This window comes from Bartonella sp. CL435QHHD (assembly GCF_042195095.1).
GTDB lineage: Bacteria > Pseudomonadota > Alphaproteobacteria > Rhizobiales > Rhizobiaceae > Bartonella.
This window is the reverse complement of sequence record NZ_JBHINS010000052.1, coordinates 1-57,671: the sequence shown is the minus strand read 5'-3', so window position 1 is coordinate 57,671 and position 57,671 is coordinate 1. Positions and strand designations below refer to the sequence as shown.

At 37.6% G+C, this 57,671-nt stretch carries 52 protein-coding genes and 3 pseudogenes; 37 read left to right on the top strand and 18 right to left on the bottom strand.

The features are described 5' to 3' along the window. Window positions 1–46 precede the first annotated feature (46 nt). The 5 genes from ACFILH_RS02510 (at window position 47) to ACFILH_RS02490 (ending at window position 2,942) form a co-directional block, all read left to right on the top strand. Complete coding sequence (locus tag ACFILH_RS02510) at window positions 47–1,390, top strand: MATE family efflux transporter (protein WP_375667304.1); 1,344 nt, start codon at window positions 47–49, stop codon at window positions 1,388–1,390. A 316-nt stretch (window positions 1,391–1,706) separates the two neighbouring features. After that, a complete protein-coding gene (locus ACFILH_RS02505) occupies window positions 1,707–1,895 on the top strand; it encodes an NADPH-dependent FMN reductase (RefSeq protein WP_375667310.1) in 189 nt (62 codons plus the stop codon). 40 nt (window positions 1,896–1,935) lie between these two features. Next, complete coding sequence (locus ACFILH_RS02500; RefSeq protein WP_273790372.1) at window positions 1,936–2,109, top strand: hypothetical protein; 174 nt, start codon at window positions 1,936–1,938, stop codon at window positions 2,107–2,109. 423 nt (window positions 2,110–2,532) lie between these two features. Beyond that, complete coding sequence (locus tag ACFILH_RS02495; protein WP_375637525.1) at window positions 2,533–2,709, top strand: hypothetical protein; 177 nt, start codon at window positions 2,533–2,535, stop codon at window positions 2,707–2,709. A gap of 65 nt (window positions 2,710–2,774) precedes the next feature. Further along, window positions 2,775–2,942 (top strand): hypothetical protein, encoded by a 168-nt coding sequence (locus tag ACFILH_RS02490; protein WP_375637524.1) that lies wholly within the window; start codon window positions 2,775–2,777, stop codon window positions 2,940–2,942. A 953-nt stretch (window positions 2,943–3,895) separates the two neighbouring features. Here the strand turns inward: ACFILH_RS02490 and ACFILH_RS02485 are convergent. Genes ACFILH_RS02485 through ACFILH_RS02475 form a run of 3 tightly spaced genes read right to left on the bottom strand, consistent with a single transcriptional unit; the run spans window position 3,896 to window position 6,379 of the window. Beyond that, entirely contained in the window at window positions 3,896–5,116 is a 1,221-nt protein-coding gene (locus ACFILH_RS02485) for an MFS transporter (protein WP_375643332.1), read from the bottom strand. A 10-nt stretch (window positions 5,117–5,126) separates the two neighbouring features. Continuing rightward, complete coding sequence (locus ACFILH_RS02480) at window positions 5,127–5,870, bottom strand: hypothetical protein (RefSeq protein WP_375667303.1); 744 nt, start codon at window positions 5,868–5,870, stop codon at window positions 5,127–5,129. Continuing rightward, window positions 5,867–6,379 (bottom strand): radical SAM protein, encoded by a 513-nt coding sequence (locus ACFILH_RS02475; protein WP_375667302.1) that lies wholly within the window; start codon window positions 6,377–6,379, stop codon window positions 5,867–5,869. The genes ACFILH_RS02480 and ACFILH_RS02475 overlap by 4 nt, the downstream gene beginning before the upstream one ends. A 488-nt stretch (window positions 6,380–6,867) precedes the next feature. Between ACFILH_RS02475 and ACFILH_RS02470 the strand changes: the two genes are divergently transcribed. From ACFILH_RS02470 to edd, 7 genes are all read left to right on the top strand, one after another. Further along, the gene (locus ACFILH_RS02470) at window positions 6,868–7,569 is read left to right on the top strand and encodes a hypothetical protein (RefSeq protein WP_375657467.1); all 702 of its coding nucleotides are present in this window, start codon (window positions 6,868–6,870) and stop codon (window positions 7,567–7,569) included. Between the two features lie 137 nt (window positions 7,570–7,706). Next, the gene (locus tag ACFILH_RS02465) at window positions 7,707–8,003 is read left to right on the top strand and encodes a class I SAM-dependent methyltransferase (RefSeq protein ID WP_375637537.1); all 297 of its coding nucleotides are present in this window, start codon (window positions 7,707–7,709) and stop codon (window positions 8,001–8,003) included. A gap of 455 nt (window positions 8,004–8,458) precedes the next feature. Further along, the gene (locus tag ACFILH_RS02460) at window positions 8,459–9,886 is read left to right on the top strand and encodes a glutamine synthetase family protein (protein WP_273790377.1); all 1,428 of its coding nucleotides are present in this window, start codon (window positions 8,459–8,461) and stop codon (window positions 9,884–9,886) included. A gap of 11 nt (window positions 9,887–9,897) precedes the next feature. Next, on the top strand, window positions 9,898–11,181 hold the full coding sequence (locus ACFILH_RS02455) for an NAD(P)/FAD-dependent oxidoreductase (protein ID WP_375667308.1): 1,284 nt from the start codon (window positions 9,898–9,900) through the stop codon (window positions 11,179–11,181). Between the two features lie 120 nt (window positions 11,182–11,301). Beyond that, entirely contained in the window at window positions 11,302–12,774 is a 1,473-nt protein-coding gene (zwf, locus tag ACFILH_RS02450; RefSeq protein ID WP_375667301.1) for a glucose-6-phosphate dehydrogenase, read from the top strand. 10 nt (window positions 12,775–12,784) lie between these two features. After that, window positions 12,785–13,537, top strand: a complete 753-nt coding sequence (gene pgl / locus ACFILH_RS02445) for a 6-phosphogluconolactonase (protein ID WP_375637519.1) — start codon at window positions 12,785–12,787, stop codon at window positions 13,535–13,537. A 56-nt stretch (window positions 13,538–13,593) separates the two neighbouring features. Then, window positions 13,594–15,417, top strand: coding sequence for a phosphogluconate dehydratase (gene edd, locus ACFILH_RS02440; RefSeq protein WP_273790380.1), 1,824 nt, complete (start codon window positions 13,594–13,596; stop codon window positions 15,415–15,417). Window positions 15,418–15,482: 65 nt separating this feature from the next. Here the strand turns inward: edd and folD are convergent, their stop codons facing one another. Further along, window positions 15,483–16,382: a bifunctional methylenetetrahydrofolate dehydrogenase/methenyltetrahydrofolate cyclohydrolase FolD gene (folD, locus tag ACFILH_RS02435; protein ID WP_273790381.1), complete on the bottom strand. Its 900-nt coding sequence runs from the start codon at window positions 16,380–16,382 to the stop codon at window positions 15,483–15,485. A 316-nt stretch (window positions 16,383–16,698) separates the two neighbouring features. Between folD and ACFILH_RS02430 the strand changes: the two genes are divergently transcribed. Continuing rightward, the gene (locus tag ACFILH_RS02430) at window positions 16,699–18,579 is read left to right on the top strand and encodes an AsmA family protein (RefSeq protein WP_375658104.1); all 1,881 of its coding nucleotides are present in this window, start codon (window positions 16,699–16,701) and stop codon (window positions 18,577–18,579) included. Between the two features lie 316 nt (window positions 18,580–18,895). Here the strand turns inward: ACFILH_RS02430 and ACFILH_RS02425 are convergent, their stop codons facing one another. Continuing rightward, window positions 18,896–19,039: a hypothetical protein gene (locus ACFILH_RS02425; RefSeq protein WP_273790383.1), complete on the bottom strand. Its 144-nt coding sequence runs from the start codon at window positions 19,037–19,039 to the stop codon at window positions 18,896–18,898. A gap of 235 nt (window positions 19,040–19,274) precedes the next feature. On the opposite strand from ACFILH_RS02425, the gene ACFILH_RS02420 reads away from it, so the two are divergent. Together ACFILH_RS02420 and ACFILH_RS02415 are read left to right on the top strand one after the other, a co-directional pair. Further along, a complete protein-coding gene (locus ACFILH_RS02420) occupies window positions 19,275–20,018 on the top strand; it encodes a 16S rRNA (uracil(1498)-N(3))-methyltransferase (protein WP_273790384.1) in 744 nt (247 codons plus the stop codon). A 68-nt stretch (window positions 20,019–20,086) separates the two neighbouring features. Next, the gene (locus ACFILH_RS02415) at window positions 20,087–21,460 is read left to right on the top strand and encodes a glutamate--cysteine ligase (RefSeq protein WP_273790385.1); all 1,374 of its coding nucleotides are present in this window, start codon (window positions 20,087–20,089) and stop codon (window positions 21,458–21,460) included. Window positions 21,461–22,445: 985 nt separating this feature from the next. On the opposite strand, the pseudogene ACFILH_RS02410 reads toward ACFILH_RS02415, so the two are convergent. Beyond that, a pseudogene (locus tag ACFILH_RS02410) lies at window positions 22,446–23,031 on the bottom strand (type ISP restriction/modification enzyme); the annotation flags it as partial. Window positions 23,032–23,826: 795 nt separating this feature from the next. Here ACFILH_RS02410 and ACFILH_RS02405 point away from each other — a divergent pair. Beyond that, on the top strand, window positions 23,827–25,182 hold the full coding sequence (locus ACFILH_RS02405; RefSeq protein ID WP_375654429.1) for an L-cystine transporter: 1,356 nt from the start codon (window positions 23,827–23,829) through the stop codon (window positions 25,180–25,182). 7 nt (window positions 25,183–25,189) lie between these two features. Here ACFILH_RS02405 and ACFILH_RS02400 read toward each other — a convergent pair whose 3' ends face one another. Continuing rightward, window positions 25,190–26,068 carry a methyltransferase gene (locus ACFILH_RS02400; protein WP_375654430.1) on the bottom strand — a complete coding sequence of 293 codons (879 nt, stop codon included), beginning with the start codon at window positions 26,066–26,068 and terminating at the stop codon, window positions 25,190–25,192. A gap of 196 nt (window positions 26,069–26,264) precedes the next feature. Between ACFILH_RS02400 and ACFILH_RS02395 the strand changes: the two genes are divergently transcribed. Together ACFILH_RS02395 and grxC are read left to right on the top strand one after the other, a co-directional pair. Beyond that, window positions 26,265–27,050: a ComF family protein gene (locus ACFILH_RS02395; RefSeq protein ID WP_273790388.1), complete on the top strand. Its 786-nt coding sequence runs from the start codon at window positions 26,265–26,267 to the stop codon at window positions 27,048–27,050. A 47-nt stretch (window positions 27,051–27,097) separates the two neighbouring features. Further along, window positions 27,098–27,352, top strand: coding sequence for a glutaredoxin 3 (gene grxC, locus ACFILH_RS02390; protein WP_273790389.1), 255 nt, complete (start codon window positions 27,098–27,100; stop codon window positions 27,350–27,352). 20 nt (window positions 27,353–27,372) lie between these two features. Here the strand turns inward: grxC and ubiG are convergent, their stop codons facing one another. Continuing rightward, complete coding sequence (gene ubiG / locus ACFILH_RS02385; RefSeq protein WP_273790390.1) at window positions 27,373–28,116, bottom strand: bifunctional 2-polyprenyl-6-hydroxyphenol methylase/3-demethylubiquinol 3-O-methyltransferase UbiG; 744 nt, start codon at window positions 28,114–28,116, stop codon at window positions 27,373–27,375. A gap of 189 nt (window positions 28,117–28,305) precedes the next feature. Between ubiG and ACFILH_RS02380 the strand changes: the two genes are divergently transcribed. Next, window positions 28,306–29,562, top strand: coding sequence for an aspartate kinase (locus tag ACFILH_RS02380; RefSeq protein WP_375631013.1), 1,257 nt, complete (start codon window positions 28,306–28,308; stop codon window positions 29,560–29,562). 1,847 nt (window positions 29,563–31,409) lie between these two features. Here the strand turns inward: ACFILH_RS02380 and nhaA are convergent. Next, on the bottom strand, window positions 31,410–32,768 hold the full coding sequence (gene nhaA / locus ACFILH_RS02375; protein ID WP_273790392.1) for a Na+/H+ antiporter NhaA: 1,359 nt from the start codon (window positions 32,766–32,768) through the stop codon (window positions 31,410–31,412). A gap of 146 nt (window positions 32,769–32,914) precedes the next feature. Further along, on the bottom strand, window positions 32,915–34,621 hold the full coding sequence (locus ACFILH_RS02370; RefSeq protein WP_375667300.1) for a hypothetical protein: 1,707 nt from the start codon (window positions 34,619–34,621) through the stop codon (window positions 32,915–32,917). 352 nt (window positions 34,622–34,973) lie between these two features. On the opposite strand from ACFILH_RS02370, the gene ACFILH_RS02365 reads away from it, so the two are divergent. From ACFILH_RS02365 to ACFILH_RS02330, 8 genes are all read left to right on the top strand, one after another. After that, complete coding sequence (locus ACFILH_RS02365) at window positions 34,974–36,746, top strand: SLC13 family permease (protein ID WP_375631015.1); 1,773 nt, start codon at window positions 34,974–34,976, stop codon at window positions 36,744–36,746. A gap of 571 nt (window positions 36,747–37,317) precedes the next feature. Beyond that, on the top strand, window positions 37,318–37,989 hold the full coding sequence (locus ACFILH_RS02360; protein WP_375663025.1) for a tetratricopeptide repeat protein: 672 nt from the start codon (window positions 37,318–37,320) through the stop codon (window positions 37,987–37,989). A gap of 4 nt (window positions 37,990–37,993) precedes the next feature. Further along, window positions 37,994–39,418 (top strand): ribosome biogenesis GTPase Der, encoded by a 1,425-nt coding sequence (gene der, locus ACFILH_RS02355; protein ID WP_273790396.1) that lies wholly within the window; start codon window positions 37,994–37,996, stop codon window positions 39,416–39,418. A gap of 1,038 nt (window positions 39,419–40,456) precedes the next feature. After that, a complete protein-coding gene (locus ACFILH_RS02350) occupies window positions 40,457–40,888 on the top strand; it encodes an AtpZ/AtpI family protein (protein ID WP_375631017.1) in 432 nt (143 codons plus the stop codon). A 7-nt stretch (window positions 40,889–40,895) separates the two neighbouring features. Beyond that, entirely contained in the window at window positions 40,896–41,654 is a 759-nt protein-coding gene (locus ACFILH_RS02345) for a F0F1 ATP synthase subunit A (protein ID WP_273790444.1), read from the top strand. 55 nt (window positions 41,655–41,709) lie between these two features. Continuing rightward, on the top strand, window positions 41,710–41,940 hold the full coding sequence (locus ACFILH_RS02340) for a F0F1 ATP synthase subunit C (RefSeq protein ID WP_005773968.1): 231 nt from the start codon (window positions 41,710–41,712) through the stop codon (window positions 41,938–41,940). Between the two features lie 142 nt (window positions 41,941–42,082). Next, the gene (locus tag ACFILH_RS02335; RefSeq protein WP_273790398.1) at window positions 42,083–42,649 is read left to right on the top strand and encodes a F0F1 ATP synthase subunit B; all 567 of its coding nucleotides are present in this window, start codon (window positions 42,083–42,085) and stop codon (window positions 42,647–42,649) included. Window positions 42,650–42,660: 11 nt separating this feature from the next. Then, a complete protein-coding gene (locus ACFILH_RS02330; protein ID WP_375667299.1) occupies window positions 42,661–43,155 on the top strand; it encodes a F0F1 ATP synthase subunit B in 495 nt (164 codons plus the stop codon). 124 nt (window positions 43,156–43,279) lie between these two features. Here ACFILH_RS02330 and glyS read toward each other — a convergent pair whose 3' ends face one another. From glyS to ACFILH_RS02310, 4 genes are all read right to left on the bottom strand, one after another. Next, window positions 43,280–45,502 carry a glycine--tRNA ligase subunit beta gene (gene glyS / locus ACFILH_RS02325; RefSeq protein ID WP_375667297.1) on the bottom strand — a complete coding sequence of 741 codons (2,223 nt, stop codon included), beginning with the start codon at window positions 45,500–45,502 and terminating at the stop codon, window positions 43,280–43,282. Then, complete coding sequence (locus ACFILH_RS02320; RefSeq protein ID WP_375606430.1) at window positions 45,502–46,443, bottom strand: glycine--tRNA ligase subunit alpha; 942 nt, start codon at window positions 46,441–46,443, stop codon at window positions 45,502–45,504. The genes glyS and ACFILH_RS02320 overlap by 1 nt, the downstream gene beginning before the upstream one ends. Window positions 46,444–46,535: 92 nt before the next feature. Beyond that, the gene (locus ACFILH_RS02315) at window positions 46,536–48,230 is read right to left on the bottom strand and encodes a tetratricopeptide repeat protein (RefSeq protein WP_273790402.1); all 1,695 of its coding nucleotides are present in this window, start codon (window positions 48,228–48,230) and stop codon (window positions 46,536–46,538) included. A 95-nt stretch (window positions 48,231–48,325) separates the two neighbouring features. After that, window positions 48,326–49,402, bottom strand: coding sequence for a polyprenyl synthetase family protein (locus ACFILH_RS02310; RefSeq protein ID WP_375631020.1), 1,077 nt, complete (start codon window positions 49,400–49,402; stop codon window positions 48,326–48,328). Window positions 49,403–49,581: 179 nt separating this feature from the next. Between ACFILH_RS02310 and ACFILH_RS02305 the strand changes: the two genes are divergently transcribed. The 6 genes and pseudogenes from ACFILH_RS02305 (at window position 49,582) to ACFILH_RS02280 (ending at window position 54,194) form a co-directional block, all read left to right on the top strand. After that, complete coding sequence (locus tag ACFILH_RS02305) at window positions 49,582–50,370, top strand: tRNA1(Val) (adenine(37)-N6)-methyltransferase (protein WP_375631021.1); 789 nt, start codon at window positions 49,582–49,584, stop codon at window positions 50,368–50,370. A 191-nt stretch (window positions 50,371–50,561) separates the two neighbouring features. After that, window positions 50,562–51,410, top strand: a complete 849-nt coding sequence (locus ACFILH_RS02300) for a S49 family peptidase (protein ID WP_273790405.1) — start codon at window positions 50,562–50,564, stop codon at window positions 51,408–51,410. Window positions 51,411–51,647: 237 nt separating this feature from the next. Beyond that, the gene (locus ACFILH_RS02295) at window positions 51,648–52,556 is read left to right on the top strand and encodes a 4-(cytidine 5'-diphospho)-2-C-methyl-D-erythritol kinase (protein WP_273790406.1); all 909 of its coding nucleotides are present in this window, start codon (window positions 51,648–51,650) and stop codon (window positions 52,554–52,556) included. A 165-nt stretch (window positions 52,557–52,721) separates the two neighbouring features. Then, window positions 52,722–53,390, top strand: a complete 669-nt coding sequence (locus ACFILH_RS02290; protein ID WP_375631022.1) for a ribonuclease HII — start codon at window positions 52,722–52,724, stop codon at window positions 53,388–53,390. A 205-nt stretch (window positions 53,391–53,595) separates the two neighbouring features. Beyond that, window positions 53,596–53,876 (top strand): annotated as a pseudogene (locus ACFILH_RS02285) (type II toxin-antitoxin system RelE/ParE family toxin). Between the two features lie 18 nt (window positions 53,877–53,894). Continuing rightward, on the top strand, window positions 53,895–54,194 hold the full coding sequence (locus ACFILH_RS02280; RefSeq protein ID WP_273790446.1) for a HigA family addiction module antitoxin: 300 nt from the start codon (window positions 53,895–53,897) through the stop codon (window positions 54,192–54,194). Between the two features lie 53 nt (window positions 54,195–54,247). Here ACFILH_RS02280 and ACFILH_RS02275 read toward each other — a convergent pair. The 4 genes and pseudogenes from ACFILH_RS02275 to ACFILH_RS02260 form a co-directional block, all read right to left on the bottom strand. Beyond that, window positions 54,248–55,040 (bottom strand): annotated as a pseudogene (locus ACFILH_RS02275) (integrase); the annotation flags it as partial. After that, window positions 54,992–55,291 (bottom strand): hypothetical protein, encoded by a 300-nt coding sequence (locus tag ACFILH_RS02270; protein WP_375637538.1) that lies wholly within the window; start codon window positions 55,289–55,291, stop codon window positions 54,992–54,994. The pseudogene ACFILH_RS02275 and the gene ACFILH_RS02270, both read right to left, overlap by 49 nt. Further along, window positions 55,251–55,397 carry a hypothetical protein gene (locus ACFILH_RS02265; protein WP_375637510.1) on the bottom strand — a complete coding sequence of 49 codons (147 nt, stop codon included), beginning with the start codon at window positions 55,395–55,397 and terminating at the stop codon, window positions 55,251–55,253. The genes ACFILH_RS02270 and ACFILH_RS02265 overlap by 41 nt, the downstream gene beginning before the upstream one ends. Before the next feature lie 82 nt (window positions 55,398–55,479). Further along, window positions 55,480–55,887 (bottom strand): DUF488 family protein, encoded by a 408-nt coding sequence (locus ACFILH_RS02260; RefSeq protein ID WP_375631023.1) that lies wholly within the window; start codon window positions 55,885–55,887, stop codon window positions 55,480–55,482. A 161-nt stretch (window positions 55,888–56,048) separates the two neighbouring features. On the opposite strand from ACFILH_RS02260, the gene ACFILH_RS02255 reads away from it, so the two are divergent. From ACFILH_RS02255 to ACFILH_RS02240, 4 genes are all read left to right on the top strand, one after another. Then, the gene (locus tag ACFILH_RS02255) at window positions 56,049–56,408 is read left to right on the top strand and encodes a hypothetical protein (RefSeq protein ID WP_375631024.1); all 360 of its coding nucleotides are present in this window, start codon (window positions 56,049–56,051) and stop codon (window positions 56,406–56,408) included. Between the two features lie 111 nt (window positions 56,409–56,519). Continuing rightward, the gene (locus tag ACFILH_RS02250; RefSeq protein ID WP_273790410.1) at window positions 56,520–56,702 is read left to right on the top strand and encodes a hypothetical protein; all 183 of its coding nucleotides are present in this window, start codon (window positions 56,520–56,522) and stop codon (window positions 56,700–56,702) included. A gap of 270 nt (window positions 56,703–56,972) precedes the next feature. Beyond that, on the top strand, window positions 56,973–57,287 hold the full coding sequence (locus ACFILH_RS02245; protein WP_375637509.1) for a hypothetical protein: 315 nt from the start codon (window positions 56,973–56,975) through the stop codon (window positions 57,285–57,287). A gap of 135 nt (window positions 57,288–57,422) precedes the next feature. Continuing rightward, a complete protein-coding gene (locus tag ACFILH_RS02240; RefSeq protein WP_375667311.1) occupies window positions 57,423–57,608 on the top strand; it encodes a hypothetical protein in 186 nt (61 codons plus the stop codon). The last annotated feature ends 63 nt before the right edge of the window (window positions 57,609–57,671 follow it).

Genomic DNA, 57,671 nt, shown 5'->3' with positions numbered 1-57,671 from the left:
AAGATCCGAGCTTAATATGCCCTTCAATATGGAAAGATATTTCACAATGTTTGTTGTGATGAAGCAATTGCTCTCTCTTGGCATGCCACTGGCTATAGGGTTTATCTCTCAGATGATGATTTCCTTCACAGATGCAGCGCTTGTAGCGCATTTAGGCGTGCAAGCCTTGAGTGGTACAATGTTAGCTCTGAGTATATTTAGTTTTGTTATGTTGTTTGGGCTAGGTATTATTACCGCGGTTGCACCAAAACTTGCGGAAAGTTTTCGCAGACAAGATAGATATGCATTAAAGGCATGGTTTGATCAAGGAATATGGCTTTCCCTTGTGATTGGAATGATGAGTGCAATCATTTTACTCAATACGAGGAATATTTTGTGTCTTCTCGGCCAAGATGAGACAATTGCCAATATAGCACAGGAATATAATAGTGGCGCTGCTATAGGAGTGGTGTTTTTTTATCTTTATGTGAATAGCCGAGGATTGCTGTCAGCAATTGGTAATCCACAGCCCTTAACTTGGGTTATGCTTGCGGCTATCATCGTGAACTTTTTTATCTCTTGGCTGCTTATTTTTGGTATAGGTTCTGCAAGCGGATTAGGTGTCTTTGGTGCAGGAATTGCGAGCAGTTTGATCCGTATTTTAATTGTTATTGCAGCAGCAATAATTTTGTCCCGCAATTCTGCTTTTCATTCTTTTCGCTTTAATTATTTGAGACCAAAGTTAGAGATTTCACGAATAATAAAATTGCTGCGAGTAGGGCTACCTATTGGTATACGTATTCTTATTGCGGAGGGCTTTCCTTCGGTTATTGCATTCATGATTACGGCTTATGGGATCGAATCTTTGGCCGCACATACGATAGGGATGCGACTCGATATGCTTATTTCTGTGGTGGCTTTGGGGATTTCCAGCGCAGCCGCGACAATAGCAGCGTGGTATAGAGCAGATAGGAATAATATGGCTCTAAAACAGCTGCGTATGAGTGTCACAGTTTTTGCTGTAGCTTATGTCTTATTTTTATCAGTGGTTGTTTATCTCTCTTATGAATTTATCCTTACAACCATCTTTAATATTTCTGAAGACAGCGTTGTTGTTTTCTCTTGGAAGTTGCTTCCGTTCATCTTATTGTCTTTTGCTTTTGGCACTTTAGGAGCTATGCTCAATGGCATACTTGTGGGTTTGCTTGATACGTTTTGGTCAACAATTGTTGTAGCAATAAGTTATTGGGGGTTAGGCCTATTTGGGGGAGCGCTAATGGCAAATTTTTTTGAATATGACTTTATTGGCTATTGGCTTGGCATGATTGGTGCAAGCTTAATCGTTTCTCTCTTTAATTATATGCGCGTGGGTTATTTAATAAAATGCAATCCTATGTTTGGGGCAGAGTGAGTGTTATAAAAGCGCTTGTAAAGCACTAGCTGTGAAGGCTTAGCTACTCACCATCCATAGAGGCTGTTTTTACTTCTATGGAGATAACAATATAGGTTACAAAACTTGCTTAATATTGAAAAGAAGTGTCTTTGATTGTAGCCTCAATATTATTTGTTGAGTTTTTAAAATAATATGGGTTTATTAAAATCATTCGGCTACAATTTAAGAGTAAGTTCGGTAGATTGGAAGAGTTTAATACCTTAAAAAATGACGAGAAAAAACGTGCTTATATTCATACGCCGTTGAGGAGGCATTTAAAAAAGTTGTTGTTTTTATAAGTCATTACCATTGTGATGCTAAAACGCATGCATTTGTCAAAACAATCGCAGACGCTAACGATGTTATTCTTGCAAGCCCTGTTTATCACGGGTCTTATTCAGGGGAATTGAAGAATGCTCTTGATAATTTAGAGTATAATGCTTTTGGGATAAAGTTTTTGGTCATCTCTCTCATGACAATATAACCCAAAATGCGCACTGCCCTGTGTATATTTGGTACCAATTGTGCATACGCTTTATGGACAGGCGCTGCAATATCAAGTTGCTTCGGCTAAAGATGATTTTGCGTTTGAGAATGAAAACCGCACACGGAGACTTAGCAGCGTAAATGTACGGGCTTGCTGCGCACATCTTGCTGATAAAATGTACAATAAGGGTGGAGGATATGATCAAAAATGATAGGAAATACCGTTATTTAGTCATTGGTGGTGCAGGAATATTGGCTCCCTTCGCCGGTTATTAGGGCTGAGCAACGTGATTATCGCAGCGCGTTTTCGTTCTCATCAATCCAAAATTGAGTTATTTCAGACAAGGGCTAAATATATATTTTGGAGATTATTATAAGCCATAGGCACAATTTTTAAAAGGGGTACCCCTATGGACGGGCTTGAAATATTGCATATTATGGGGGGCATTCGCCTGCACATGTATTTTCGTGTAGGTTGAGATTGAGCGGTTGGCCTTCTTACCGAAGCCTCTGCGTATTGTTCATGTTTTTGGTTCTAATGCAGAGGATAAAATAATCTCTGGATGTGCGCATCACAATGAGATTGATCCCATATCTGTAAAATTAGGTCGGAAAAGGCGATCATATGGCCGGCGGTGGTCAATGAGAAGAGTGTATATGATCATGTGGGGTTTATAAGAGTAATATTGAGAAAGAATTTGCGCAAAATTAATGATAATGCCTCCGAAGTAAAATTATTTTTTAAATTGCCAAGGAGCTTTAAAATCGTGGCGCTCATAGGCTCTTACACGCCGGATTTGGGGGTGTTTTAGAGTGAGATGGCGCGCAAAAGCTTTATTTTGTACTGGAAACAAAAGGAACGAATAGCGAGTTTGATTTGCGCCTTAAAGAAATGCTGAAGATTAAATGTGGCAAGGCGCATTTTACCGCCCTTGAGACTGGTGTGGTGTTTAACGAGGCACCGGTGATGAGTTGGCGCGATTCTAAGCGGGGGATGGTGGTAGAAAGAGTGGGGGGCTGTGGTAGGAGTGGGCGGCACGAATGACGCTGTCTTTAATTGCGTACCGCCAAGCTAATTTTGTGCTTTGCGAAATTAGCCAAGGCTTTTGGACGTACCGCGTTTACCGCGTAATAAAATCTTATGAATATCATGCAGAAGGCGCGCAGAAATGGGGGATTGCGTGTCTAGCTTCCCAATGCCGTAATTAAGTACAGCCACAAATGAGATAGCTCTTCAATATCATCAGTCGCACTGATACTTGTTCTTTATTTTCAAACAATAATAGGTCAGATGGTAACGATTATGTCCTTTCTATCTGAGAAAAGAGTAGCACCGCTTGCGTATATGCACGAGTAAAAGTCAATCAACATTGGTCTGAGGTAAAAACAGCCAATTATTTCTAATACACCTAAGGATTTCATAGCTTGCTCTAACGGTTTATATAAATCCGCCCTTTTAAAAGGTGGATTGGGTGGAAAATTTATTGGGATATAGGCTTTATGAATCTCTCGAACTAAGCTTCCTACTATGCAGGCCCTAAGGCGTGATTGCATATATGGTCGCATCTGTTGCTCGTTGTGTAGGCAGAGATCCTAAATTAGGAAAGGAGGGCTGGTCTTTTAATTACAAAGGAAGAATACGGCGCGTAAGTGCAACAAAATGTATTTTGAGGAGCGGTAAAGGGGTGAGGCATTTGATGTCCAGCGGGTGACGGATTAACTGGAGTATAAGTAGGCATTGCTAGGGCGGAGTTTTTAGTTAAGAATTGCGCTCTGTGCGCTATAAGCTCTCTGCATCCTTCATATAGGCGTTGGATCATCGCCCAATGCAACGTAAAGGGGCTGTTTTGTCTTTAGCGCTTGTTTGGCTGCTTCTATAGTGCCGCTGGCTCTATCAGCCATTATGGTTATAATTTCCTCGTCCAAAGAACAGATCAATCGATTGCGTAATAGGGTATGTGTGCCTTTTTTGACCGTGTCTTTTTTAAAAAGCAGCTGTTACCTCGTGGCAGGATTGGGTGTGTTTATATGATCAGCCTGCCAAAGAAATGGAAGCGTTATCGCGATAGCCACCAATAGTAGTCCAGCGATAAAGGCGGCAGCAAACTGCAATGATATAAAAGAACCAAGGACGCCGACCAAAAAGCTTCCGACCGGCATTCCAGCATAGCCTATCACCCGAAAAGCAGAATTAGCTCGCCCGAGAAGTTGCTTTGGTGTGAGGCGCTGCCTGAAGGCGGTAACACCAATAAACCATAAACTTGCTCCAACGCCAGCGATAAAGGTGACGCCCCATACGACGACAGCACTTTTTGAAAAGGCTGGAATCAGCAGCAAGACAACCGTTCCTAAACCGTCAGTGAGAACAGCTAGGCGCACCGGTGCATAACGTATACGCGGCGCAAATAGGGCACCTGCCATTGTTCCAAGCGCGTAGGCCGCAAACATCACGCCATATTGGCTGCTATGTAGGCCCAGATACCGACTGTCGGTAACGAAGAAGATGAACGAGGTTAGGAATGCTCCAAATACCACCGATAGAAAGAATGTGAGTAATGTAAGGGAGGTAAGATGCCGATTTGAAAAAATGAAACGAAAGCCGGCAATAATATAACGGAAAGTGATGTTTTCTTTATCAAGTGTTGGCGATGTCGGAACAGCACGGCGAGCGGTAAAAATCAATGTGATAAAAAGCACGATTAACAAGCCAAGAAATAGCAGTGTGCCATGCCCTAAAATGCTGCTTGTTATGACAGGGGCAAGAAAATAGGAGACCCCGAAATCTAAAAACAAGACAATTGAGTAGAAGGTCATCAATCGCTCTCCCTCCATGATAAGTGGTGGAATCGTCATTATATAAGCTTCGGCAGAAACGACGATGAATCCAGCAATGGTTGCATAGAAGAAAATTTGTTCGGCTGGAGCAATCTGTATCATGAGCAGTATGAACAGGACAATATGCAGTAGCATGAAGATGAGGAGAGCTGTGGTGGCAAGTTTTATTTTGTCGCAGCGATCAAGTAAAGCGCCTGCAAGGATGCCGAAAATTGGCCACGCTAATGAGAAGAGACCTTGCGCCCAACTTACTCCGACTACGCCATATCCAGATTGTCTTGCTAATAGCGGGATGGCAGTGCGCAAAGCACCGCTGAGTAAGGCGAGCAGACTAACGGTTAGGCAAAAATAGCGTATGTTCCTGTTGGCAAAAAGCGTGAACATTCTTTTCTCCTTAAGATGCCATACAGGTTTCCGCTGTTCCATCAAGTACGGCGGTTGTATTCAGCATGTTTGCGACATAGCCGTCCAAGATATTCCTATCTGCCTGAGGTAGAAGAAAATACATAAGGTTGGAATACCATTGCCAACCACGCTGAGTCAGCTGGAGATCGTTATCACTTTCTACGATGAGACCTGCACCTATGAGCTGTTGTAGGTTATTGTATACGAAAGAGGGGGGTGCGGTCCAGTCAATTCTTTCTTTTTTGGCATAACCGTTATAAGGTAGCCTCATACACAAAGCCTTGGAGGCTTGTTGCTCCGCTGATACCCAATTGTAGTATACTTTGGATTTGCCTTTAAGTTGTATGTCGGTAATGTATCCGCTTCGACTGGGATTGGCTCGTGTGACGAGTGAGCCGAGAATCGACATTGCTGACGCCCCGAAGCCAACCACATAATCGTCATGATAACCATGCAAATATTTGTGATAGCGGAAATAATTAGCTGAACTCGTTTTAGCGAGCGTTAGAGGAGTGTTGTTGGCAATTTTGATATAGGAATGCCCATTACACGGCGCATAGCCGCAGCTGCGCATAACGATGTCGCTAAATAAGCGAAGCATCTGTCGATGCTGTAGGCTGGATGGCTTTAGCCCTTTTTGTGCGTAAGACTTATGCAGTTGCGACGTGATAGCCAGATTGTTGATTGCATAGAGGTTGATGGTTTCAGGGTGAAGCTCGCTGGCTTGCTTCAAATCGTATAATAGTTCTTCGGCTTGCTGGCTGTGCTGCCATATAGTAGGTCGAAACCGACATGTCCAATTATCTCTTGTGACCAAGCCACGGTATTGTTGATTTGTTCACGTGTTGAGGTGAGGTTAAACAATGATCGGAAACGCTCAATGAAACTCTGTATACCGAAGCTGATCCGGTTAACGCCGATCTCACGGGCAGCATAAAGTTTATCACGTGTGACGCTCTTCGGTTCGCTTTCCAGTGTAAATTCGGCTAAGGAAGAGAGCTCAAATTCGGCATGCAATACTTTTCCGATGTGTCGGATATTATCTGCGGACAAAAGCGACGGTGTGCCGCCCCCTATATAGATGCTGCGGATGTGCCCTCTAAGCGAGCGAATGAAATTTCCTTTGTTTCTGATCTCTGTGGTAAGCGCTGACATATAAGATTCGATTTGCTTAACGTGCTTGTAGGCTCCTTTCTGAAAGGGACAGAAGGAACAGATGGTTTCGCAAAAGGGAATATGCAAATAAAGAGAAATGGTACGCGCTTATGGAATTTTCTTACTGTGCGCTAGTTTATTAAAGTCTAGGTAATCGTAAAATTCATTTGAAATAGTGCGAAATAACGGATATGTGAAGTTGTAAATCGTCTTGAGTTGGTCGAACTTCACAAAAGGATGATCCACGAGTTGCATAACTTACCTCCCCCAATTTCTTAACTCGCACTATATTATTGACGGGCGACTGGTGACCCAATCACCCTAGTGTATTACCAAAGATTTTTACGGAACATAATGAATCCTCCTTTTGTAGAAGTTATATGTATTATACATATAACTTCTTATATGAACAGGCGAGCTTGTTTAAGAGGCAATGTAAAGATAAAAATATAAAAGAACTTTCTCTTGCAGCCTTATGGTCTGATATTGTAATTGGTATCCTGTTTTACGTGGTCGGGCTATGAATGCCTAGGGCGAGAAAAAGCAGGGTATTTTAATGGACGTGCGGGGCATCATTGTTATGTTGCTGGGACTTGGAATTTGCGTCTGGTTATGAAATATCATTAGTGCAAAAAGATGATTTTAAAGGTAGATATATATTTTTTGATATCCCTGTAAAACTTCGAGAAGAGATAGAATTATCTATTAGAAAACATATAAATGTCCAGTGTGATAATATTATCGAATTACATGACATCATCGCTCTTGCCCGCCATTTTGACATATTGCCTAAAATCTCATTGAGATTGTGCCATGTACTGGCAAACGGGGATAGATTGCGTTTTGGTATGACTGCGGCGGAGTTACGTGCCGCATTATCTTTGCTAGAATCCAATAGGATTAGGCTTAATGGGGCGCCTTTGCATGTGGGCTCTAATTTGAATTCGACTGAGTTAATAGTATCCACCTTAACTAAGGCTGGAAAGGATATTTACGCATTGAAGGATCAAAAAAGTTTTATCAGTCTAGGCGGGGGATATCCGACTTCCACAGCGTTCTGCGATGCCGTGACGATCAATGACGAATACCCTCGTAAAATTTATGAGGCATTATCACAATTGGGTTGTGATTTACATAAGCTTACGGTAATTATTGAATCTAGGCGTATTATATCTGAAGATTATGGTTATTTATTTTCTATAAAAGAGCAGAGTGGTACGAACTTAATTACAATCTGGGCTCTGGGGATGTGTACTCAATCTGCACAGTATCACTAGGTCATAAGTCAAAGTATGTGAAAGCAACTGATACAAAAAAGATTTTACGATGGTGGAAGATCGACGATGAAGGACTTTAGTTCAAAGGAAATTGATATTATTGTGTTCTCATATCCTGATTTTTTGGCTTTTTAGATATAAATAACACACCTCCTAGTGGGCTGGAGACTATCAAATGTTGGATCACGCATGGCGCAATTAGCAAAAATTCCTATCTATTGGATTTGGTATGCTCTACTGGATTCTCAGCTCTAAATATTGTGTGCGAAGTGCAATGTCAAGCGGTGGAAATTGATATAAGTGCAGAGTTTGTACCATTCGCTCAGAACAAGGTTGATAGCTCTGTTATGCAGGCGATGGTTAAGTTTCATGTCGGAAATGCTGAGCGTATGTCTTATCCTGAAAATACATTTACGCATATTATGGCGGGGTGAGTGTTTGTAAGCACAGCTGTAAAGGCTACTCACCATGACTAGGGTGTTTACTTCTATGTGGATAACAATAGAGTTACAAAACTTGCTTCATATTAAAAGAAAAGTTTCCTTTCTTTTAATTAAGCATTGCGACAACCAAAAGGAAATTAAATATCTCGCCTTTATTATTCTCACCAATGTTTGCTTATATATGATTATTTGAATCGGAATTAGGTTACGTACAATATGGTATTTCTCGCTGTTTTATATAAGGAGAAGGTTAGCACCGATGTATCGCGTGCAATATCATTTTTTTCACTATGGTGATAGGATAGCTTGTTGAGCGTAAAGTTCTTTTACCTTGATGGATCTTATAGTATTATTCAAAATATCAGTTGATAAATTTTTTTCGTGTCGTTTATGCATGGGCTGATACAATAAGAATAGGACTTGATTGTTTTTAAAGTTGGTATGTTATGGATGTAAAAAATGGTAAACAAACGAAAAGTAAGAATTTTAAACCTGTTTCTCGTTTTCTCAAAAGTTTACGTGGTGTGCACAATTGGGAACAAGTTTCACAATGGCTTGCTTTCCGTAAGGTAGAGGATATTGAATGTATTACGCCTGATCAAGCAGGGGTACCACGGGGCAAGATGATGCTTTCTAAAAAATTTACATCGGAAACATCATTGGCATTGCCTTCAGCAGTTTTTATGGCAACAATTTCAGGGGATTATCCGGAAGATGGTCATGGTTTTGAATATCCTAAAGCAGATGGTGATTTACGCCTTGAGCCTGATCTTTCTACGTTAAGCATTGTTCCATGGGAAGATGCTCCTACGGCACAGGTGATTTGTGATCTTGTGTATCAAAATGGTCAGGTTGTGGATTACACACCACGCAATGTTTTACGAACGGTGGTTCACTTTTACACAAAAATGGGTTTAAGCCCTGTTGTTTCACCAGAAATTGAGTTTTATTTGGTACAAAAAAATCCCGATCCTGATTATCCGTTAGTTCCACCGGTTGGTCGTTCTGGACGTTCAATTGGTGGTGGACAGGGGTATTCCATTGCTGGTGTGAATGAATTTGATGATTTGATTGATGATATTTATCAATTTTCAGAGGCACAAGGATTGGAAATTGATACCCTCATTCATGAAGAAGGAGCAGGACAGTTTGAAATCAATTTACGTCATGGTGATCCTATTGAATTAGCGGATCAAGTTTTTATGTTTAAACGAACAATTCGTGAAGCAGCACTAAAACATAATATGTATGCAACTTTTATGGCAAAACCCATTCAAGGGCAGCCGGGTTCTGCTATGCATATTCACCAATCGGTTGTTGATAAGAAAACCGGTATGAATATTTTTACACAGGAAAATGGTGAAGAAAGTATCTGTTTTCGCCATTTTATTGGTGGATTGCAAAAACATATGCCAGGGGTACTTGTGATGCTTGCACCTTATGTGAATTCTTATCGACGTCTTGTTCCTGATAATTCGGCTCCTGTTAATTTGCGATGGGGATATGATAATCGTACTACAGCTTTTCGAGTTCCTCGTTCTGCTCCTCAAGCGCGGCGTGTTGAGAATAGACTTCCTTCATCAGATGCGAATCCTTATTTAGCCCTTGCAGCTTCTTTAGCGTGTGGTCTTATTGGTTTGCAACAAAAAATTGAGCCGGATGAGCCAGCGACAAATAATGTAAACGCTGATAATATTGAGTTGCCGCGTGGACTCATTGAGGCAGTCAATTTGTTTGAACAAGATACAGTGATACGTGCTATTTTAGGGGATGTGTTTGTCAGTACTTATGCTGCAATCAAACGCCAAGAATTTGAAACTTTTATGGAAGTAATCAGTCCGTGGGAGCGTGAATATCTCCTGCTGAATGTTTAAATTTTATGACGATGATTGATTATAATTCAATTTCTCCAGGAATTTCTTGGTATGAAGATGCTTTAAGAGAACGTCCATCGTATCCTTCTTTTTGTGAAAACAGACAGTGTGATGTGGTCATTATTGGAGGCGGATTTACGGGTCTTTCGGCTGCTTATCATTTAGCCAAAGCTGGAGTAGATGTTGTTTTATTTGAAGCATCACGTTTTGGTGATGGTGCTTCAGGGCGCAATGGTGGACAGCTGGGAACAGGGCAACGGCAATGGGTAGAAACATTAGAAAAAAAGTATGGTTTTGAGCGAAGTAAGGCTCTGTTTGATTTGGCAGAAGAAGCTAAAAGAGATATTTTAGCTTTATGCGCAATGCCTAATTGTCCGTGTGATTTGATAGGAGGACAGCTTTCTGTAACTCATAAAAGGCGTGAGCTTCTCTCTTATCAACGGCATATTGAGGCGATGCAGCGTTATGGCTATCACGCGCTTACTTTTATGGATAAGGCTGAAACATTTGAGCGACTTGGATCAACTTTTTATTGTGGTGGTATTTATGATGCGGATACCGGTCATATAAATCCCTTAAAATTGATTATTGGGTTGGCAAAAAGAGCACAAGATGCTGGTGCTAAGCTTTATGAGAAGTCACAAGTAACGACCGTAAGGCGCAAGGGAGCACATTGGAAAGTAATAACAGAAAAAGGCAGTGTAACAGCAGAGCATGTTTTACTTGCAACAAATGGGTATAAACTTGGTCTGGAGCGTTTTATTGAAAAAAATATTGTTTCTATTCGCTCTTATATTGGAGCAACGGACCCATTACCAAAGCATAGTTCAATTCTTATAGGGGGGGAATCGGTTGATGATTCCCGTTTTATGGTTCGCTATTTTCGCAAAAGCATTGATAATCGCCTCTTATTTGGTGGTGTAGAAAGTTATGATAATAAGCATCCTCTAAATTTAGATGAACGTATAAAACGGCAAATTGTTGAAATTTATCCTCAATTACATTCTATCAATTTAAGCCATCGGTGGGGAGCAACGGTTGCCATCACAGTTGAACGCATGCCTTATGTTCGCCAAATTTTTTCAAGGATGACTTATTGTGGTGGTTATTCAGGGCATGGCGTTATGCTGGCTCCTTTCGTGGGAAAATTATACGCAGAATGGTTAACTGGAAAATATGAACGTTTTTCCTATTTCCAAGACTTAAAGATTTCATCTTTTCTGGGGGGAAGAGTTTTGCGTTATCCGCTTATATTTTTAGCAATGCGTTGGTTTTCTTTATTGGATCGCCTTTAATGGAAACATTGCTTGAAATGAAGAAAATTAATGGCTTATTTAGTATCTGTCTGCTTTAATGATGAAAGCTTTTATAAGTGATATGGGATTTCATAATCGAATAGAAAAATAAACAAGTTCATGGTGCGTAAAATTATTCCAGTTTCTTCCTTTGATTGTATTGTTTTTGGTGGCAATGGTGATCTGGCGTTGCGCAAGCTTTTGCCGGCTTTGTATCATTGTCAGTGTGCTGGGCAATTCAGTGAGCCAACACGTATTATTGGGGTTTCGCGCACTTCCTTAAGTCGTGAAGAATATCAAAATTCTATCCGTCTTTCTTTAGAAAAACATATCCATCCAAAAGATCTAAATTCAACAGAACTCAATCGTTTTCTTGCACGTTTAACTTACGTTTCTGTTGATGTTTCCTCAAATCGAGGGTGGGAGGATTTAGCCCTCCTTCTGTCACAAGATTCAGCGGATATTCGAGCTTTTTATTTGGCTGTTGGTTCGTCACTTTTTGCTGATATTGCGATGAAGTTGGAAAAAAATGATTTGGTGACACCACAAACACGGATTATCATTGAAAAACCAATTGGTTGCGATGTAAAAACAGCGGTTTCACTTAATGATGTATTTGCAAGCGCCTTTAATGAAGAGCAGATCTTTCGTATTGATCATTATCTTGGGAAGGAAACTGTTCAAAATTTAATGGCATTGCGGTTTGTTAATACACTTTATGAACCGCTATGGAACTCCAATTATATTGATCATGTTCAAATAACCGTTGCTGAATCTCTAGGGTTAGAAGGGCGTACAGAATATTATGAAAGCACTGGTGCTTTACGCGATATGGTTCAAAACCATATGCTACAATTACTTTGTTTGGTTGCGATGGAAATACCATTTACCAACAGTGCTAATGCTGTACGTGATGAAAAACTTAAAGTTTTACATTCTTTAACACCGCTTGATGTCCATAATGTAGGGCAGCATACTGTACGTGGGCAGTATCTTTCTGGTCTATCAAATGGTATATCTGTAGAGTCTTATTTTGATGATTTGGGAAGAGTGAGTAAGAGCGAAACATTTGTAGCCCTTAAGGTTAAGATTGATAACTGGCGTTGGGCTAATACGCCTTTTTATTTACGAACAGGTAAGCGCATGTTCACGAGAATGTCTGAAATTGTTGTGGTTTTTAAACCTATTCCTCATAATATTTTTAATGTGGATTTAGATGAAATTTTTTCTAATCGGCTTGTAATTCGTCTCCAACCTGATGAAGGTGTAAAACAATGGTTGATGATTAAGGATCCAAGTTATAGCGGTATGCGGTTTCGTCACATTCCATTAGACATGAGTTTTGCTTCCGCATTTTCTGAACGTAATCCTGATGCTTATGAACGTTTATTAATGGATGTTATTCGTGGAGATCAAACACTGTTTATGCGTCGTGATGAAGTTGAGGCTGCTTGGCGTTGGATTGATCCAATCATTGAGGGGTGGGAAGCAATAAAACAGCCTGTTCACAGTTATAATGCTGGTTCGTGGGGGCCGTCTGCTTCGATGAGCCTCATGGAACGTGATGGGCGTATATGGAACAATTTAGTTTAGAGCAATAAGTATGTATAGAATGAATATTGACCGTTTAGATTTTGAAACCCCTCAGACTTTAGCCTTGGCATTGGCAGATCGAGTAGCCGCAGAGCTTAGTGTATCTGTTCTTGAGCGCAAGAGAGCAGTTTTAGCGGTGTCTGGTGGTAAAACACCAGCATTGTTTTTTCATTATTTGTCAAAAGCGGATATTGATTGGCAAAATATTATTATCACTTTGGTCGATGAACGTTTTGTCCCTACACACGATGAACGTTCAAATGAACATATGGTACGGTGTCATTTGTTACAAAATTTTGCCGAAAAAGCACGTTTTGTAGGGCTTTATCATAAAGCAATTACTGCTGAACTTGCTGCTTTTTCAGCGGCGAGTCGTGTTAATACTTTGCCTAAACCCTTTGATGTTGTTGTTTTAGGAATGGGGCAGGATGGACATACGGCTTCTTTTTTTCCTGATGCTGATCGTTTAAAGCAAGCGCTTGATTTACGAACACAAGCACTTGTTTTACCCCTTCATGCTAAGAGTGCTGTTGAGCCAAGACTCTCACTAACTTTGCCAGTTATTATGCAATCTCGTTGTATTATTCTCCATTTTGAAGGTTTTCAGAAACGCGATTGTTTTGAAGAGGCTTGTCAAGACGGGGCTGAAATAGAAATGCCTATTCGGGCAATTTTGCGTAATTCCCCTCATCTCGTTCAGGTTTATTGGTCGCCTGCAGAAAATGAAATAAGTGAATCAAAATATGCGACACAAGGTGAATAAAAACATAATCTCTCTCAATGAATGAGGGGCAGCAACAATGAAAGGGGGAGAGAAATATGGCACTTTCCAAGACAATTGCCACAGTTACACGAAGGATTTATGAACGGTCTCAATCAACACGAGAAATTTACTTAGATCGTATTGCAAAAGCACAAGTTCATCGCCCCAAACGAAGTTTTTTAGGATGTGCCAATCAGGCGCATGGCTTTGCTGCTTGTGGTGCAATAGATAAAGAGCGTTTGAAGGGAAATATTGTTGGGAATATTGGCATTATCACGGCATATAACGATATACTTTCAGCGCATCAACCTTTTGAAAAATTTCCTCACTTAATTAAAGAGTCGGCCCGTATGGTTGGTGGTGTTGCACAGGTTGCAGGTGGTGTTCCCGCGATGTGCGATGGTGTTACGCAGGGAAATGCGGGGATGGAGCTTTCCCTTTTTTCGCGTGAAGTAATTGCAATGGCGACAGCTATAAGCTTATCACACGATGTCTTTGATGCAGCATTGTATCTTGGGGTGTGTGATAAAATTGTACCAGGTTTATTGATTGGTGCACTAACATTTGGTCATTTACCAGGAATTTTTATAGCAGCTGGTCCCATGACGAGTGGTCAAGGTAATGATGAAAAAGCGAAGATACGTCAACTTTACGCGGAAAATAAAATAGATCGCCAAACACTTCTAGCATCAGAAGCACGTTCTTATCATGGGCCAGGAACATGTACATTTTATGGAACAGCTAACTCTAATCAGGTGATACTGGAGATGATGGGGCTTCATATGCCTGGAGCTTCTTTTATTAATGCTAATACACCGTTGCGTGATGCTTTAACAAAAGAAGCTACGAAACGTGTACTTGAAATGACAGATCTTGGTGATCATTATAGTCCACTTGGTATGATCATTGATGAGCGTTCTTTTGTGAATGCCATTGTAGGATTAAATGCAACAGGAGGTTCTACCAATCATGCGATTCATTTGATTGCTATGGCTGCTGTTTGCGGTATTAAATTGACATGGCATGATATTGCAGAAATTTCATCCGTTGTGCCTCTTTTAGCGCGCATTTATCCTAACGGTTTAGCAGATATTAACCATTTTTATGCTGCGGGGGGAATGGGATTTATTATTCGCGAGCTTATCGAGGCAGGCTTGGTCCATGAAGATGTTTCTACGGTTTTTGGTAAAGATCTCAATGCTTATGCAATTGAAGCAAAGCTTTCTGCTGATGGTCATGTGGTGCGTGAAGCGGCTCTTAAGGAAAGTGGTGATCATAAGGTGTTAGCAGGGTGGAGAAAGCCATTTCAGTCTGATGGTGGTCTTCGTGTTTTATCAGGAGATTTGGGAACAGCTATTATAAAAGTTTCCTCTGTTAAACCAGAGTATTGGCAGATTAAAGCACCAGTCTTTGTTTTTAATGATCAAGAGGAACTACAAAAATCTTTTAAATCTGGAGTGTTGCATAATAAAGACTTTATCGCTGTTATTCGCTATCAAGGACCAAAAGCCAATGGTATGCCAGAGCTTCATAAATTAACGACCATTTTAGGCGTTTTACAAGATCGCGGTCAAAAGGTAGCATTGATAACCGATGGGCGTATGTCAGGAGCATCAGGAAAAATTCCTGCTGCCCTCCATGTGACACCAGAAGCAGTGGATAATGGCCCCATTGCACGTTTGCAGGATGGTGATATTGTTTTTCTTGATGCTCATGAGGGTAAATTAACTCTTTTGGAGGATTTAGCAAAATTTAACGCGCGACAAATCATACCTCCAGATCTTTCAAAAAACGAACATGGTGTTGGACGCGAACTTTTTCATGTTTTTCGTCAATCCGTTAATCGTGCAGATCAAGGGGCATCTGTTTTTATGACATGAAAAATGCAAAAATAATAAGCTGAATCATATACAAGGAAACCATATACAAGGAATTGTTACAATTCTTAGAATTTTGGTATAGGCAGATTGTGTGATCGCGCAGCAGCTTTGAGTGTATTAACCATAAGCATGGCAATTGTCATTGGTCCAACGCCTCCTGGAACAGGGGTGATCGCAGCAGCTTTTTCTTTTACGTTTTCAAAATCGACATCACCAACAAGACGTGTTTTCCCTATACCTTTTTCTGGTGCAGCAACGCGGTTAATACCGACATCAATAACAATTGCACCATCTTTTATCCAGTCTTTTTTAATCATTTGTGGGCGGCCTACAGCTGCTACTAGAATATCAGCGCTTCGACACACATCATCAAGGTCACGGGTACGACTATGGGCAATTGTCACAGTGGCATTGGCTGCTGTTAAAAGGGCAGCCATAGGTTTTCCAACAATATTAGAGCGTCCAACAACGACAGCATCAAGTCCAGATAAATCTTGCCCACAATGTTGTTCAATCATCATCATGGCACCAGCTGGAGTGCAGGGAATAATTGCATCTTCAAGTGCATTTGCCGCGAGTTTTCCTACATTAATATAATGAAAACCATCAACATCTTTTTGGAAAGCAACGGCTTGTGTTATGCGATTTGTATTCATATGAGCAGGGAGAGGCAGCTGTACCAAAATACCATGAATTTTAGGATCAGAATTTAATGTTGCAATAAGTTGAAGGAGTTCTTTTTCTTGTGTTTCTTTGGAAACGGCATGTTTGATTGAAAGAAACCCACATTCTTCGGCTTTTTTATTTTTTGAGGCGACATATACTTGACTTGCAGGATCATCTCCAACGATAATAACAGCGATACTAGGTTGTATATTATAGTGATGGCGGAGCTTTGCTGTTTCGGCCTTAACTTTCACAATAATCTCTTCAGCAAGTTTTTTTCCGTCGATAATATTATTCATTCAGAGATCCTTTCGGTAAGGCTGTTTGTTTTTTTTTGTAAAGCATTTTCTAATAATACGATAGAGTTTTATAGCAATATTCATATGAGAACAGTAAGAATGGTTTTATAATGTTGTGGATTTATAGTTTTGAAGACTTTTAAATAATTGCTTTATAAAGAAGCAGCAACATTGCTGTTTGAATAAATTTTGGATAAAGAACAAAAATAATGAAGATACAAAGTGGATATAGTGAATTATAGGGTTATAAAAACTTTTTATGATCATTTAAGTTTGTTTTTAATCTGTTATAGGGGGATAAGTATAGAGGGATATTGTGCGCATCAGAATAATAAAACTTTTGAGCGGAATTTTTATTACAATTATCTTTTTATTGGGAGTGGGGATTCTCGTTTTACCTTATCTTATCTCTACAGATGCGATTCGTATTCGTTTAGCGCAGGATTTGAGTGCATGGACGGGTTACAATGTGCAATTGCGTGATCCACCGCGATTACATCTTTTTCCTTATCCTAAAGCATTTCTTTCTGGCGTTACTTTAACATCAAAAATGGATGATGTTGCGCCATTAATGGAAGCTGAATCAATAGAAGTTGATCTTTCTGTCGTCGATCTTCTTTGGGGACATATTTCTTTTTCAGAGACGCGGATTATGCGTCCTCAATTTGTTATGGAAAAGCCTGTTAAAACAATAGCAGATTTTTTTGATCGGTTTTCTCGCTCACAAGGTGCATTAGGGTTGGCAATACGTAATACGCGTGAAATATTAAAACATAATCCTGAACATCCAGAGATAGAGCAACTTTTAAAACAACCTTTTGGGCGGATTGTCATTAAAAATGGTGTTCTTGTGTATCACGATAGTTTTTCAGGAGCAGCAGAAAAAATAACAGGATTAAATGCAACTTTAGATTGTCCGAAATCAACTCAGGAAGTACGGTTACGCGCAGATGCGCGTTGGCGTGGAGAATTTACAAAGTTATCAATTGATGCTTCTCAAGCATTGTTGCTTCTTGCAGGAGGCAAAAGTCATATTAGGGCAAGTCTCAATTCTGTACGTGGGGGAATAACTTTTACAGGAAAGGCTCGGTTATCTGAATATTATATTTTTGACGGAAAAGTATCGATGCGTTCTCCTGGATGGAATCAGACATTGTCTTGGGTTGGTGGAAATCAGTTTTGGGGACATAAATTAAAAATACCCATTGTATGGGAATCTCATTTTTTAGCGCAGCCAATGCATATCCAAATGAACAATGTTACATTTACGATGGGAAAAGCCAATGCGCGAGGAGCTTTAAAACTCGATTTTCAAGATTATGTACCAAATGTCATGGGCTCTTTAGCTTTTGATAACCTAGACCTTAGCCTCTTGAGTTCAATATTTTTTTCAGGCAAAAAGAAAAATGCCTGCTTTGACATGAGAACTTTTGATCGTATTGGCGTGGATATACGACTTTCTGCGCCACAAGCTAAAATAGGAAATATTTCACTCACAAATTTAGCTGCTGCAATACAAATAAGAGATGGGCATGGTATTTTTGATCTTGGACATGCTAATATTTTTGGTGGATCCGTGCAAAGTAATATTGAAGTTACGTCAGCTGGACAGAGAGTGCGTATTGGAGGAAATATTTCAGGCGCTTCTATTGATATGCAGGAGACTTTAGAAACCTTGGGATTTATTCCATTTATACAAAGCAAAACGAATTTTACTGCAACGGTACGAACACTTGCTGATTCTTGGCCAGAAATTTTCACGAAAATGCAGGGTGAATTAACACTGAAGATGTCTTCTGGTCGGCTATTAGGGTATGATCTGAATGAATTACAAACAAGACTTTCAAATAAACAACAATTTCTTTTAATGAATAATGAGACTTTTTCAACAACATTTGATCACTGGGATATTCAGACAAGCTTTTCAGAAGGTATGATGAAGGTGACAGAGTCATTAATGCGTACAGCAGACTTGAGCTTATCCATTCAAGGAACCATTGCAGCTGCTATGGCGCAAGGGAAGCAAAATGAACTGATATTACAGGCACAACTAGACAAAAACTATAGATCAGAAACTTTATGTAAAGACGTCCAATGTCTTGCTGATAGCCTTGCATGGCCTTTTACATTTTCTCTAAGCTCTAAAGGACAAAATCATGGTAATTTTTGGGTTACAAAAGACATTGACGCAGATTGAGTATCTGTTTTTCATCTGTATGATATTTTATCCTATAATGGTAATTCGTTTTTTTGCAACTTAAAATTGTCTTTTAAATTTAAATCAGAACTCCCATTATCGAAAGATTCTCTCATTTTAAGTCCGTTCGTCGTGAAGCAGTAAAAACCGTCCTCTCCGTCATAATAAGTGTGGTTGATATAGATAAATGACTGAAGAGAAGAATAAAAATCCTTCTTATGGAATCTCTCAAATACAAGAGATTCATAATATTGATGCAAATCTTAGAAAAGTTGCTAAAAAACATTAAAATTTTAAGGAGGATGTTGGCCAGTGCTTATTGAATCGCAGAAGAAATACCATAGCCATCTTTGGTAATTGTATGCTTCCCGTCTGCTCCAACAGAACCAATTCCCACTGTAATCAAAATAAAGGCTAAGAGGGTTGTAATCGTAATAATTGTAGCTTTTTTAGCAGACATATTTTTCCTCCACGGATACATCAATGACTGAATGCAAAGATGAATGGTGCATTATTTAAACTTTTATGAAAGCAGAATCACTTAAGGATCTATAAGTTCCTATTATTATCTCATAAAGCTAAAAAAACTCTATAATTCTTTAATATATTATAGTTCTATAGATATAATTTTTTCTTTTTGCTATATATTTTTCTTCATTTTCTCGATGACGATAGTGAGCTTTGGCAAAATTTTTATGCGCATAAATTATAAACTTAAAAGATTATTTATCAGACAGACATTGGCTTTGAATGAAGAAATAAAGATAGAGGGGGCACAAGCTTCTTATCTTGTGCATGTTTTGCGTATGAAAGAAGGAGCAGAAATTTTACTTTTTAATGGACAGGATGGTGAGTGGCTTGCTAAACTTATTGCTGTTAAGAAAAAATTTGTTGTGGTTCAGCTTATCCATCAAGAAAGATTACAAACGACGCATTCCAATCTTATTTATTGCTTTTCTCCACTCAAAAACGCGCGGTTGGATTATATGGTGCAGAAAGCTGTTGAAATGGGGGTGTCGATTTTGCAGCCTGTTATGACGCATCATACGCAGGTTACGCGTATCAATATGGCGCGTATGGAAGCCAATGTTATTGAAGCTTCTGAACAGTGTGGAATTTTATCTCTTCCTGAATGCGTCTCTGCTCTATCATTAGCAGAACTTTTAGCACGGTGGGATAAGACACAGCCTTTATTCTTTTGTGATGAAGAGCATAAATCGCATAATCCATTAGCTTCTTTTAAAAAGCGTGACGTTACAACACCTGGTATTCTTATTGGACCGGAAGGTGGCTTTAGTGAAGAAGAGCGGAGCTTTTTAAAAAAACATCCTTTTGTGGTTCCAATATCATTAGGTCCGCGTATTTTACGCGCTGACACTGCCGCTGTTGCTGCTTTGGCTCTTCTTAATGCTACCGTGGGGGATTGGGCAATGGATTGAGAAATCTGTAAAATCATTCTAAACAATTCATTTAAGATGATGATACCAATTATAGGATACGATGAGTTATGGCGCTTGATATAACTGATGAAAGTGAAATTTATAACTTAGATTCTTTGGTTAGCTATTTCCAAGGGGGGTATAAAGCAGAAGATGATTGGCGCATTGGTACAGAACATGAAAAATTTCCGTTTTATAGAGATGGTTTTCACCCTGTTCCTTATGAAGGAGAGAGGGGAATCCGAGCGCTTTTAGAGAGGATGCAAAGCGCCTTAGGATGGAAACCTATTTTAGATGAAGAGAATATTATTGGGCTCGTAGGATCCGTTGATCAGGGAGCCATTTCTTTGGAACCTGGGGGACAATTTGAATTATCTGGTGCACCATTAAAATCAGTAGGCCATACATATTACGAGTTGATGGAGCATTTAACTCTTCTCAAAAAAATTGCAGAACCATTGGGTATAGGTTTTCTAGGTCTTGGAGCTAGTCCAAAGTGGACTTTAGCTGAAACGCCGCGAATGCCTAAATCACGTTATCAGATTATGACTGATTATATGCCTAAAGTGGGGTATAATGGTCTTAATATGATGTATCGCACATCAACAGTTCAGGTTAATCTTGATTTTTCATCTGAAAGTGATATGCGGCGAAAAATGCAAGTGTCCATGAAGCTACAGTCCATTGCAACAGCATTATTTGCAAGTTCACCTTTTACAGAAGGGCGCCCAAATGGCTTTTTGTCGTGGCGTTCTGAAATTTGGCGTAATACGGATAATCAGAGGACAGGCGTTCTTCCCTTTATATTTTCTGAGCGTTTTGGTTTTGTTGATTATGTTGAATGGGCCCTTGATGTTCCAATGTATTTTGTTGTGCGTGATGGTCGTTACTATGATTGTACACACATAACGTTTCGTCAGTTTATGAATGGAGCATTAAAAGGACAAGTTGCAAATTCAATTCCAAACATGGGAGATTGGATTAATCACTTATCAACGTTATTTCCTGAAGTCCGCTTAAAAAGATTTTTAGAAATGAGGGGAGCTGATTGCGGTTCTTGGAAGCGCATTTGTGCGTTGTCGGCTTTTTGGGTTGGGCTTCTTTATGATAGGGAAGCACTTAATGAGGCAGAGGCTTTGACAAAAGATTGGTGTTTTGAAGAAGTTTTAGAGTTGCGCCAACGCGTTCCTAAAGAAGGGTTAAGAACTCCTTTTCGTCAAACTATTCTTTTAGAGTTAGCACGTCAATCTCTCGCTATTGCTCGCAAAGGCTTAAAAAATCGCAAACAGTATGATACGAATGGTTTTGATGAAACAAATTTTCTTAATCCTCTAGAAGAGGTTGTTGCAATGGGACAAACAGATGCTGAAAAATTTTTGTCCCATTACTATTCTATTTGGAATGAGTCGGTAGAACCTTTATTTTTAGAATGTGCCTATTAAATTTGAAGCAAAGATACTTCCTACTTTTTTAAAAATGCATATAACCGTGGTGGTTCATTCACTCATTTGCTCTAGAGAGCATATCCTACCTTGCTTTTAACATTTCTCATAACGGAAAGGATACAATACAAAAATCTCTTGGGCAGTGTGATTTTTATACCCAATAATATCACGATATTTCCGTAATCGTAATGTTGTCCCTTTGTACTAAAGATAGTTCATAAGAGATAAAGCTTATTATCAAACATTTTTTATTCACTTGGCTCATCTACTTATGAATAGGTCTGAAAATAATATTTTTCACTTTTAAAAGGGATAAAAAAATATAATTTGCGGTTAATAGTCAATTATTATAATTCAATATACGATGCTTATATGAAAGAGCATTTTATTATACAAAAATTATGATATCAATCTTTCAGTGCGCTAAAAAGACAGTAGAAAAAATACCGATAGATCTATGTATGTATAACTCAAGCTTATTTTTATAGAAAAAAGAAATATATTATATAAATAGATAGAAATAAAGATGATAATATATAGAATGAATGTGTTAATTACATCATTAAATATTAATAAATAAAAATATTATCTTCATAGGGTTATGTGAAATTATAAGCTATTCATAGATAAGAAATAACTATTTGTATGCAAAGGGGTTATTATATTAAAATACTATTATTCTTGATAAAGATGAAAGAGATAAAGAGATTGAGCTTGTAACGAATGAGTGTTTGAATACGCATAAAAATTCAAAAAAGAACAACATTTCTATAGCAGAATAATTTTTATCAGTATGAGCGCAATTTATTATAGACGATTAATTATCTCCCATATATTGTAAATTTACTTTAAAGCTTCTTTTAATGCTTTATAACTGTACTATTCATAAAATTTATAATATTTGTAGGCTTAAAGCCTCTCATTTTAATCATATACCCTCAGTCTTTTCCATTGTTTTCATTATCTAGAAATTTGTAACCGCCTTTGTTATGCTCTCACTAGGATAAGCAGCTTTAAAGTGCATCCGTAATGGCATCACGCCTCTGTAAACCAGCTGTTGTGTTTTCTTCTGTAGAATTTGTAAATAAAAGGGACTGTTTCTCATCACGATCAGTTACAGAGATTCAACGTTTTTATAAAGATACCGTGGAAAGCATTGACCTGTATCTATTGCATCTAGATTAGGCAAATTCTTAGCTATCAACACAGAAAAAACGCTTCGTGCTCCTATGCCTATAATTTGTATTACTCTATTTTCTACTACTGGCACCATAGGGAATATATGTGGTATCTGATAAACTCCATCATTGAAGATACAACTATAATAAAGCCATTGTCGTGTAAAAGGGCGATACGAACTTTGCGTGAGGCATGCCTCTTCAAATTCAAAAACCTTCCTCTTATTAGTTCTTGCTTAACATTATAACTCCAACTTATCTTTTTTGTATCTAAAATGACAAAATTATCTACAGCACGTGCACGTGTTGTTCGATCAGCATATGAATAGGTATCGTTAAAAGTTTTACTGCGCTATTATAAAAAGCAATCATATTATTTATATTTGCTGCTCAAGCTCCGCCCTTCAATGTTTCGACAACTCTTGCATTAAGACGTTTCATAAGAGGTATTTCTACTCCTTTCTCATACATTTTTATCCACATATCTGCCCTGCTTGTGACGTGCAAGCAAATGATTTTGATTGATTCAAGATAAACAGGTTTGAAATGAGAGAATCTTATGTGATTCGGGACTCTCATTTAATATGCAAACAGTAAATTATGACTATAAATCAACATGTTGTCTTTAAAAACCTTTTTATGACTATAAAAGAATTTTGAAAAATAAAAAAGCTTTCATTGAGAGCAAAGAAAGAATGTATAAAAGGTATTTTCAATAAAATAATTATACTTGAAGTGCTGATCAAAGCTATTGAGAGTGCAGTCCATAAAATGAGCAGAAGTAGCTTGTTGGTGTATTTTCTAGAAAAATCATGAATGTTCGATTGTTAATTCATCTTTTCTTGGAAAGCTCGCTTCAGTTCAAATAGCAAAAGAGAGTGGTAAGGACATTTATAGGATAAGATACGCTGGAATTATTCAGTATTAAGATGCAATGAATGTTGTTTATATTTTTCTTATTTAACTATTTTATAAGAGCATAAATTTAAAGAATAAGAAAATAATTTTATTTATTTTCTTTAAACAGTTATTAGTAGATAAAAAATTCTCTTTTAATCTATAAATTAAAAAAATAATGATTTTGTAAAAGCCTTGTAAGCTTTATAGGTTAATTTTAAATATCATGCATTGATTTTGAATTATGCAGATTATTTATGTCAACCATAATAATAGTGAGCATAGACAATGACATTTAATTTTTTCGTCAATTTATTTCTATTTGTTATTTTTTTATTATTGGTTTCTCAAAGTAAGAAAATGCAATGGAGTCTTTCACTACGTGTTATGCTATGGCTTATCCTTGGCTTGATTTTTGGAAGTGTTTTGCAGTTTATTTATGGAGAGGGTGAAAGCACTTTATTGAAATCCGTTGAATGGTTTAACATTGTCGGTGAAGGCTATATTTTATTGTTGCAAATGATTGTTATGCCACTGGTTTTTATTTCTATCGTTTCAGCAGTTGCTCATTTACATTCTGTTTATGCTGTTGGAAAGATGAGTATAATAACAATTTCAATATTGCTTTTTACAACGGCTCTTTCAGCATTGGTTGGTGTGCTTGTGGTTAATTTTTTTGGATTAACAACCGATGGTTTGGTGCATGAAGGGCAAAATGTTTCTGCTCTTCTTGAAGGTCATATTTCTAAACTTGGAGATATGAATATACCAAAGATGATTTTGTCTATGATTCCTAAAAATCCATTTGCTGAGTTGAGTGGAGCTAAACGTACGTCAATTATCAGTGTTGTTATTTTTGCGTCATTTTTAGGTGCATCGGTTCTTCTTTTAAAGAAAGATGAGCCGGAAAAAGGAGAAAAAGCGCTTTTATTTATTCAAGTGGCACAAGCTTGGATTATGCGGTTAGTCCGTATTGTGATTGCTTTGACGCCTTATGGTATTTTTGCACTTATGACGAAAGTAGGAGCAATATCGCGTATTGCAGATATTTTAAATTTACTGGTTTTTATTATTGCTTCTTATGTCGGTATTATTTTAATTTTTGGAATTCATGGTGTATTGCTTGGTATTTCTGGGATTAATCCCTTTCGTTTTTTCAAAAAGGTTTTACCAGTTTTAACATTTGCTTTTAGCAGTCGTTCAAGTGCTGCAAGTATTCCTTTGAATATTGAAGCGCAAACACAGTGGATAGGTGTACCACAATCCATTGCGAGTTTTGCAGCTTCTTTTGGGGCAACAATTGGACAAAATGGTTGTGCTGGTCTTTATCCAGCGATGCTTGCGACCATGATTGCACCCTCTATGGGTATTAATCCTCTTGATCCTACTTGGATTGCTACGCTTATTGGTGTTGTAACATTGAGTTCTATTGGTGTTGCTGGTGTGGGGGGAGGTGCTATTTTCGCTGCATTGATTGTGTTACCAATTATGGGGCTTCCTGTTACTTTGGTTGCTGTACTTATCTCTATTGAACCGCTAATTGATATGGGACGGACTGCTCTAAACGTGAGCGATTCAATGATAGCTGGAACGGTCACTAGTCAAATATTACGGACAACAGATAAAAGTATTTTAAAAAAATAATTTTAGGTTATATTTTTTTGGGCTGTAAAACATCTGTAAGAGATATTTGCGCTGAACCAGGTTGTAGGGGTTTTTGTTGGTTGGGATGAGGAGCCCAACCAGAGAGCCAGATGAAAGAAAAATGTGCACGAATACGTCCATCAGGATCACTAAATTGTTGTGCATAGATTTCAGATGCGCGGAGAAAAAAACGTTTGGATACAGGGCGTCGTGAACGATTGATGAGTGCATTTTGCATTCCCATAGCTTTAAGATCGTGCATAAGGTCAAACATTGTATTATAACGTATTGTGATATCTTCAACGTCTGCTACAGGCAGGGCAAAGCCAACACGCTGTAAAAGAGCGCCTGCATCACGAATGTCGGCAAAAGGGTAGATCCTAGGGCTTGCTCCACCATAAATTTCACTTTCAGCTTGCAGCAGGCTTTCCCGCAATTCTCTTAATGTACCAGCTCCTGCCATAACAGCAAGAAATAAGCCATCTGGTTTAAGGGTATTTTTTATCTGGCTTAGAACACCAGGGGTATCATTGGTCAATTGTAATGAAAGAAGTGAAACAATAAGGTCACAGTAACTTTGAGGTAAATCAAGAAATTCTCGATGACGTAAATAGAATTTTTTATCATGGCTTTGATAAAGCGTATCGGTTTCAATGCGTTCTATGGAACAAACTTTTCCAGATTTCATTAAAGCTTGCGCAGCAAGGTCTGTATGGCTGTGTAAATCAAGAGCTAATGTAAAGAGGCGATCAACAGTGCTAAGGCGTTTATAGAGATCTTCTGCCATGTGAGAGAGTAAAAAGTCACATCCTTTTTTTGCTTTTTGAAAGGCACGTTTTCGGAATTGTTCAATGCGGTTATGATCAAAAATTAAAGGATGCGACATATTGTGGAACACTTTCGATCTATGAAAGAATATATTTTGAAAAGGTTCATTATTTGTGCAAGCTCTGTCAAGTTTATAATATGAAAGAAAATAAATTTATAGAAGGTAAGAGTTTTTAAAGGAATTAAAATTATAAATTGAGGAAATACAAAGGAACTTTTGTTCTGAGGGAAACTTGTAAAAGCCTAAATTTATAATGTTGTATTTTCGAGAAGCGGCGTTAAATAGCGGGGATATACTAAGTAAGTTCGTTGAACGCTTGAAAACGATGCTTTATCCACCAATTTGTCCTGGATGTAAGCAAAATGTTTCTACTTATGGTACGATTTGCTCCGAATGTTGGAAAGACCTTCAATTTATCACGAAACCTTATTGTCCTGTTATGGGGACTCCTTTTGTTTGTGATATGGGGGATGGTTTTCTTAGTGGTGAAGCACTCCGTAATACTCATCCTTTTTCACGTGTTCGCTCAGTCATTGTTCATAAAGGGCTTGCACGAACTTTAGTAACGCGCTTAAAATATGGTGATCATATAGAATTGGCATCATTTATGGCCAATTGGATGATGTTTGCTGGACGCGAGGTTATTGATGATTGTGATGTTATTATTCCCATTCCATTGCATTTTCGTCGTTTTTGGGAGAGGCGTTATAATCAATCTGCTGAGCTTGCACGTTATATTGCAGCATCACAAAAAAAGCTTTTAAAACCGAGTTGGCTTGTTCGTTGTCGGCATACCCGTCCGCAGGTTAGTCTTTCTTCAAGAGAGAGAAAACTTAACGTAAAAAATGCTTTTAAGGTTTCGCATAAAGTTAAAAAATATCTCAAAGGATGTTCTGTTTTGCTGATTGATGATGTATTTACAACGGGTGCAACAGTTACAGCAGCAGCTGCTGCATTAAAAGATGCAGGTGCACGACAGGTTGATGTGCTAACATTTTCGCGTGTTCTCAAAGAAGATTCTATTTTTCCCTCTTCTTAAGAGGAATTTAAAATGAATATTATTAAAAAATATTGGAGGATAATCCTATGAAAGAGATAATAATTTATACACGCCCTAACTGTCCTTATTGTACAAAAGCACGTGATTTGCTTAATAAAAAAGGCGTAAAGTATACAGATATTGATGCTTCCACATCCCTTCGCCAAGAAATGGTACAGCGTGCAAATGGACGTAATACATTTCCACAAATTTTCATAGATGATTATCACGTTGGCGGTTGTGATGATCTTTATGCTTTAGAGGCTGAGGGAAAGCTGAATTCTTTATTACAAGGCATATAATATTTGTAAATTACATATCCTTACGACCTTTTTGCGAGAAGGAGATAGTTAACACCCATGTCTTTTGAGCGATTCCAGCTGTCGTTTAAAGGGTTATAAGTAATACCTATCTCATCAATGACAGTCAGAGCGTTTTTTGATAAGAAATTTTTAAGTTCTAGAGGTTTTAGGAATTTTTTATAATCGTGGGTTCCTTTAGGAAGCCAACGTAGAATATATTCAGCGCCTACAATAGCAAGCCCCCATGCTTTCCATGTGCGGTTGAGTGTTGAGACAAACATCAACCCTTGTGGTTTCAACATTTTTGCTGTAGCTGCTATGAAGAGATTAACGTCAGCGACATGTTCAACAACTTCCATATTAAGGATAATATCAAATTTTTCTCCTTCATTGGCAAGTACTTCTGCTGTCGTCGTGCGGTAATCAATGGAAAGGTCATTTTGAGCAGCATGGGTTTTTGCGACTTCAATATTTGTTTGTGCAGCATCAACGCCTACAACCATAGCACCAAGACGTGCCATTGGTTCAGATAACAAGCCTCCTCCACAGCCAATATCAAGAATTTTCAAATTGTGAAAGGGCGTAAGTGAAGAAGGGTCACGATTAAACTCTAAACAGATTTTTTCTCTGATGTAAGCAAGGCGTGTTGGGTTAAATTGGTGAAGAGGTCGAAATTTTCCTTGTGGATTCCACCATTCTGTAGCAATACGTGAAAAGTGATCAATTTCACTTTGATCAATAGTTGTTTGTGTTTCATCGATCATGTTGCCTTCCTTTTATTTTTAATGATCAGGTCAAGTAGATTTTATACAAAGTCAAGAGAAATTAATATAATCATAATGAAACTTGCACAAATGATAGATATTCGCTATGTCGAGAAAATGGTTAGTTGATACAGCATCTAATTCTCATTACTGTTTGAGATAAGAGATGTAAAGGTAAGAGTGTTATTAATGGCGCGCATTGTCATGAAATTTGGTGGAACATCTGTAGCAAACATTGAATGTATTCATAATGTTGCACGGCATGTCAAAAGAGAGGTTGATGCAGGTAATGAGGTTGCCGTTGTCGTATCTGCGATGGCTGGTAAAACAAATGAACTTGTTCAGTGGACGAGTGATGCTTCCTCCATGCATAGAGATGCTCGTGAATATGATGTTGTGGTTGCTTCTGGTGAACAGGTTACTTCAGGATTGTTGGCTTTGACACTTCAAGAAATGGGGGTGAATGCACGTTCATGGCTTGGTTGGCAAATTCCTATTCATACAGACAATGCGCATGGCCGTGCACGTATTACTAATATTGATGGATCTTTTTTAATCGAGTGTTTTCAGGAAGGTCAGGTTGCCGTTATTGCTGGTTTTCAGGGGTTAGCTCCGGATAACCGGATTTCTACCTTAGGGCGTGGGGGATCAGATACAAGTGCTGTTGCTATAGCCGCTGCTGTACAAGCTGATCGCTGTGATATTTATACGGATGTGGATGGTGTTTATACAACGGATCCACGTATAGAACCGAAAGCGCGTCGTTTACCAAAAGTAGCTTTTGAAGAAATGCTAGAAATGGCTTCTCTTGGTGCAAAGGTTTTACAGGTTCGTTCTGTTGAATTAGCAATGGTTCATAAGGTTCGTACCTTTGTGCGTTCAAGTTTTGAGGATCCTGATGCGTTAGGCATGGAGGATTCAATGAGTTCTTCTGGAACACTTATTTGCGATGAGGATGAAATTGTGGAACAACAAAATGTTACTGGTATTGCTTTTGCCAAAGATGAAGCACAAATTTCCCTTCGTCGGCTTGCCGATCGTCCAGGGATTTCGGCAGCAATTTTTGGTCCCTTGGCTGAAGAACGCATTAATGTTGATATGATTGTGCAAAATATTTCTGAAGATGGCTCAAAAACTGATATGACTTTTACTGTACCATCATCAGATGTAGAAAAAGCCGTTACACTTCTTGAGAAGAATCGCAAAGAAATTGGATTTGATGTTCTCCAATTTGAAGGCGATCTCGCCAAGGTATCTGTGATTGGTATTGGAATGCGTAGCCATGCAGGTGTTGCCGCTACAGCATTTAAGGCTTTGGCTGAAAAGGGTATTAACATTCAAGCAATTACGACTTCAGAAATTAAAATTTCTATTTTGATTGATAGTGCTTACACTGAACTTGCGGTTAGAACATTACATGCTGTTTATGCTCTTGATAAGGGATAAGTATTTTTTAGTTTCAATAAAGTTTCAATAACATAAAGCTTTAATATATGTTAATAATTTTTGTTAAGAACAATTTATATTTTTAACTTAAATAGAATATTTAATACAGCAAAACTCTCTCATTTTAAACTTGTTCATGATGAATTTAAAAATGGTCACTTATACATTACAAGAGAAAGATGTTTGGGTAAAAAACTGTTTAAGAAGGGATAAAAAATATGCCGTCTATAAACGTTTTAGAGCCTATAGAGAGGGATGGAGAAGTCTTTACGATAAGCCTTAATGGAATAAGGAGCAGTGCACAGTGTTTATTCAAAAGATGCATGTTGCATGAGGGACAGCCCCGTCAATACAGATTTAATATTATAAATCTTAGAGAAATTAGAGCTCATTAGATTAGTGATGGAATTACCAAAAGTAAAATTGATGATGTATTTTCTATAGATGTTTAGTTTATCTTCAAATGATTGTTTATGACTTTATGTGTATCTTGAAAAGTTAATTTTTTCCATATTATGAGGCAATAAAAAAATCTATCTCTATAGACAATATTTATGTTTACGCTATACGTTATAAAATTACTATATCTTATGCGTTTATAGCTTCTTCAGAAGTACTTTTCATAAAATTATGTAACTATAGATCAAAATTAATGATAATGTTACAAGTGTGTTGCTTTTATTAATTAAATTTTTTTCATGTCTATTTCTCTTTTTTGAATTATAATTAAGATTTTCAAAGTTTTTGATACCTCCATATGTTCTTTAGGTTAACTTTCTTCCTTTAACTACTCTATTATAAGTATTTTCTGTGTCATACTGCCAACCACGCATGAAATACATTCTTCCGTTTTTTCAGTATATCGTGCTAGTTTCTTTATCGTGTTTACATATTTTGCAAATGGTGGTCTTTGTAAGCAAAACTCTTCTTGTGAGAAATATAGCCATATTATTTTACTCTTTTTGTATTTTATGTGGCGTTGTATAAATTCGAAAGTCTCGGAAATAGTGCTTTTTAAATTATCTGTGAAGAGTATTTTATGGTATCAAGAAATATAGAGCGAGCTCTTTAAACAAAAAGAAAATAAATATCAAATAAGAGCGGGAAAAGGGGAGAACAACGATATACATGCTCTATTTTTCCACCAATCATATGTTTTAGAATAGTCTAAATGACTAGGGTTTTCTTTTTTCCCGCGAGTTAATTACGTAAACTAGAGTGCTTCCTATGGAAGTATGCTTCAAGTTTAATTCTTTCATGGAGTGAGACAAGTGATGTGTCTATGATAAAAAACGGGAATATTTTTATCCAAAAATAATGTGCTTTTAAGAAGATAAAAATTAAAGTTGTTTAGAATACCGGCAATAAAATCAATAACGAGGAGGGTGGTTTATTGGGAAAAATAAGCCATGGAATTACTTAACTGATTATTGAACTTTGCTTATTCTTATCTTTTTCTTATTATTAAACATAAGATATTGATTTATAATAATTAAATTCTTCTTTATAGTGAATCATAGTCCCAATAAAAAATAGCTTTTCTGAAACCACGAAGCCTTTATTGAAATAATTAAAACCATTTCTGTGTATATCATGAGTGGAGCTGGTACATGAGTAAAAGATTATTGAAGAAAGGAATAAAAATATCTCTTATGATTCCTCTCGAGTGTCAAAGGTTGTTGCAACATTAGAGGCTAGTAAATAGTATGATGACGTTAGTTTTCTCCTTCATAAGTGTAAAGATGAGGCGAGACAACGGATTTTACATTAAATATCGTCCGAATCGAACAAATGGGCAAAATTACTTTTTAGAATTTCTGCATAAAAATGTATTTTCAGTTAGTTTATTAGGAACTATGAGAAATTCCTTTATTGCGCTTAATATAAATAAATCCATATCCCAGACCGATAAGGGCAGATAAACCAGAGCCACAAAGAACTCCAATTTTTGCCGCATCAAGCAGAATAATATCTTTAAAAGCGAGCATTGAAACAAAGATAGACATTGTAAAGCCAATTCCTGCTAAAAAACCAATGAGTAAAACACCTGTCCAGGTCATATGAGGGGGTAGGCGGCATAGTCCTGATTTTACAGCTATATAACTGGCAGTGATAATACCAAGAGGCTTACCGATGAAAAGACCAATGACAACACCCAGAACAATCAAGAATGATTTGTCAGAAGAAAGATCAAAGTTTGCAAAACTTACTCCTGCATTTGCGAAGGCAAAAACTGGCATGATAACGTATGCAACCCATGGATGCAATGCTTTTTGAACACGAGTTACTGGGGCAATCATGGCCCGTTGTCCTTTGCGCATCTTTTTTAATGCTGTTGAAATATGATGCAGATCTGTTTTTGTATTTTTTTCTTGAAGAATTTGCATAGCGTTACTGAGCATGGTGAGTGGCGCTACAAGAGTACGGGTAGGAAGAACGGGAGTCATCATCCCTAAGATTACGCCAGCAAGCGATGGGTGAACGCCTGTTGCCATTAAACCCCACCAAATGATTGCACCAGGTAAAATGTAAAGCCATGCTGATGCAAGCCCAATCCACTGAAAAAATAGTACCAAAGCAATACCCGCTCCTGCAATCATTAAACCGCTAGGATCAATGTTTGTTGAGTAGAAAAAAGCAATAATAAGAACAGCGATAATATCGTCAATAATCGCTAATGATAGAAGAATAATATGAAGATTAGAAGGGATTTTTTTTCCGAGAAGAGCTAGAATACCTAGAGCAAAGGCAATATCTGTTGCTGTTGGCACAGCCCAACCGCGCATATGTCCCTCGTTAAAATTGAAGATAAAGTAAATAATTGCAGGAACACAAACGCCCCCTATTGCAGCAACAATTGGTAAGATTGCTTGTTTAAAATCGGCAAGAGCACCTTCATGAATTTCTCGTCGAATTTCCATTCCTGCGACGAGAAAGAAAATAGTCATAAGGGCATCATTAACCCAGAAATGTAAATCCCATGAAAGAGTGAAATGACCCAAATTAAAGCCAAGAGGTGTATGCCAAAAAGATTCATAGAAAGCAGCATATTTAGAATTGGCAAAAATAAGTGCAGAAGCAGCAGCTAATAAAAGAACAACACCACTAAGAGCTTCAATATGGAGAAAACGCTCGATAGCAGAAAGCGCTTGATTGGTGACACGAGAAGCGCGATTAGGCAGGCGATTTGAAGATAAACCAGACATGAACAACTCCAAGCATCGACAATTTTAGATTCTATATTCTCTGTATAAATAACTCTGTATGATACCTTCTGTATCATATAAAAGAAAAAAGAGGAATAAAGTTCTTAATTTATAGACAAGATCATCATGTTTAAAGCACAAAATGTTTAAGGCGATGCTTCATTTTTAATAGTAAGATGTACTTTGCTTAAAGCCTTGGATAGATCATTTTGTAGAGCAGATTCGAGATCAACTATTGCGAGACCTTTATTATCTTTTGCTTTAATTTTCACGATCAATGTTTGTGGATTTTTAGCAAATTCTCCTAAGGATTTTGAAATTTTTTCTGCTTCGTCATGATTTTTTAGCAGAATTTTTGGGGTCTGCGTCATCATTAGATAGAAATCGTCATAAAGTTCCTTTTTAAGATCATGTTGGCTGTCATTAAGATTTTGCGCAAGATAAGAAAAAAGCTTATCAATGAAACCTGCATCAGTATATTGTATATCAATTTCATTAATGCCAAGATCTTGAGACGCAGCAATCATTATATTTTTCTGACCAGAAAAAAGCTTTTCATCAACATCAATAACCTTAGCCGATATATCTCCAGATCCAACGTCTTTCATATTGAAAGACATTGTATCAAGAAAGAGCATACGTTTTTTTTCATCGTAAGAAATATCAATTTTTCCTGAAACATTAAAGCGCTCAAAGTTCAGATTTTTGAAAAACTCTAAGTCTTTTTCATTCATTTTTTTAGGTAGAATGGAAAGGTTGTTGAGAGAAAGAAAAAGCTTTTTAGGGATAGGTTGTTTCCACAAACTTGGTTTGAATTGGAATGATTCGAGCGTTGCTTTCAACTGCGGTATATCAACGGTGATATTATCAACTTTGGCATCCGCTGAGGTAATGGCGAGCAGTATGTTTAGAAGAAGGCCATTTTGTGCAACTTTTTCAGCGATTTTATTATTCTCTTTTCTTGCATTAAGATAAGCTTTGATTAATTTTTCAGGAGTTTGTTCAAGCGGTTTCATCTTTAAACCAGATGTTTTAAACTGCCCAAGGAAGAAAGAGCTATTTTTTTCTGCTTCTTCAAAAATATCAACACTTATATTATTCAGAGAAATGGGGCCAGTAACGGTTTTACCTTGATTGAGAGCATTGTTTTTTCCAAAAATGATAGAATAGGCATAGTTGATGTCGATATCATGGGCTTTTATTGTATCACTTTTAGCCATAAGTTGCATCTGTTTGGCACCATTTGCTACGACCGTTTTAAGATCCATATTTTTGATACTAACTGAACGGATATGGTTATTTCTAAAATCAGAAAGCTGGAAATTCTTGATTTCAACCGTTTCTGTTTGGTTATTTTTATTTTCTATAGAAAGTTGTATATTGGGAGCAATAATTGAGGAAAGCTCAATACGCATCATTGATTGTAAAAGACGTGATGTTATCGTTCTATCTTTTTCTTTTAGGGATACACTCCGAAGAGAAATTTGGGGAATTTGCACATGAATATTATTATGCTTTAAATCAACATTATAAAATGTAAAAGTTCCGGGAATAAAGGAAAGAGGAGGACGGGCAGAAATGGCACCAATTTTAAGTGATGTACCAGCTGGAACGGGTAATGTCACATTCTTCAAGTTGACTTTACCTAGAATGCTTACTTCAGATGTTTCGGCTTTTATGGCACGACGGGCTATTTCTTGTCTTACAAAACTGTCAAGATAGGGTTTTGCGATATAAAATCCACCAACAATTATAATTGCCAAGATAGCAACAAATCCAATAATGCAAGTGAGCCAATATCTGAGGTTACTTTGATACCCACTATTAAGATTGACCATTCTTTCTTCTTTCATTTTTATCACTCTGTGAATTGAGAGTGAAGATAAATTCTTTTAAGCAACGACAAAGGTTTAAATATAGCGTGTACCAGTTTCAACAATTATCTACGCTCTATATTAGAGTTATTCTCATCTTTTTTGCAATATAGCTTTATCAACTTTTATCAATTTTCTTTGGGTTCAGCACTTTATAGAAAAGCACGCATAATAAGGAGAGGTGAGTTTATGCGCATCATAATTTTTTATCACTTTAAAATTATCCTAAAATATTCCGATGTCTGCTTTTATCTTGCTGCTGTTTATAGGAATATTTAAAACATAAAAGATATGTTTTTGTTCATTAATTTAATGGGGAGAAGTGAGTGTTATGACAGAAAATCAAATAATGGCCTTTTCGATCATTGGTCTCATGATGGTTGTTTTTATTTGGGATCGATTTCGTTATGATCTTGTTGCTATTTGTACATTATTAATAGCTTGTGCCCTTGGTCTTGTTAGCCCGAAGGAAGCGTTTAGCGGTTTTAGTAATGATATCGTTATTATCGTGGGGAGTGTGTTTGTTGTCAGTACTGCTGTATCTCGCTCTGGTATAATGGAATTTATTATTCAACGGATATGGCCAGATGTGAAATCGGTGCGTCTTCAATTAGCTTTTTTGGTTCTTTCTGTTGTCGTATTATCAATGTTTGTTAAAAACATTGGTGCTTTGGCGATTATGCTTCCGATAGCTTTTCAGTTTGCACGTCGTTCTCAGGTTTCTCCTTCTGTCTTTTTGATGCCCATGGCCTTTGGTTCTTTGTTGGGAGGGCTTATGACACAGATAGGAACATCTCCTAATGTTGTTATTTCAGCGATGCAAGAGCGTTTAGCAGGAACACCTTTTACTATGTTTGATTTTACACCAGTTGGTGCGGTTATTGCGACGGCTGGTGTTGTATATTTGGTCTGTTTTTATTGGCTTTTGCCTGTGCGTGTGCGTTCAGGTGTATCATTTGATGATGCCATTGATATCCGTAATTATGTTGCAGAAGCGCATATTCCAATAAATTCACCGATTGTGGGGAAAAATATTGTTGATTTGGTTAAGCCATCAAGTGGTGATGTTATGGTAATTCAAATTATCAGAAACAAAGTATCTATTTCACCATTACCAGATTTTGTTTTGTCTGAAAATGATATTATTTTGCTGGAAGGGTCACATACAGGGTTAGATAGCGTGATGAACTCTGCTCGTTTAGAGTTTTCTAAGGGGCGAACTATTGCTGCAGGTGATAAGGACAGTGACATTGATATTATTGAAGCAGTCATTACCCATAATTCACCTCTTATTGGTATTAGTGCGAAAGAGTTTTCCCTATTTGATCGCTATAATGTAAATTTACTTGCGTTAAGTCGTCAACATGAAAGGGTGCGGGGAAGACTTGATGATATTATTTTCCATCTTGGAGATGTGATTGTTTTGCAAGGACAGGATGCAATTATTCCCAATTTATTAAGAGAATTGAAATGCTTGCCCCTAGCAAAACGAAATATTGTGTTTGGAAATTTACGACATGGTTTCATCTCTTTAGCTGTTTTATTTATAGCAATTATTTTTACAGCTTTTCATATTGTTCCAGTTGCTTTTTCTTTCTTTTCTGCTGCTGCAGCAATGGTGATCTTTCGTGTTTTGCCCGCGCGTGATCTGTATCAGGCATTAGATGGTCCAATACTCGTACTATTAGCGGCTCTTATTCCAGTGAGTGAAGCGTTAGAGAAAACAGGATGTACGGATCTCATTGGTCAATGGCTGAGCCAATTGGCAATATTTTTCCCGCCATCTGGTGCTTTAGCGCTTATGTTGGTGACAGCTATGTTGGTTACGCCATTTTTGAATAATGCAGCAACAGTGATGATGGTAGCACCAATTGCGTCAAGTTTTGCTCATTCCCTTCATTATAAGCCTGAAGCTTTTTTGATGGCTGTTGCAATTGGTGCGGGATGTGAGTTTCTTACACCTATTGGACATCAAAGTAATATGCTCGTGATGGCGCCAGGAGGATATCGTTTTAGTGATTATCCACGTTTGGGTGCTCCATTGGCGGTGTTGATCGTTATTATTGCTGTTCCAATGCTTATGTGGGTTTGGCCCTTACAATAGGATATTTTTAGAAACTTTAAGGATCAATTACAAAAGGTTGTTAATCGTATGAAGATAAGTTGAAGGGATACACTTTATATAAAGAGCTTTAACTGAAGATTTGGAATTATACCACACTTTAATCATGGCGCTTCGGTATTTTTGATACAGATAAAAATTTATTTATTGGGTTTTAAGGGACTTTCATGGAAATTTACCTTTTTTCAAGAAGTGGTTTTTCTATTATAATTCTATAATCCAATACAACCAACGATTGCGGTTGAAGACTTTAAAAGATTATCTCTCTATATAATGGGGAGAAAATCTGCTTGAGATGATAGGCAATCATGATAAATATTAAGGCAGTGAATTTTTCATAAGACTCAATATATGTAAAAGCTGTAATATGTACAAACAGGGTGCTTATATCATTTTCGATTAAGACTGTTGCAAAAATCCGATTGAATTGGCTACATGTTGATTTAAAATAAATAAACGAGCAATTTAAAGATTTTTAGTTAATTAGGACTACCATCTTTATCCATTTATGCGTAAAAGCACAGATAAAGTAACTTTTTTCAAGGTATGATATATGTCGTATGATAGTTTTATTGCTGAAGTGAATGCAGAATTTCGTCAGGAAAAGGCGCTTGCTTTTTGGAGACGGTATGGTTTTTCAATTATTGGAGCAGTTATTCTTTTTATATTCATGATAGTTGCTTATCAAGTTTATCATCATACGCAAATAAAGAAAGCTGGTTATATTGGTGATGCATTTGTAAAGAGTCTTAATCTTGCGAATACACGTGATTTTGATAAAGCGATAAAGCAATTAGAAACTGTTAAAACCTCTCATTTTGGGGGGTATCCTTTTCTTGCTCGTTTACGTGAGGCTTCTTTACTCATGGAGAAAGGTGATATTATTAAGTCAGTGGAGATCTTTGATTCTATTGCAGCGGATGAGAAAGCACCGCAGATTTTGCAGAAAGTTGCAAAAATTCGGGCGGCTTATATTCTGGTTGATACAGGGACATTAGCTGATGTTGAAAAGCGCATCAAAGATATGGCAAGTGATACCGATCCTATGCGTATGTCTGCAAGAGAAGCTTTAGGCTTAGCTGCCTATAAGGCGGATAAAATGGATGAGGCGGTTTATTATTTTAAAAAAAATTCTGAAGAAGGTGCTTTGGGTTCAAAAATAACAGATCGGGCTCGAATGATGCTTGAGCTTATACAAGCTGAGGGCAAGGCAAATAAGGAATAAATCGATGAGCCTTACCATTGCTATCATTGGTCGTCCCAATGTTGGGAAGTCGACACTATTTAATCGTTTGGTTGGGCAAAAATTGGCTTTGGTTGATGATAAGCCTGGTGTAACACGTGATCGGCGTATTCATGCGGCAAAACTTCAAGATCTACGTTTTGATGTGATTGATACGGCTGGGCTGGAAGAAGCAGGTGATCATACACTCGAGGGGCGTATGCGTTCTCATACAAAAGTTGCAATTGATGAAGCGGATCTTATTTTATTTGTATTTGATGCAAAGAGCGGAATAACACCAAGTGATTTAAATTTTTCTTCATTGGTTCGCAAATCAGGAAAGCCAATTGTGCTTGTTGCCAATAAGTCTGAGTCAAGAGCGGCAACAGGAGGAGAGTATGAGGCGTGGTCATTAGGTTTGGGAGAGCCGTGCCCAATATCGGCTGAACATGGTTTGGGACTTAGTGATCTGCGTGATGCAATTATAGATGCTGTTGGGTCAGAGCATGCTTTTGGCAACAACAAAGAAGAAAATAGGATGATACAGCCTGCATCTGTTGGTGATGATGTAAAGGATTTGGAAGAAGAGGAGCTTATTTACGATGAAAGTAAGCCCATTAGGATTGCGATTGCGGGGCGTCCCAATACAGGAAAATCCACTCTTATTAATAGTATGTTGAAACAAGAGCGATTGTTAACAGGACCAGAAGCAGGACTCACGCGTGATTCTATTTCTGTAGATTGGGAATGGCGTGGTCGTCATATTAAACTTTTTGATACTGCAGGTTTACGTCGAAAATCGAGAATTCAAGAAAAATTAGAAAAACTATCTGTTGCAGATACTTTGCGTGCTATTCGTTTTGCAGAAGTGGTGGTCATTGTTTTTGATGCAACGATACCTTTTGAAAAGCAGGATTTACAAATTGCTGATCTTGTGATTCGTGAAGGGCGTGTTCCAGTTATTGCTTTCAATAAGTGGGACCTTATTGAAAACAGTCAGACTACATTGATTGATTTGCATGAAAAATGTGCTCGATTTCTTCCTCAAGTTCGTGGTTTGAGAGCCGTTCCTTTATCAGGACAATATGGTCAAGGGATTGATAAACTGATGGAAAATGTCATGATGATGCACCGTGTATGGAATCGTCGCATTTCGACGGCTAAATTGAACCAATGGCTTGGAACTGTTGTGGCACATCATCCACCTCCTGCGGTTTCTGGACGTCGACTTAAGGTTAAATACATCACACAGGTTAAGACACGTCCTCCTGGATTTATGATTTCTTGCTCGCGTCCCAAAAGTATGCCACAGTCGTATTTGCGTTATCTTGTCAATGGGTTACGTGAAACATTTGATATGTCTGGTATACCCGTTCGCATATCATTACGAGCCTCTGATAATCCTTTTGCGACACGTTCCAAGAAGAAATGATAACTCTTTAATTTTTTGAGTGAATGAAATCTATACTTAAGAATCTTAAAAGTAAGTTTTTTCAATGATCTTTCTTTTCATAAAATTAAAATTTTATTTGCTAAAGTTTTAATTTTATTGATGATCATTTATTTGCATGTCATGAGAAGAGTGTGATAGGGAGTATTTAAGAAAGAGTACATAATCCTCTTAATGGGTTATTTAAGTGCAAGAATAGATGCAATATGAGGGTAGGGGAATATAATTATGATGCTTGTGTGAAAAGCAGTATTAGATTATCGTTTCATAAAAATAAAGATTATGAATAAGCGCTTTTGCTTACGATAGTTTGTCTGAATAAAAAGCAAAAATACTTGCTAAATCTACCGATATTCAATTGTAAAGAGCGAAGTTCATAAAAGTGGATTAAAATTGTATAAAGTGGTATGGTAATCGTATTTAAATTTTATTGTGTTCTATTGGCTTAATCTATTTGAAATTTTAGATTTATTAATATCTTGTATTTAAAGGAACTTCTCTTAATACCCTCAAGCTCATTTCGTGATGGGGCCTGTAATGGCATATGTAAAATACTTTGCGAATAGGATTATATAGAAACCATTGATTATTATTTTCATAAAATAAAAAGTGCAAGTTTATTTGAATAAAAGGTGTAAACTAACGCTCTCATACTGTTTTTTAGCTTTCTATGTTCTCTTTCAAAACTAGGATTGATATAACATTGGGAACCGGAAAATAAGATGGTATCAGTTGACACCTTTCGTTAAGCGTAAAAATGGTTGTTCTATGAGTTTTATATTATTCACGGGAACTTTTGTTATACATTCACGGGTGCTGTCGTGAAATCGGTTTAGGTGCTCAGAATATCTTTTTAAGAAAGCATGTAAATTGAAAAATACGTTATTTCTGCAATAAAATTTATACGATAACTTGTGATAGATTTCTTTTAGTATCTTGACGAATAAATTCGGGAACAATATGATGCACACGGTTTTATGAAATGTATTCTTACGTTGCTTTTTAATTAAGGAGCCAATGATGGCGATGGGCGAGAAACCCGTTATGAGCCGTAAGGAGGCTGAAGAGGAAAAGCAAGGAGAGTGTCTTCATTCAGAGGATTTGGAATGTCGTAGTAGGAATTTAAGCGTAGCTTTAGTGCGCAAGCAAGCATTAAAGAAGCGGGAGCATAAGAATAAGCGGGAAAAATCACAAGGAAGGATGGCAGGCGCAATTAAGCTTTCCAGTGAGTTTCTGGCAAGTGTTATAGTTGGTATTGTTTTGGGGTTGGGGTTTGATAAGTTAGCAGGTTCATGGCCTTGGGGATTAGTATTTTTTCTCTTCTTTGGGTTTGCTGCTGGTGTATTGAGTATTCTTCGGTCTGTGGGGTATGTTTCCTCCAGTCAATTAGGAAAAAAAGGCGCATTGCGCCAAAAACAAGATAAAGGGGCCAATGAGAGGTCCGATAAATGAGGTTGAAGTGACAACGCACGCTCCAGATCCTATTCATCAGTTTGAGGTTTCAAGGCTGATTAAGATTTCCATAGGAAATATGGATTTATCGTTTACAAATGTATCATTGTTTACAGTCCTTACGGTTGTTGTAACTTCTATTTTTCTCTTCATTTCGTCATCGAGTCGTGGATTGGTTCCAACGCGGATGCAGTCTCTTTCGGAAATGGCATATGAATTTGTAGCATCGACTCTGCGGGAATCATCTGGTGTGCAGGGGATGCAGTTTTTTCCTTTAGTTTTTTCTCTGTTTACTTTTATTTTAGTTGCTAACTTTATTGGTCTCTTTCCTTATTTTTATACGGTTACATCTCAAATCATGATCACGTTTTCGTTAGCAATGGTGGTGATTTTGACGGTGATTGGTTATGGCTTTTATAAGCATGGGGTCAGTTTTTTGAAACTGTTCGTTCCCAGTGGAGTTCCTGTTGTGGTTTTGCCTCTGGTGACAATGATTGAGGTTATTTCTTTTCTCTCCCGTCCAATTAGTCTTTCTCTTCGTCTTTTTGCGAATATGCTTGCTGGTCATATTACGCTTAAAGTGTTTTCTGGGTTTGTTGTTTCAATGATTGGGGTAGGACTCGTAGGTGTGGGTGGTTCGGTTTTACCGCTTATTATGACTGTAGCAATTACTGCACTTGAGTTTTTGGTCGCATTCCTTCAGGCTTACGTCTTTACGGTTTTAACTTGTATGTATCTTAATGATGCAATTCATCCAGGACATTAATAAAACTGGCGGTTATTCCGTCGAATAATGCAATTTCGCTTTAAAGGAGAATAACATGGAAATGGTGCTTGCAGCAAAATATATTGGCGCTGGTCTTGCTTGCTTTGGTATGGCTGGAACAGCTTTAGGACTTGGTAATATTTTTGGTAGCTATCTTTCTGGTGCATTACGAAATCCATCAGCAGCAGATAGTCAGTTTGGACGTCTCGTCTTTGGTTTTGCTGTAACAGAAGCTTTGGGAATTTTTTCATTGCTCATTGCTTTATTACTTCTTTTTGGGGTTTGATCATCATCAAAAGGGTATATCTGTTCTTGCATGAGGAAAGATTTACCCTTTTAGCTCTTAACCAGAGAGATGCCAGAGAGATGTCAGTCAGTTATCATCGGTTATAGAGGGCTTTAATAAGCTATTTAAAGGATGAAGGAAGATGTTTGTTTCAAGCGCTTATGCACAGAACACTGAAACGTCGATAGAACATATTAAAAAGGTGGCAGAGCATGCAAATCGTGTGTTTCCGCCTTTTGATTTTGTGCATTTTGGTTCGCATTTTTTCTGGTTGGCAATTTCTTTCGGTCTTTTTTATCTTTTTATCTCTCGTGTAATTGTACCACGTATTGGTGGTGTTATTGAAACACGGCGAGATCGAATCGCATCTGATTTAGATCAGGCAATGCGCATGAAGCAGGAAGCAGACATTGTCGTTGAAACTTATGAGCGGAAATTAGCAGAAGCGCGTTTGAATGCGCAGGCTATAGCGCAGGTAGCTAGTGAAGAATTAAAAGAAAAGGCAGAGCTTGAACGGAAAGAAATTGAAGAGAGTTTAGAGAAAAAACTCGCAGATGCTGAAAAACAGATAGCAAAAATTCGGGATAAAGCGATGCAAAATGTTGGTTCTATCGCTGAAGAAGTAGCTCTTGAAATTGTGAAAAAATTGATTGACGTTGATATTAGCAAAGAGGCTGTTCGTTCAGTTGTTAAAACTGCGGATTATTGAGGAAGACAAAGATGACTGATACTTTTTGGGCATTTGTTGGGTTAGTTCTTTTTTTGGCTCTTTTAGTCTATTTCCAAATTCCACAAAGGATTATACACCATCTTGATGCGCGTGCAAAGCGTATCAAAGATGAACTGGATGAGGCTCTGCGTCTTCGTGAAGAGGCACAGGAAATATTAGCTGAATATCAACGCAAACATGCAGAAGCAGAAAAAGATGCGCAAGAAATTGTTGCAGCAGCAAAGCATGAAGTTGAATCTATTATTGCTGAGGCCCGTGCAAAAGCAGAAGAATATGTAAAAAACCGTAATAAATTGGCAGAACAAAAAATCGCTCAAGCAGAAGCGGATGCAATACGCATGGTTTCTTCATCGGCTATTGATTTGGCAATTTCTACAGCACGTACCCTTATTGCAAGGGAAATAGATTCTAACAAGGCAGATGAACTTATTAAAGAGTCTCTTGAGAAAGAATCGTTTATCAAAATGAAAACATATCTTAATTAATGATATTTGAGAGATAAAGAGACACTCTCTTTGGTTGCATAATTTTCTCAGTATTAATTAATAAAAGTCATAAAAAAGAAAAATTTATCTTCATTGTTTTTACCAGTTAATAGGCTCTTTGATTTTAAATGACAAGTTTTGAGAAGTCTGCAACCGATTGTGTAACAATGTGAGTGCGTTTGAGAAGAGCAAGACGGTTAGCACGAACATCAGGTTTTTTATCATTCACCAATACTTTTTCAAAAAATATATCAATCAATTTTCCAAGTGGCGCTAGCACACTGAGTGCAAATGATAAATTTGTTGCATTGATGGGAGCAAGAACCTTTCTTTCTACTTCACAGATTGCATGATAGAGCTGCTTTTCTTCTTTCTCGATAAAGAGCTCAGGATTAATTTCATTCGCTATTGTTGTGCTTTTTTGAAATTCATTTTCAAGAATATTGGCAGTACGTTTTACAGAGGCTACAAAGTTCATTCCATCATGGGTATTGATAAAAGCGATAAGCGATTCGACACGACGTGCAACCAATAAAAAATCATCAGAATCTTTATTTAAAACGGCTTCAAGGGCATCGTAACGAGCGCCTTCCTCTTTTAGATAGATTTTCAAACGGTCATGAAAAAAGAATAACAGATCTGATAAAATATATTCTGTTTTTTCTGGAAGCAGATTCTGCAATTGTGAATTTTCTCTTTGAGAGATTTCATGTTTATTTTTTTGTTGTAAGAAAAGATTCGTTGCTAACTGAAACAGTGGCATAAGATTGATTTTCCAATCTCGCGAAAGTACAAGCCTAATAATTCCCAATGCTGCTCGTCTTAACGCATAGGGATCTTTTGAGCCCGTTGGTTTTTCATTAATGAGCCAAAAGCCAACGAGCATGTCAATTTTGTCGGCGAGCATAACGGTTATAGCAAGTGGTTCTTGTGGAAGACGATCTGTTGGTCCTTGAGGTTTATAATGGTCTTCGATTGCTACAGCTACGTGAGGATCTTCCCCTTGAAGAAGGGCGTATTTTTTCCCCATAACACCTTGTAGTTCAGGAAATTCTCCGACAATTTCTGTTTGCAAATCAGCTTTTGCAAGGATGGCTGCACGTTTTGCTAAAAGAGGATCTGTTTGTATCAAAGGGGCAATTTCTTTTGCGAGTGTAGCAATGCGTTCTACCCTTGCACCTTGCGTACCCAATTTAGCATGAAAAGTTACATTCAAATGATCAAGTCGCGCCATTCTTTGATCGAGAGGTTTTTTTATATCAAGTTCAAATTTTTTTATAGAAGATTCCAATTGTTGAAGATCAGGCAAATCACGCTGATCAGTTTGCCAAAAATGAAGTGCATCGGAAAGACGGGCACGGACAACCTTACTATTTCCTTTCGAAATTTCTTTGCCTTCATCATTTGCAAGAATATTAGAAACGAGAATAAAATGATGAGAAAGTTTTACGTTTTCTCCTTGTTTACGGGTGACAAAACATTTTTGATTGGCTCGAATGGTCAAGCGAATAATTTCTGGAGGAATATCAAGGAATGATTTTTCAAAATCACCCATCAGGATAACAGGCCATTCAACAAGACCAGCAACTTCTTCTAGGAGAGGATTATCTTGAACCAGTTCTAAACCGTTTGCAAAGCAGAGATTTTGGGCATCAGCTAAAATAATATTCTTTCGTCTCTCGGCATCCAGAATGACTTTATGAGTTTCAAGTTGAGTAACATAATCATCAAAGCGGCGCACTTGAAATGGCTTTCCATCACTTAAGAAACGATGACCATAAGTTAAATTATTGCTTTTAAGAGAACCAATTGTAAATGGAATAACATGTGTTTCACCAATTTCTGGTCCGAAAATACAAAGAATGTTTTGTAAAGGTCGAATCCACTTCAAAGTACCACTTTGTGCTGAATCTTTTCCCCAACGCATAGATTTCGGCCACGGAAAGTTGCGGATAATATCCGGTAAAATATCGGCAATAATTTCTTCTGCTGCTCGACCTTTTTTAACAATTTTAGCAATATAAAAATGACCTTTTTTATCATCATGTCCAATATGCGCTTCAGAAATATCGTTTAATCCTGTTGCACGTAGAAAACCATCAATTACATGCTGTGGTGATTTTATACTGGGACCTTTGCGTTCTTCATGGATATCTTTTGAGCGTGTGGAAAGTCCGCGTATGTCCAATGTTAGCCGACGAGGTGTCCAATATTCACGAGCAGCTTCATAGATCAATCCAGCATTCACAAGTTGATCTGTAACAGATTTTTTAAGATCAGCAGCAGCTTTTCGTTGCATACGTGCGGGGATTTCTTCACTGAAAAGTTCAAGAAGAAGATCAGACATTAGGCTTCTCCAGTGTATATTTGTCCAGCTTCTGTGAGTAAGAAGGCTTCCCCACAACGGCGCGCGAGATTACGAACGCGAAGAATGTAATTTTGTCGTTCGGTTACAGAAATAACGCCACGTGCTTGCAAAAGGTTAAAGATATGGCTCGCTTTAATACATTGATCATAGGCAGGAAAAACACAGCGATGGAATACATTTTCTTTATTTGGTTTTCCAGCATCAAGAAGTGCGCTGCATTCGCGTTCTGCATCGATAAAGTGCTGATGGAGCAGTTTTGTATCAGCAAATTCAAAATTATAATATGAGTATTCTTGTTCTGCCTGTAAAAAAATATCTCTATAACTTATTTTGTTTTCTCCCTCCAAACCATTAAAGTTAAGGTCATAGACGTTATCAACCCCTTGGATATACATCGCTAGACGCTCAAGACCGTATGTGAGTTCCCCTGAAACTGGAGCGCATTCAATGCCGCACACTTGTTGAAAATAAGTAAATTGAGAGACTTCCATTCCATCGCACCAACATTCCCATCCGAGCCCCCAAGCACCAAGAGTGGGACTTTCCCAATCATCTTCAACAAAGCGAATATCATGCAGTTTTGTATCAAGCCCGATAGCTTGTAGCGACTTTATATAAAGTTCTTGTAGATTGAGCGGAGAGGGTTTGAGAAGCACTTGGAATTGATAATAGTGTTGTAAACGATTTGGATTCTTACCATATCGGCCATCTGTTGGACGTCGAGAGGGTTGGACATAAGCAACTTTCCAAGGGCGTGGACCTAGAGAGCGTAATGTTGTTGCTGGATGAAAAGTCCCAGCTCCGACTTCCATATCGTAAGGTTGCAAAATTGCACATCCATAGTGTGCCCAATAATTTTGCAAAGTTAAGATTAGTCCCTGAAAAGAACGTTTGGGGTTAAGATGTTCAGGCAGTTTCACGCTTTATACTCTTTATATTGGACTAAACAAAAAACCAAAGTAATTTTAGTTTCTCTATTTATTATTTCATGTGGTTTATGGTTAAGCATCATTTATTGCAAACCAAATTTCAACTTTTCTTGAATTTGTTCAGAATTTTCTGGTTTTCCGTCAATTGCGTGGTTCCATTGAAAGATTGCTTCACGTTTACGTCCAACTTTCCAATAGGCATCCCCTAAATGATCATTCAGTGTTGGGTCCTCAGGTTGTAATCTGACAGCATTTTCTAATATTTGCACTGCTTTATTATATTCTTTTAGTTTATAATAAGCCCATCCTAAAGAATCGAGAATATGACTGTTGTGAGCTTGCAAAGCAGAAGCTTTTTGCAGCATACGGAGCGATTCTTCAAGCTTCTCACCACGTTCCACAAGGGAATAGGCTAAATAATTAAGAACTTGCGGTTGGTTTGGGAAAAATTCAAGTGATTTTCGCAAGTCAATTTCTGCTTTTGGCCATTGCTTTAAACGTTCAAAAGCAATACCACGTTGATAAAAGAGTTTCCAATCGTCCTGCTGAAAGTTTTTTATCTTTGTAATAGCGTAGTCTAGAGTTTTAATGGCCTCAAGAAATTTATTGTCCTGCATATAAAAAGCAACGAGCGTTATCAAAATATTACGATCATTGGGAAATTTTTTATTTAACAATGTGAGTAATTTTATTGCTTCTTTGTAATTGTTGTTATTGGCAAGAAGGAATGCAAGATGAAGTTGTCCATCTTTATAATAAGGAGATTTAGGGGATAAAGCGCGATAAAGTTTAATTGCTTGATGTGGATCGTTCAATTTAGCAGAAATGTGTGCGAGCTGAAACAGTGTTGCGTCATTTTGAGGGTATAATGCGAAAGATAATTGCTTAAAAATACGTGCAATTCGCCCTGAGTTTTTGTAGTTGAGGGCTGTTCCAAAATTATATAATACCTCGGCTGCTCCTTGTTGAGGTGTTTTAATAACTCTCTCTAAGAAAGCATTTTTTTCAATTTTTTCTCGAAAGTTTTTAAGGACTTCGCGACCTGACAACATTTGTTCGCCATGCTGGATTGTTTGAAGAGCTTGGTTGCGCATACTATGGCGCAATTGGAATGAGGCATAGGCTATGATAATACGCTCATAAGTATTAGGAGCGATAAGAGTTCCCTGTTTGTTACTCAGTGCTTTAATGAAATATTTTTTTGCATCCTTTGGCCGTTCTGCAAGGTCGCTCATAAGTGCTAGATGATAAGATATAAAAAGGTCATACCAGACAGGACCTTTGAGTTTCTTAAGATCAGCGATTGCTTGAGATTTTTGTCCAGATCCAAATGTAATCCAAGCGCCGATGAGTTCAGGTATTGGATTATTGGACGTAGGAAGTTCTTTTAATTGGAGAAGAGTCTTGGCATTCTTATAGTCTTTTTTGATGAGACTTTCTACTGACAAAGTTAAGGAAACAAAGGGAGTTATAACATCGTTCTCTTTGAGTTTTTGGGCTTGTTGGACAGCTTCTTTAAAGTTTCCGACCGAGAGCATAGCTTCAAGGAGCTCTTTTTGTGTTTCAATGTTATCAGGTTGATAAACCAGTGCTTGTTTAAAATAATTGATAGCAAGTTCTGTTTTATTTTCATGATTTGCAACCCTTCCAGCTAAATAAGCACCTGTAAATGAGCTTGTATGAGTTGCTGCACTTATTTTACTGTAGGTGGGGGATGGCATCAGCATGATACCCACGATAAAAAGGGCAAAAAGTCGAGATACCGTTGCAGAGCACATGGAGCTAATCCTTTTCAAGATAATCAATTGATGGTGTTGTTTATAAATCATATCTCATTACTTTGTTGAGAAATACTGCGATTCTTGCAAAGAATTCAGTTTACGCGTGAAATACAAAATTCAACAGTCTCAACGAGAGCATTGTAAGCAAGATTTTCATTCATGGGAACAAGAGCATCAATTGCATATTTTCCATAGATGCGTGCTTGTTCTATTGTATCTGTGATACTATCATACTTTTCCATTAAGTGTTGCGCGTGTGCAAAGGATTCATCATTATTATTGCCATCTTCAAGCGCTTTTTTCCAGAAATCTTTTTCTACCATATTCCCACGCTCATATGCGAGAATAACAGGCATTGTGATTTTTCCTTCTCTAAAATCATCCCCTATATTTTTTCCTAAGTTTTGAGCACTACCGCTATAGTCAAGTGCATCATCAATTAATTGGAAAGCTAAACCTAAGGATGTTCCATATTCACGTAATGAAGAACGCTCTTTATTTCCATAGCCAGCAATAATGGGTCCTACTTCAGCGGCTGCTGAAAAAAGTGCTGCTGTTTTTGCATTGATGATTTTGAGATATTCTGAAGGGCTGGTTTTTATATTTTTTGCGGCAGAAAGTTGCATAACTTCTCCTTCAGCAATAATTGCAGCAGCGTTGGCTAGGACAGAGAGCGCTTCTATGGAACCGACATCGACCATCATTTTAAAGGCCTGGCCCAATAGGAAATCACCAACAAGTACACTTGCTTGATTCCCCCAAATCATCCGTGCTGTAGATTTTCCACGTCGTAAATTACTTTCGTCAATCACATCATCGTGTAGTAATGTTGCTGTATGCATAAATTCAACAGCTGTTGCGAGTTTTATATGCCCGTCACTTTGATAACCGAACATATGAGCAGAAGCGAGCGTAATCATTGGGCGTAATCGCTTTCCACCTGATGAAATAAGATGGTTAGAAATTTCAGGGATCATCTCAACCTCTGATTTTGCCATAGAGAGAATAAATTGATTTACGCAATCCATATCTTTTTGAGTAAGATTGACAAGAGATTGAAGAGAAATTTGATTATTTCTTATTTGTTTTAGTTTGATAGCTGCACTCAATGTGTTTACTCCTAGAGTATTGCAATGGACATATATAAAAATTACTTTATTCATTAGCATAAAGGGGGTTTGGTTTTTACTCAAGCTTTTGATGTCGTTTAAAAGTGTTAGCTTGGAATGTTATTGGCAAGAAATGTTCTTTAGCGAGTGTAATCTTATTGTTATGAAATAATAAAAAATTTAAAATAGCAGCTGAATGGCAAAAATGCAGTTTATAAAGATGAACATTAGGCTTTTAAATGAATAAAGCAGCGAATCAAATTGGTGAAACAATTGACAGTTTTCACCGCGGAAAATTTTATTTGGTTCAACCCCATAAATATGGTCATCGTTCTGGAATGGATGCGATGTTATTAGCTAGTTTGGTTCCAAGTGATTTAAAGGGCAAGGTTGTTGATTTAGGGGCAGGTGCTGGAGCTGCAGGGTTGGCTGTTGCTTCGCGTTGTCTGAAAGTTCATGTTACCTTAGTTGAACGTTCAGCTTTTATGGTATCTTACGCTCAAAAAACGCTTATGCTAAAACAAAATAAACAATTTGCTAGCCGAATTTGTTTGCTAGAAGCAGATGTTACCTTCAAAGGGAATGCCCGTATAAGAGCAGGTTTGATAGATAATAGCTTTGATTTTGCGATTATGAATCCACCTTTTAATAATCCCACCGATCGTAAGACACCTGATAAACAAAAATCTGAAGCACATGTTATGTCTGAAGCGATGTTTGATAACTGGTTGCGGAGTGCAGCAGCCATTGTTAAGCCAGGTGGATACTTAGGGCTCATTGCGCGTCCACAATCGCTGACAGATATCTTGCGTGCTTTAGAAGGGCGTTTTGGTGGTATTTGTATAATTCCTGTGCATGCACGTGCGAAAACAGCAGCAATTCGTCTTTTATTTTACGCAAAACGAGGAAGCAGAGCAGCTTTATCTGTTTTGCCGGCATTGGTTATACATGAAGGTAATGACCATACTTTTTCACCACGGGTTGATGCAATTAATAATGGATATATAAGCTTGTGGGAACTTTTCTAATAGTATCTTGTGTTTTTTAGTTTATTATTTAGAGTCCAAACTTTGTTATTAGGGAGGTTTGACTTTGGGTGAAGTTATATTTCTGCTTGTAATGTGGGGATTGATTGGCGCTTTTGGATATTATCGCGTTCTTCCTTTTTGTTGTCCTTTCCTATTTAATTGTTCTTAATTTATAAGGAGATTTTGTTTTGATGGATTTTATTAAAAGTTTTATTCCACGCCGTTTTTCTTCCGATAAACTTGAAATTCCTGTGGTGCGCCTTCAAGGAGCAATTATGGATTCATCAGCGTCTATATCTCGTACTCTTTCCCTCAGTAGGTGTGCAAATCTTTTAGAGAAGGCTTTCGGACACAAAAAGTCACCGGCTGTTGCACTTATTATTAATTCTCCTGGTGGTTCACCTGTACAGTCGCGTTTTATCTTCAAGCGTATTCGTGATTTGGCAGAAGAAAAAAATAAAAAGGTTCTTGTGTTTATTGAAGATATTGCAGCATCCGGTGGTTATATGATTGCTTGTGCGGGGGATGAAATTTTTGCAGATCCTTCTTCAATTGTTGGTTCCATTGGAGTGGTTTCAGCTTCCTTTGGTTTTCCGGAACTTTTGAAAAAAATTGGTATCGAACGGCGTGTCTACACAGCAGGAAAGAACAAAGTTACATTAGATCCATTTCAGCCAGAAAAAAAGGCGGATATTGAGCATTTGAAATCTCTCCAACTTGAAGTGCATCAAACTTTTATCGATTTGGTTAAAGAACGGCGTGCTGAAAAATTATCAGATGATTCGAATCTCTTTACAGGAATGTTTTGGAGTGGAAAACAAAGCGTTGAGCTTGGTCTTGTTGATGGATTGAATGATGTACGTTCTGTTATTAAAGAGCGCTTTGGTAATGATGCAAAACTTCGACTTATTACGCCTCCAAAAAGTTTTTTAGGACCTAAAACGCCTTCAGGAGTGACGGCACATACGGTTTATACAGTCATTGATAGTGCATTGATGGCAGCAGAAGAGCGAGCACTTTGGCAGCGTTATGGTTTGTGATGGAAAGGATCATTCAAGCCAGAGAGATTTTTATCTAAAAACAGATGCTAGAAGAAAAAAGGCTTGAAATGATACGAATGAGAACATGTCGTTTGTTTTGTATGAGAACTCTTTATATTTATTGTTTTTTAGAAAACGATTAAGAATATTCCAAGCTGTTTATAGTGCTAGTGCTAAAAGTGTGGATAAAAGGGGGGAATTTGTAAAAGAACCCTATACAGGTTAATATTACGTCATATGATGCCAAATGTACAAGCTTCGTTCCAAAGACATTCCTATTTATTTACACCTATTAAATTGAATTTAGCTCTACATGTTGTGGGGCAACGTGCTGATGGGTATCATTTAATAGAAAGTTTGGTTTATTTTAGTCTTAGCGGTGATTGTCTACACTATGCACCTTGTGAAAATAATCAGTTTGTTTTGACGGGGCCGTTTGCAAAAGGACTTGTTTCTCATTTAGACAATTTGGTTATTCGCGCACGGGACTTTATGCATAAGACTTTTCCGGAATGTGCTCAACCTGCTTTTTTTCGGCTTGTAAAAACATTACCTGTTGCTTCAGGCATTGGTGGCGGCTCAGGTGATGCAGCTGGGGTTATCAGCATGTTGCGTCAACAGTGGAATCTTGATTGCCCTTACGAAGAATTAGCAAAAAAGAGCTTAGTTCTTGGTGCTGATGTTCCCATGTGCCTTTGTGCATTAGAATATCAGCAGCCGCTTTTGGTCAAAGGAATTGGTCAAGAGATGATACAAATAAAAGGAGCCTGTTCTCTTGCAATAGTATTGGTTAATCATGGACAAGAGATTTCAACACCAACTGTTTTTAAAGCGTTAGAGAAGCGTCATAATCCTTCTTTAAAAATTAATACAGACGCTTTAAAAAGTGTTGATTCATTGGTTAAAGCTTTACAAGAAACGCGTAATGATCTTTTTTCTCCTGCATTAAAAATAGCACCTCAGTTAGCTGAAGTGTTATCTATATTAGATGAATGTGGAGCTCTTTTTTCCCGTATGTCTGGAACGGGAGCAACTTGCTTTGGCATTTTTAAAAATAAACAAACGGCGCAACAAGCAGCTCTTTTTATCAAATCAATGCACCCAAATTGGTTTGTAAAACCTATCATGACTTTAGGAAATATTTGATAAATAAATATAAAAGCTTTTATTTCATCATGATTTTATTATACATAATGAAAGAGGGGAACCAAAGAAATGTGCTTTTTATCTTTTGTGTAAGAGTTCGCAGAATATTTGAAGAGCCATTTAAAACTGTAATGCTTGCAAAAAATGATCAGGCTACAGAAATAGATGTATGTTTGTTGTATGTGTGATTTATCAAAGATGTTTAATTTGCCGCTTCAACCAAATTTTTCGTGCGAATTGGATTTGCAAAAACAGGGTTTTTTTCATATAGCAGGTGTTGATGAAGTAGGACGGGGGCCTCTCGCGGGACCTGTGGTAACAGCAGCCGTTATCTTGGATAGAGATCGTATTCCTAATGGGTTAAATGATTCAAAAAAACTTTCTTTTTTCCAACGAAATAGACTTTATCATGAAATTTTGCAAAGTGCATTAGCGGTTTCAGTCGCCAGTCTTTGTGCTCGTACAATTGATCAATCTAATATTAGAAAAGCAACTTTAGAAGCAATGCGTCGCTGTATTATAGGATTAGCCATTCCAGCCCACTATGTCCTTGTTGATGGGCGTGATATTCCTTCTGAGTTGTCCTGTTCTGCAATGGCGTTGATTAAGGGCGATCAGCGTTCAGTTTCAATTGCAGCCGCATCTATTATTGCGAAAGTAACGCGTGATCGGATGATGGAATGTGCAGGACAAGTTTATAAAGGGTATGGTTTAGAGAAGCATGTAGGTTATGCAACGCTAGCGCATCGTACAGCTCTTGATAAATATGGACCAGTTATAGGGTTACATCGTTATAGTTTTGCACCACTAAAAGAGTGTAAAAAAGGTAATTAAAATCAGTTACTTATTACAAGAGTAAGGGGTTTTATAATCATTGATTCTATTATGTTTTTTGAGTGTCTATCCCTAACCTTTTTGAAGCTTTTTTATCACTTATTCCTATCTATTTTTTCCAGATATAGAATCAGATATTTCTAACATGGGCTTAACTCTTATTTGTTATTAACCGTATAGCGATGATATACGACAAGGGGTGGTAATGGCAATTGTGAGTTTTAAACATAAGGGCTTAAAATTATTTTGTACAACAGGTTCCACAAAAGCTATTTGACCAGATCATGTAAAAAAATTCGCGTTATCTTAACGGTTTTAACAAGTGCTACTACGCTTGAAATATTGAGAGAGCCTGCCTTTAAAATGCACCATCTTAAAGGTGAACTTATAGAGTACTGTTCTATATGGGTGAATGGAAATTGGCGTGCTACTTTTCGCTTTATAGGAACAGATGTGGAGCTTGTTGATTATCAAGATTACCATTGAAGAAAGGAATGAAAAAAAATGATGCACAACCCCGCACATCCGGGTAAAGTTCTGAAAGTAGCTTTCTTAGAAGAAATGGGGATAACAATACAAAAATTAGCTGATCATGTCCATATGACAAGAGCTTCTTTATCAAGAGTGATTAACGGACATGCTTCTATAAGTACCGAGCTTGCTGTTAAATTAGAATTAGCTGGTTTTAGTAAAGCAAAATTTTGGTTGGATATGCAAACAAACTATAATTTATGGCAAACAATGCAACAGGCACAACCACCTATTTCTCCTCTGGTTTCTGATACATCTCAAACGCCGCTTTGATTTCGTTAATAATTTTGATAGCAATTTAGTTTGTTAAGCGGTGCTTTGTGAGGCTAACTTTTTTGGAGCTTTTTGATTGCTTCAAGGGAAAGTTTTTACGGTCTGCACTCTTTATATCAAGGGATGCCATTTTATCTTCGGTTCAACCAAAAAGCGCTTTCATTTGTGAAACCGTAGCACCAGCATTGGCAGTATGTTTTGCTGCTAATTTTTGCAATCCGTGCGCTGATTTTTTAATACCCGCCGCATTACATGCTTCACGAAAGAGGTTGCCAAAACTTTCTTTGATAAGCTTATTTCCATCTTTACCACAAATGAATGTTTCATCACCTATGGGACCAATTTTAAGGGTTGCCTCTAGTTCTGGTAAAACAAGCCCGTATAAAGAAGAAGGTTAATCCAGATGCGTTCATGTGTACCATGTGACCAACGGTGATAATATTTGTCTATGTCCTATTCTAGCCAAGGCAGTAATTCCTCGTTGTTAAGAGATTTTGGTGCTTTTATATTAAAGGCAGGATTTTTATTTAAAAGGGCATTATCAACCGCCTAATTAAAGAGACCGTTTAAAGAGGTCAAAAAATGTTTTGCTGCTGCGAGAGTATGTCGCCTTCTGTCTACGGCGTCAAGGATATGGTGTCTTTCTATACTTTTATATGCACGATCAGCAATATGTTTAGAAACATTATTCAGAATTCGATATTTAACTTTTTGAGTAGATTCTGATTGATTATGCCATTGCATGCTTTGTAAATACTGATGCAATAACCAATTGAAAGAGCCTTTTGTAAGTCTGGTTATTTTCTTGGAGATGCCATTTTGCACTTATTTAATAGCCAGTGTATATTTGCTCTGATGGAAATCAAAGGACTGTCATAAATTTTAGCATTTCTATAAATTTTAGCTTTTCCACTAATAAATGTAGCACCGGAAACTTGTGCATTGGCAAAAACACATGCGTTTTCATAAATATCAGAAATGTTATCAATATAAGCATCACCAAAAACCTTGGCATAACCATAGACTTTTGCATCATCACCTACCCAGCAATTACCATCATGACTTAGGTTGTCTTTTTTTTGTATAAAGCCCGCCAAGATCACCTGCTTTAACAGCATCAAAATCCCTTAAAGCACGAATTCGGTGAAGAGTTTTTCCATCAACCTCAGTTATTTCATCAGTCAGTTTATATTTATTTTCCATGGTTTATTTCCTTGATTTGCGTACAATCCACCCGTAGCGTGAATCATGCATTATTTAAAAGTTGTTAGGAATGGGGAGAGGGCTAGAGGTTGTAAATGCCCCCCATATGTAAAAAGTTTGTAAGTTTATTTTTTAAAATGTGCTTAATTTCATATTTCCAATCAGACAATTGAGTGAGAGCTAATGCGAGTTGTCCTCTATGACACATGTATACATTGGCTTCAAAACAGGTGATTGCAACGCGCTTTTTTAAAAAAATTTGATATAATTTGTTTATTGCACAAGAATTATTCTTGAGAGTTGTATTTTGATAATCTTCAAAAAGGCGGTCATAATCTTTTTGTGTTTTCAAATTTCTTCGTTTTTCAGAAGCAATTCCAAGTTCAGGCATATGCATATATTCAATATCAATGTTGCTTACAGCTTTCTCTAATTGTCTTTTCGAAAATCCGAGGTTTCTACTTATTGAATTTTTACGAACATCACACAAAAGTTTAATATTATTTTTGATCAGTTGATTGAGATAGTCCTCAGAGGATTTTCTTTCATAGCCAATGGTAAAAAAATAAAGCTCTCATCTTTAGCAGGCTGTATGATGATATTTTTGATGTTACACACATTTAATTTCCTTAGTAAATGGGTGGGGGCTCTATGAGCGCCTCTTTCCAAAAGGATAAATCCTCTAGTGATTATCATAGTGTTGTGGAACAATCAGGCATCAAAGCGGGTGATGGCGGCTTTAAGATCAACGTTAAAGATAAAACAACGCTGACCGGAGGCATCATTGCCAGCACCGCGCCGGCAGATAAAAACAGCCTGACCACAGGAAGCATTAGTACCAGTGATATCAGCAACAGTGCGCATGCTCAAGCTAGCAGCCAAGGGTTTAGCATTTCTGGGAATGACACGATAAAAAACATTGCCAAAAATGCTTTAAGTCACGGCAAAGCCCATAATGGAGCGGAAGGATATACAAATCCTCTATCGGCGGTGCACCATCATCCTCACTGATACAACTGGACAGAGGGCGATGGGGCAAGATGCTGGACAAATCATTGGCTCTCTCTCTCAACCACAACACCGCAGCAGTCCACCAGGGCTGTCGCACCGATAGATGCCATATTGCTTGAGGGCATCGTTCATAATCGCTTAGACATGATCAATGATTTATCGGATGAAGGTCTTGGATACTGGGACAAAGTGCGCGAAATGACAAATGTCAAAGAGCATCCAGTAGGTGAGGTTGAGCATGATGAAAATGGCAATGTCCTCTATTTAACTGATGAAAATGGAGAACCTATATAAAGACAGTGATGGAGAATATATTACTCTGTATCACTTTTTAAAAGCTGAAGATGAGCAGCAAGCATTTACAAGTTGGTTCTGATGGCAACAGGCGTATGTTCTAAAATGGCATTTTTAACACATCCGATGATGCTGCGTGTTATGCTGTCCAATTTGCTGACAATGATCATGGTCCCCTTTATTTTACATACTTCCCACAAGCTAAAGACTGGGAAGTGGAAATAGGGATAGCGATTTTTCAGAAGCTTCTGGAAAGTAAACTTTTTTTGATTGACCAATTCAACCAAGAAATTTCAGGATACAATGTATCTTTATGGCAATACAGGATTGCATATTGATGCCCATAGTTGTGGCAGTTTGACAGACTTTAATATGCTGAATTCTTTCAAACAAGAAGGTATGCACGGGATAGCCGACAACACGAATATCAATTTCTATAGACCAGCCTTTAATGTTTTAGTTGCATCTGGTCTGTTAGGTTATGTGAGTGATGGCAAACAAACTACTATTGGCTTTGATGGGAATAGATATGACTTTGTAAGCAGAATTATTGGTGTATACCTACGAGACAATACCTGCTGGTAGTAACGTTTGGAAAGAATGATTGAGAGTGGCTACAAATCCCATAAGTTCCCATACCTGTCTTGGAGATGCGGGCCAAGCATGTCGGTATATTTACGGCTCATCCAATCGAGTACAAGTCCTTTTAAGGAGGAACAAATGAAACAAACTCTAAAATTATTAAGCGCTGTAACTTTGTTCAGTATAGCCGGATGTCAATTTAACAAACCTCCTCTAGGAGAGGTGACAGCGTGGAAGAAACCAGGAGCAGATTTTACAGAGGTAGGAAAAGCCTTGTTAGAATGTGGAATGCCAACACCTTATTATACCGATACAAGATATTGATTTATAATGATAATCTAGCTCTGTTCATATTGAATTAGACGCCCGAATAACGTAGGATTCTCT

Bases quoted from the DNA above. Each gene is read 5' to 3' on its own strand.
- nhaA (WP_273790392.1), bottom strand. From the start codon at position 32,768: ATGTCTGGTTTATCTTCAAATCGCCTGCCTAATCGCGCTTCTCGTGTC.
- glyS (WP_375667297.1), bottom strand. From the start codon at position 45,502: ATGTCTGATCTTCTTCTTGAACTTTTCAGTGAAGAAATCCCCGCACGT.
- ACFILH_RS02395 (WP_273790388.1), top strand. From the start codon at position 26,265: ATGTTGTATTTTCGAGAAGCGGCGTTAAATAGCGGGGATATACTAAGT.
- ubiG (WP_273790390.1), bottom strand. From the start codon at position 28,116: ATGATCGATGAAACACAAACAACTATTGATCAAAGTGAAATTGATCAC.
- ACFILH_RS02305 (WP_375631021.1), top strand. From the start codon at position 49,582: ATGAATAAAGCAGCGAATCAAATTGGTGAAACAATTGACAGTTTTCAC.
- ACFILH_RS02240 (WP_375667311.1), top strand. From the start codon at position 57,423: ATGAAACAAACTCTAAAATTATTAAGCGCTGTAACTTTGTTCAGTATA.
- ACFILH_RS02400 (WP_375654430.1), bottom strand. From the start codon at position 26,068: ATGTCGCATCCTTTAATTTTTGATCATAACCGCATTGAACAATTCCGA.
- ACFILH_RS02330 (WP_375667299.1), top strand. From the start codon at position 42,661: ATGACTGATACTTTTTGGGCATTTGTTGGGTTAGTTCTTTTTTTGGCT.
- ACFILH_RS02380 (WP_375631013.1), top strand. From the start codon at position 28,306: ATGGCGCGCATTGTCATGAAATTTGGTGGAACATCTGTAGCAAACATT.
- edd (WP_273790380.1), top strand. From the start codon at position 13,594: ATGGCACTTTCCAAGACAATTGCCACAGTTACACGAAGGATTTATGAA.
- folD (WP_273790381.1), bottom strand. From the start codon at position 16,382: ATGAATAATATTATCGACGGAAAAAAACTTGCTGAAGAGATTATTGTG.
- ACFILH_RS02485 (WP_375643332.1), bottom strand. From the start codon at position 5,116: ATGTTCACGCTTTTTGCCAACAGGAACATACGCTATTTTTGCCTAACC.
- ACFILH_RS02405 (WP_375654429.1), top strand. From the start codon at position 23,827: ATGACATTTAATTTTTTCGTCAATTTATTTCTATTTGTTATTTTTTTA.
- ACFILH_RS02310 (WP_375631020.1), bottom strand. From the start codon at position 49,402: ATGCTAATGAATAAAGTAATTTTTATATATGTCCATTGCAATACTCTA.
- ACFILH_RS02265 (WP_375637510.1), bottom strand. From the start codon at position 55,397: ATGGAAAATAAATATAAACTGACTGATGAAATAACTGAGGTTGATGGA.
- ACFILH_RS02300 (WP_273790405.1), top strand. From the start codon at position 50,562: ATGGATTTTATTAAAAGTTTTATTCCACGCCGTTTTTCTTCCGATAAA.
- ACFILH_RS02280 (WP_273790446.1), top strand. From the start codon at position 53,895: ATGATGCACAACCCCGCACATCCGGGTAAAGTTCTGAAAGTAGCTTTC.
- ACFILH_RS02370 (WP_375667300.1), bottom strand. From the start codon at position 34,621: ATGAAAGAAGAAAGAATGGTCAATCTTAATAGTGGGTATCAAAGTAAC.
- zwf (WP_375667301.1), top strand. From the start codon at position 11,302: ATGGTGCGTAAAATTATTCCAGTTTCTTCCTTTGATTGTATTGTTTTT.
- ACFILH_RS02425 (WP_273790383.1), bottom strand. From the start codon at position 19,039: ATGTCTGCTAAAAAAGCTACAATTATTACGATTACAACCCTCTTAGCC.
- ACFILH_RS02415 (WP_273790385.1), top strand. From the start codon at position 20,087: ATGGCGCTTGATATAACTGATGAAAGTGAAATTTATAACTTAGATTCT.
- ACFILH_RS02335 (WP_273790398.1), top strand. From the start codon at position 42,083: ATGTTTGTTTCAAGCGCTTATGCACAGAACACTGAAACGTCGATAGAA.
- ACFILH_RS02290 (WP_375631022.1), top strand. From the start codon at position 52,722: ATGTATGTTTGTTGTATGTGTGATTTATCAAAGATGTTTAATTTGCCG.
- ACFILH_RS02295 (WP_273790406.1), top strand. From the start codon at position 51,648: ATGATGCCAAATGTACAAGCTTCGTTCCAAAGACATTCCTATTTATTT.
- ACFILH_RS02455 (WP_375667308.1), top strand. From the start codon at position 9,898: ATGATTGATTATAATTCAATTTCTCCAGGAATTTCTTGGTATGAAGAT.
- pgl (WP_375637519.1), top strand. From the start codon at position 12,785: ATGTATAGAATGAATATTGACCGTTTAGATTTTGAAACCCCTCAGACT.
- ACFILH_RS02340 (WP_005773968.1), top strand. From the start codon at position 41,710: ATGGAAATGGTGCTTGCAGCAAAATATATTGGCGCTGGTCTTGCTTGC.
- der (WP_273790396.1), top strand. From the start codon at position 37,994: ATGAGCCTTACCATTGCTATCATTGGTCGTCCCAATGTTGGGAAGTCG.
- ACFILH_RS02365 (WP_375631015.1), top strand. From the start codon at position 34,974: ATGACAGAAAATCAAATAATGGCCTTTTCGATCATTGGTCTCATGATG.
- ACFILH_RS02315 (WP_273790402.1), bottom strand. From the start codon at position 48,230: ATGTGCTCTGCAACGGTATCTCGACTTTTTGCCCTTTTTATCGTGGGT.
- ACFILH_RS02350 (WP_375631017.1), top strand. From the start codon at position 40,457: ATGGCGATGGGCGAGAAACCCGTTATGAGCCGTAAGGAGGCTGAAGAG.
- ACFILH_RS02460 (WP_273790377.1), top strand. From the start codon at position 8,459: ATGGATGTAAAAAATGGTAAACAAACGAAAAGTAAGAATTTTAAACCT.
- ACFILH_RS02255 (WP_375631024.1), top strand. From the start codon at position 56,049: ATGAGCGCCTCTTTCCAAAAGGATAAATCCTCTAGTGATTATCATAGT.
- grxC (WP_273790389.1), top strand. From the start codon at position 27,098: ATGAAAGAGATAATAATTTATACACGCCCTAACTGTCCTTATTGTACA.
- ACFILH_RS02510 (WP_375667304.1), top strand. From the start codon at position 47: ATGTTTGTTGTGATGAAGCAATTGCTCTCTCTTGGCATGCCACTGGCT.
- ACFILH_RS02360 (WP_375663025.1), top strand. From the start codon at position 37,318: ATGTCGTATGATAGTTTTATTGCTGAAGTGAATGCAGAATTTCGTCAG.
- ACFILH_RS02420 (WP_273790384.1), top strand. From the start codon at position 19,275: ATGCGCATAAATTATAAACTTAAAAGATTATTTATCAGACAGACATTG.